51 protein-coding genes and 1 pseudogene (1 of these 52 cut by a window edge) are annotated in these 57,533 nt (G+C 72.4%); 33 read left to right on the top strand and 19 right to left on the bottom strand.

All coding sequences use genetic code 11. The annotated features are described in order from the left end of the window. The first annotated feature begins 92 nt into the window (after positions 1-92). Positions 93-1,166 carry a redox-regulated ATPase YchF gene (gene ychF / locus EDD39_RS02255; protein WP_123553122.1) on the top strand — a complete coding sequence of 358 codons (1,074 nt, stop codon included), beginning with the start codon at positions 93-95 and terminating at the stop codon, positions 1,164-1,166. Positions 1,167-1,299: 133 nt separating this feature from the next. Here ychF and EDD39_RS02250 read toward each other — a convergent pair whose 3' ends face one another. Both EDD39_RS02250 and EDD39_RS02245 read right to left on the bottom strand, forming a co-directional pair. Continuing rightward, positions 1,300-1,563 (bottom strand): type II toxin-antitoxin system RelE family toxin, encoded by a 264-nt coding sequence (locus EDD39_RS02250; protein WP_123553121.1) that lies wholly within the window; start codon positions 1,561-1,563, stop codon positions 1,300-1,302. Then, positions 1,556-1,825, bottom strand: coding sequence for a type II toxin-antitoxin system Phd/YefM family antitoxin (locus tag EDD39_RS02245; protein ID WP_123553120.1), 270 nt, complete (start codon positions 1,823-1,825; stop codon positions 1,556-1,558). The genes EDD39_RS02250 and EDD39_RS02245 overlap by 8 nt, the downstream gene beginning before the upstream one ends. 188 nt (positions 1,826-2,013) lie before the next feature. Here EDD39_RS02245 and EDD39_RS02240 point away from each other — a divergent pair, with 188 nt between their 5' ends. The 7 genes from EDD39_RS02240 (at position 2,014) to EDD39_RS02210 (ending at position 6,729) form a co-directional block, all read left to right on the top strand. Continuing rightward, a complete protein-coding gene (locus EDD39_RS02240; protein ID WP_123553119.1) occupies positions 2,014-2,253 on the top strand; it encodes a type II toxin-antitoxin system Phd/YefM family antitoxin in 240 nt (79 codons plus the stop codon). Continuing rightward, positions 2,250-2,504, top strand: a complete 255-nt coding sequence (locus tag EDD39_RS02235; protein ID WP_123553118.1) for a Txe/YoeB family addiction module toxin — start codon at positions 2,250-2,252, stop codon at positions 2,502-2,504. Before EDD39_RS02240 ends, EDD39_RS02235 begins: the two co-directional genes overlap by 4 nt. Before the next feature lie 222 nt (positions 2,505-2,726). Beyond that, positions 2,727-3,416, top strand: a complete 690-nt coding sequence (locus EDD39_RS02230; protein WP_123560066.1) for a 2-phosphosulfolactate phosphatase — start codon at positions 2,727-2,729, stop codon at positions 3,414-3,416. A gap of 68 nt (positions 3,417-3,484) precedes the next feature. Further along, complete coding sequence (locus EDD39_RS02225; RefSeq protein WP_123553117.1) at positions 3,485-4,072, top strand: TetR/AcrR family transcriptional regulator; 588 nt, start codon at positions 3,485-3,487, stop codon at positions 4,070-4,072. After that, on the top strand, positions 4,069-5,442 hold the full coding sequence (locus tag EDD39_RS02220; RefSeq protein WP_123553116.1) for an MFS transporter: 1,374 nt from the start codon (positions 4,069-4,071) through the stop codon (positions 5,440-5,442). Before EDD39_RS02225 ends, EDD39_RS02220 begins: the two co-directional genes overlap by 4 nt. A 12-nt stretch (positions 5,443-5,454) precedes the next feature. Next, a complete protein-coding gene (locus tag EDD39_RS02215; protein WP_148089376.1) occupies positions 5,455-5,832 on the top strand; it encodes a VOC family protein in 378 nt (125 codons plus the stop codon). 165 nt (positions 5,833-5,997) lie between these two features. Beyond that, complete coding sequence (locus tag EDD39_RS02210) at positions 5,998-6,729, top strand: alpha/beta hydrolase (RefSeq protein WP_123553114.1); 732 nt, start codon at positions 5,998-6,000, stop codon at positions 6,727-6,729. Positions 6,730-6,845: 116 nt separating this feature from the next. On the opposite strand, the gene EDD39_RS02205 is transcribed toward EDD39_RS02210, so the two are convergent. From EDD39_RS02205 to EDD39_RS02190, 3 genes and pseudogenes are all read right to left on the bottom strand, one after another. Next, entirely contained in the window at positions 6,846-7,502 is a 657-nt protein-coding gene (locus tag EDD39_RS02205) for an HAD-IA family hydrolase (RefSeq protein WP_123553113.1), read from the bottom strand. Positions 7,503-7,572: 70 nt separating this feature from the next. Further along, positions 7,573-8,776 (bottom strand): annotated as a pseudogene (locus EDD39_RS42635) (dihydrofolate reductase family protein). Between the two features lie 150 nt (positions 8,777-8,926). Beyond that, positions 8,927-9,511: a pyridoxamine 5'-phosphate oxidase family protein gene (locus tag EDD39_RS02190; protein WP_123553111.1), complete on the bottom strand. Its 585-nt coding sequence runs from the start codon at positions 9,509-9,511 to the stop codon at positions 8,927-8,929. A 138-nt stretch (positions 9,512-9,649) separates the two neighbouring features. On the opposite strand from EDD39_RS02190, the gene EDD39_RS02185 reads away from it, so the two are divergent. From EDD39_RS02185 to EDD39_RS02105, 17 genes are all read left to right on the top strand, one after another. Next, entirely contained in the window at positions 9,650-10,477 is an 828-nt protein-coding gene (locus tag EDD39_RS02185) for a methyltransferase domain-containing protein (RefSeq protein WP_123553110.1), read from the top strand. 135 nt (positions 10,478-10,612) lie between these two features. After that, complete coding sequence (locus EDD39_RS02180) at positions 10,613-10,834, top strand: hypothetical protein (RefSeq protein ID WP_123553109.1); 222 nt, start codon at positions 10,613-10,615, stop codon at positions 10,832-10,834. A gap of 82 nt (positions 10,835-10,916) precedes the next feature. Then, complete coding sequence (locus EDD39_RS02175) at positions 10,917-11,387, top strand: CYTH domain-containing protein (protein WP_123553108.1); 471 nt, start codon at positions 10,917-10,919, stop codon at positions 11,385-11,387. 33 nt (positions 11,388-11,420) lie between these two features. Next, positions 11,421-11,822, top strand: coding sequence for an NUDIX hydrolase (locus tag EDD39_RS02170; RefSeq protein ID WP_030463759.1), 402 nt, complete (start codon positions 11,421-11,423; stop codon positions 11,820-11,822). A 229-nt stretch (positions 11,823-12,051) separates the two neighbouring features. Continuing rightward, positions 12,052-14,892: a SpoIIE family protein phosphatase gene (locus EDD39_RS02165; protein WP_244256571.1), complete on the top strand. Its 2,841-nt coding sequence runs from the start codon at positions 12,052-12,054 to the stop codon at positions 14,890-14,892. Between the two features lie 156 nt (positions 14,893-15,048). Further along, on the top strand, positions 15,049-17,514 hold the full coding sequence (locus EDD39_RS02160) for a SpoIIE family protein phosphatase (protein WP_425269734.1): 2,466 nt from the start codon (positions 15,049-15,051) through the stop codon (positions 17,512-17,514). Between the two features lie 229 nt (positions 17,515-17,743). Beyond that, positions 17,744-19,648, top strand: coding sequence for a translational GTPase TypA (gene typA, locus EDD39_RS02155; RefSeq protein ID WP_123553107.1), 1,905 nt, complete (start codon positions 17,744-17,746; stop codon positions 19,646-19,648). Positions 19,649-20,003: 355 nt separating this feature from the next. Then, positions 20,004-21,629: a peptide ABC transporter substrate-binding protein gene (locus EDD39_RS02150; RefSeq protein WP_123553106.1), complete on the top strand. Its 1,626-nt coding sequence runs from the start codon at positions 20,004-20,006 to the stop codon at positions 21,627-21,629. A 141-nt stretch (positions 21,630-21,770) separates the two neighbouring features. Beyond that, a complete protein-coding gene (locus EDD39_RS02145; protein ID WP_123553105.1) occupies positions 21,771-22,697 on the top strand; it encodes an ABC transporter permease in 927 nt (308 codons plus the stop codon). Then, positions 22,690-23,640 carry an ABC transporter permease gene (locus tag EDD39_RS02140; RefSeq protein WP_123553104.1) on the top strand — a complete coding sequence of 317 codons (951 nt, stop codon included), beginning with the start codon at positions 22,690-22,692 and terminating at the stop codon, positions 23,638-23,640. The genes EDD39_RS02145 and EDD39_RS02140 overlap by 8 nt, the downstream gene beginning before the upstream one ends. Before the next feature lie 17 nt (positions 23,641-23,657). Beyond that, a complete protein-coding gene (locus EDD39_RS02135) occupies positions 23,658-24,710 on the top strand; it encodes an ABC transporter ATP-binding protein (RefSeq protein ID WP_123553103.1) in 1,053 nt (350 codons plus the stop codon). Beyond that, complete coding sequence (locus EDD39_RS02130; RefSeq protein ID WP_123553102.1) at positions 24,703-25,719, top strand: ABC transporter ATP-binding protein; 1,017 nt, start codon at positions 24,703-24,705, stop codon at positions 25,717-25,719. The genes EDD39_RS02135 and EDD39_RS02130 overlap by 8 nt, the downstream gene beginning before the upstream one ends. Positions 25,720-25,877: 158 nt before the next feature. Next, positions 25,878-27,503: a peptide ABC transporter substrate-binding protein gene (locus tag EDD39_RS02125; RefSeq protein ID WP_123553101.1), complete on the top strand. Its 1,626-nt coding sequence runs from the start codon at positions 25,878-25,880 to the stop codon at positions 27,501-27,503. An 82-nt stretch (positions 27,504-27,585) separates the two neighbouring features. Continuing rightward, positions 27,586-28,512: an ABC transporter permease gene (locus EDD39_RS02120; protein WP_123553100.1), complete on the top strand. Its 927-nt coding sequence runs from the start codon at positions 27,586-27,588 to the stop codon at positions 28,510-28,512. Further along, positions 28,505-29,518, top strand: a complete 1,014-nt coding sequence (locus EDD39_RS02115; protein ID WP_123553099.1) for an ABC transporter permease — start codon at positions 28,505-28,507, stop codon at positions 29,516-29,518. Before EDD39_RS02120 ends, EDD39_RS02115 begins: the two co-directional genes overlap by 8 nt. Positions 29,519-29,535: 17 nt before the next feature. Next, positions 29,536-30,588: an ABC transporter ATP-binding protein gene (locus tag EDD39_RS02110; RefSeq protein ID WP_123553098.1), complete on the top strand. Its 1,053-nt coding sequence runs from the start codon at positions 29,536-29,538 to the stop codon at positions 30,586-30,588. Positions 30,589-30,643: 55 nt separating this feature from the next. Further along, positions 30,644-31,663 (top strand): ABC transporter ATP-binding protein, encoded by a 1,020-nt coding sequence (locus EDD39_RS02105; RefSeq protein WP_162870160.1) that lies wholly within the window; start codon positions 30,644-30,646, stop codon positions 31,661-31,663. A gap of 75 nt (positions 31,664-31,738) precedes the next feature. Here the strand turns inward: EDD39_RS02105 and EDD39_RS02100 are convergent, their stop codons facing one another. The 10 genes from EDD39_RS02100 to EDD39_RS02055 all read right to left on the bottom strand — a co-directional run bounded on the left by EDD39_RS02100 (position 31,739) and on the right by EDD39_RS02055 (position 44,567). Then, positions 31,739-32,806 (bottom strand): ABC transporter ATP-binding protein, encoded by a 1,068-nt coding sequence (locus EDD39_RS02100; protein WP_123553096.1) that lies wholly within the window; start codon positions 32,804-32,806, stop codon positions 31,739-31,741. A 10-nt stretch (positions 32,807-32,816) separates the two neighbouring features. Next, positions 32,817-33,884, bottom strand: a complete 1,068-nt coding sequence (locus EDD39_RS02095; RefSeq protein WP_123553095.1) for an ABC transporter ATP-binding protein — start codon at positions 33,882-33,884, stop codon at positions 32,817-32,819. 64 nt (positions 33,885-33,948) lie between these two features. Then, the gene (locus EDD39_RS02090) at positions 33,949-34,926 is read right to left on the bottom strand and encodes an ABC transporter permease (protein ID WP_123553094.1); all 978 of its coding nucleotides are present in this window, start codon (positions 34,924-34,926) and stop codon (positions 33,949-33,951) included. Positions 34,927-35,008: 82 nt separating this feature from the next. Next, a complete protein-coding gene (locus EDD39_RS02085) occupies positions 35,009-36,775 on the bottom strand; it encodes an ABC transporter substrate-binding protein (RefSeq protein WP_123553093.1) in 1,767 nt (588 codons plus the stop codon). An 89-nt stretch (positions 36,776-36,864) separates the two neighbouring features. Then, a complete protein-coding gene (locus EDD39_RS02080) occupies positions 36,865-37,908 on the bottom strand; it encodes an ABC transporter permease (protein ID WP_123553092.1) in 1,044 nt (347 codons plus the stop codon). Positions 37,909-38,405: 497 nt separating this feature from the next. Further along, positions 38,406-40,130 carry an ABC transporter family substrate-binding protein gene (locus tag EDD39_RS02075; protein WP_148089375.1) on the bottom strand — a complete coding sequence of 575 codons (1,725 nt, stop codon included), beginning with the start codon at positions 40,128-40,130 and terminating at the stop codon, positions 38,406-38,408. A 188-nt stretch (positions 40,131-40,318) separates the two neighbouring features. Further along, positions 40,319-42,619: a peptidoglycan binding domain-containing protein gene (locus tag EDD39_RS02070; protein WP_123553090.1), complete on the bottom strand. Its 2,301-nt coding sequence runs from the start codon at positions 42,617-42,619 to the stop codon at positions 40,319-40,321. A 295-nt stretch (positions 42,620-42,914) separates the two neighbouring features. After that, positions 42,915-43,370, bottom strand: a complete 456-nt coding sequence (locus EDD39_RS02065) for a DUF6113 family protein (RefSeq protein ID WP_208765443.1) — start codon at positions 43,368-43,370, stop codon at positions 42,915-42,917. Then, positions 43,367-44,254, bottom strand: coding sequence for an N-acetyl-1-D-myo-inositol-2-amino-2-deoxy-alpha-D-glucopyranoside deacetylase (gene mshB, locus EDD39_RS02060; protein ID WP_123553089.1), 888 nt, complete (start codon positions 44,252-44,254; stop codon positions 43,367-43,369). The genes EDD39_RS02065 and mshB overlap by 4 nt, the downstream gene beginning before the upstream one ends. A 118-nt stretch (positions 44,255-44,372) precedes the next feature. Next, a complete protein-coding gene (locus tag EDD39_RS02055; protein WP_030459917.1) occupies positions 44,373-44,567 on the bottom strand; it encodes a DUF2304 family protein in 195 nt (64 codons plus the stop codon). Positions 44,568-44,810: 243 nt separating this feature from the next. Between EDD39_RS02055 and EDD39_RS02050 the strand changes: the two genes are divergently transcribed. From EDD39_RS02050 to EDD39_RS02030, 5 genes are all read left to right on the top strand, one after another. Then, positions 44,811-46,928 carry an alpha/beta fold hydrolase gene (locus EDD39_RS02050; protein WP_123553088.1) on the top strand — a complete coding sequence of 706 codons (2,118 nt, stop codon included), beginning with the start codon at positions 44,811-44,813 and terminating at the stop codon, positions 46,926-46,928. 121 nt (positions 46,929-47,049) lie between these two features. Then, positions 47,050-48,009, top strand: a complete 960-nt coding sequence (locus EDD39_RS02045) for an ABC transporter ATP-binding protein (RefSeq protein ID WP_123560059.1) — start codon at positions 47,050-47,052, stop codon at positions 48,007-48,009. Next, a complete protein-coding gene (locus tag EDD39_RS02040; protein WP_123553087.1) occupies positions 48,006-48,728 on the top strand; it encodes an ABC transporter permease in 723 nt (240 codons plus the stop codon). Before EDD39_RS02045 ends, EDD39_RS02040 begins: the two co-directional genes overlap by 4 nt. 8 nt (positions 48,729-48,736) lie before the next feature. Then, the gene (locus tag EDD39_RS02035; RefSeq protein WP_123560057.1) at positions 48,737-49,969 is read left to right on the top strand and encodes a sensor histidine kinase; all 1,233 of its coding nucleotides are present in this window, start codon (positions 48,737-48,739) and stop codon (positions 49,967-49,969) included. A gap of 10 nt (positions 49,970-49,979) precedes the next feature. Then, entirely contained in the window at positions 49,980-50,609 is a 630-nt protein-coding gene (locus tag EDD39_RS02030; protein ID WP_279633950.1) for a response regulator transcription factor, read from the top strand. Between the two features lie 99 nt (positions 50,610-50,708). On the opposite strand, the gene EDD39_RS02025 is transcribed toward EDD39_RS02030, so the two are convergent. Together EDD39_RS02025 and EDD39_RS02020 are read right to left on the bottom strand one after the other, a co-directional pair. After that, positions 50,709-51,578: a transglutaminase family protein gene (locus EDD39_RS02025; RefSeq protein ID WP_123553085.1), complete on the bottom strand. Its 870-nt coding sequence runs from the start codon at positions 51,576-51,578 to the stop codon at positions 50,709-50,711. Between the two features lie 49 nt (positions 51,579-51,627). Then, the gene (locus EDD39_RS02020) at positions 51,628-52,635 is read right to left on the bottom strand and encodes a GNAT family N-acetyltransferase (protein ID WP_123553084.1); all 1,008 of its coding nucleotides are present in this window, start codon (positions 52,633-52,635) and stop codon (positions 51,628-51,630) included. Between the two features lie 127 nt (positions 52,636-52,762). Between EDD39_RS02020 and fdxA the strand changes: the two genes are divergently transcribed. Both fdxA and dapC read left to right on the top strand, forming a co-directional pair. After that, positions 52,763-53,089, top strand: coding sequence for a ferredoxin (gene fdxA, locus EDD39_RS02015; protein ID WP_030459925.1), 327 nt, complete (start codon positions 52,763-52,765; stop codon positions 53,087-53,089). 22 nt (positions 53,090-53,111) lie between these two features. Beyond that, on the top strand, positions 53,112-54,257 hold the full coding sequence (gene dapC, locus EDD39_RS02010) for a succinyldiaminopimelate transaminase (protein ID WP_123553083.1): 1,146 nt from the start codon (positions 53,112-53,114) through the stop codon (positions 54,255-54,257). Between the two features lie 85 nt (positions 54,258-54,342). On the opposite strand, the gene EDD39_RS42630 is transcribed toward dapC, so the two are convergent. Both EDD39_RS42630 and EDD39_RS02000 read right to left on the bottom strand, forming a co-directional pair. Continuing rightward, on the bottom strand, positions 54,343-55,065 hold the full coding sequence (locus EDD39_RS42630; RefSeq protein WP_425269631.1) for a hypothetical protein: 723 nt from the start codon (positions 55,063-55,065) through the stop codon (positions 54,343-54,345). A 344-nt stretch (positions 55,066-55,409) separates the two neighbouring features. Then, positions 55,410-56,405 carry a VldE C-terminal domain-containing protein gene (locus EDD39_RS02000; RefSeq protein WP_244256570.1) on the bottom strand — a complete coding sequence of 332 codons (996 nt, stop codon included), beginning with the start codon at positions 56,403-56,405 and terminating at the stop codon, positions 55,410-55,412. A 192-nt stretch (positions 56,406-56,597) separates the two neighbouring features. On the opposite strand from EDD39_RS02000, the gene dapE reads away from it, so the two are divergent. Then, positions 56,598-57,533 carry the 5' portion of a succinyl-diaminopimelate desuccinylase gene (dapE, locus tag EDD39_RS01995; protein WP_123553082.1) on the top strand. It continues 138 nt past the right edge of the window, so only the first 936 of its 1,074 coding nucleotides appear in the window; the start codon lies at positions 56,598-56,600; its stop codon lies off the right edge, out of view.

The raw sequence follows: 57,533 nt of genomic DNA, 5'->3' as shown, positions 1-57,533 counted from the left end.
CTTCCGACCACCCTCCGCGCGCCCCGTAGACTGGGGGATCGGCCCGCACCGGGCCACCTCGACGCCCTCCAAGCCCCGGGACACCACTCTCCATGTCGCTCACGATCGGAATCGTCGGCCTGCCGAACGTCGGCAAGTCGACCCTGTTCAACGCCCTGACCAAGAACGACGTGCTGGCGGCCAACTACCCGTTCGCCACCATCGAGCCGAACGTCGGCGTCGTCGGTGTCCCCGACCCGCGGCTGGACAAGCTCGCCGAGATCTTCGGCTCGCAGCGCATCCTCCCGGCCACCGTCGACTTCGTCGACATCGCCGGCATCGTCCGCGGCGCCAGCGAGGGCGAGGGCCTGGGCAACAAGTTCCTCGCCAACATCCGCGAGGCCAACGCGATCTGCCAGGTCGTCCGGGCCTTCACCGACCCCGACGTGGTCCACGTCGACGGCAAGGTCTCGCCCAAGGACGACATCGAGACCATCCACACCGAGCTGATCCTGGCCGACCTGCAGACCATCGAGAAGGCGCTGCCCCGGCTCCAGAAGGAGGCCCGCCTCAAGAAGGAGACGGCCCCCGTCCTGGCCGCCGCCGAGGCCGCCCAGGCCGTCCTGGAGACCGGCAAGACCCTCTTCGAGGCCGGCTTCGACACCACCGCCGTCCGCGACCTGCACCTGATGACCTCGAAGCCGTTCCTCTACGTCTTCAACGTCGACGAGGACGCCCTCTCCGACGAGGACTTCAAGAACACCCAGCGCGCCCTGGTCGCCCCCGCCGAGGCCATCTTCCTCAACGCCAAGATCGAGTCCGAGCTGATCGAACTCGACGACGACGAGGCCCTCGAACTCCTCCAGTCCATGGGCCAGGACGAGCCCGGCCTCGCCACCCTCGCCCGCGTCGGCTTCGCCACCCTCGGCCTGCAGACCTACCTCACCGCCGGCCCCAAGGAAACCCGCGCCTGGACCATCAAGCAGGGCGCCACCGCCCCCGAAGCCGCCGGAGTCATCCACACCGACTTCCAGAAGGGCTTCATCAAGGCCGAGGTCACCTCCTTCGACGACCTCGTCGCCGCCGGCTCCCTCACCGAGGCCCGCGCCAAGGGCAAGGCCCGCATCGAGGGCAAGGACTACGTCATGCAGGACGGCGACGTCGTCGAGTTCCGCTTCAACGTGTGACCATTCCGCCACTGCAGGTTGGGTAATTCGCCGAGCGTGCAGCTCGGAAGGGGTCGGCTCCTCCGGGAGTCGACCCCTTCGTCGTCACCGTGCTGGATGGGTGCTGGATATCCTGATGCCGGATCAGCCGGCGTCAGGTGTCGTAAACGGTGGAGCGGTGCCCGACGTGTACGACCCACACCACGAGCTCTCCGTTGTCGATCGTGTAGACGACTCGGTAGTCGCCGACCCGCAGGCGCCGGCGCTCGGGCTGCGACGCGAGGGCGGTGCTGTTGAGGCCGAGAGGGTCGCTCTCCAACTCGGTCAGCTTGGCCAGGATGCGCAATGCCGTGTCGCGGGGGATCTTCCGGAGCTCGGCCTGCGCCTCGGGTCGGAAGACGGTGCGGTACTCACTCACTGCGCGCCAGCGTCTCCCTCATGATGTCCTCGATCGGGATGCCGGGTGCGGGGTTGGCCATGCGCTCGTCGATGATCCGGTTGATCTCGCGCTCCTCCCACTCCTGGTACTTGCGCAGAACCTCGATGGAGACGACCGCGGCCACTTTCTTGCCTCGGCGCGTAATCACAGTGGGCACGTCGTCCCGATCGGCTCGCTCAACTACCTCGGCCAGATGCGCGCGCACATCGCGGATGGACTCTACGGGCAGTGGCTGCGTCATGCGCTCAAGCGTACCGAGTGTGCCATGTGTACACCACGGCCGAGATGAAGTCGGTCGCGGGGTGCTGGATGTGCCGGATGAACCCGCACTGTGCTGGATGGGTGCTGGACAGCTGCGTCCGGGACCGCGTTTTCGCGGGTCAAACGGGGGCTCGCCTCTCTTGAGGCGAGCCCCCGTTCTCCTTTCCGTTGATCAAGAAGGTCAATGACGACCACGAGGCCATCGAAATCGTCTCCAAGCACGGGAATGCCGTACTCGTATCGGCCGAGGACTATGCCGCCCTGCGTGAAGGCTCCTACCTGTTGCGCTCGCCTGCGAACGCCCGCCGCTTGCTCAAGGCGTACGAGAACGCCCTCGGCGGCACAGGGCTCTCCGAGCGGGAGCTCATCGACCCTGGTGCGGCGGGTGTCGAGAAGGGCGCCGCGTGAGGCTCGTCTTCGAAGAGACCGGCTGGGAGGACTACGCATCCTGGCTCAAGGGCGACCGCAAGGTGCTCGCCCGGATCAACAGACTCATCGAGGACGTCCTTCGCGACCCGTTCACCGGGATCGGTAAGCCCGAGCCGTTGAAGTACCACTTGCCCGGGGCCTGGTCGCGGAGGATCGATGACGAGCGCCGCCTCGTCTACCTGGTCGCCGACCGGAAGATCATCATCCTGGCGGCCCGTTACCACTACTGATTGCCAGGCGGCGGTTGCGTCGCCGTGCTGATTCCGTGCTGACTTGGGCCGCCAGAATCAACGTTTCCGCAGGTCGCAGCGGTGTGATGGCAATTCCGCCTCAACGTCCGATCCGCCCGCGCCACCCCGGAGGGGCCGCCCGCCGAGGGGTGGCCCCTCCGGGGCGTCAGGGGCGGGAAAACCCTTGGCACCGGGTCCGGGAGTCCGGTGATCATGACCGGCATGGAGACCCGCTTCCTCGCCATCGGCGAGCTCACCGACACCCCGCCCGTCGCCGTCGTCATCGACGTGATGCGCGCCTTCACCACCGCCGCCTGGGCGTTCGCGCAGGGGGCGGAGCGGATCGTGCTGGCCGGATCGCTGGACGAGGCGCTGGAGTTGAAGGCCCAGCACCCGGACTGGGTGGCGCTCAAGGACGGGGCGCCCGCGTCCGGGTTCGACGCCGTCAACTCGCCCGGCCGGATCCGCGGCACCGACCTCGCGGGGCGCACCGTCGTGCAGAAGACCACCGCCGGAACGGTCGGCGCACTGGCCGTCCGGGGTGCGGACCTGGTGCTGTGCGCGAGCTTCGTGGTCGCCGGGGCCACCGCCCGCGCCCTGCACGGCCGTCCCGACGTCACCTTCGTCGTCACCGGCGAGGACGGCCGCGCCGAGGAGGACCTCGCCTGCGCCCGGTACATCGGCCGCCGCGCCGCCGGCCCCGCCCCCGACCCCGCCCCCTACCTGCGCCGCGCCGCCGACTCCACCGCCGCCGCCGAACTGGCCGGGGGCATCCGGGAGGGCGTCCACGAGGACGACGTCCGCCTGTGCCTGGAACTCGACCGCTTCCCCTTCGCGATGGCCGCCGCCCCGGAGGGCGGACTCATGGTGCTGCGCCCGTACGGGGAAGGGGCCGGCCCGAGCCGGTCGTGACGTCGAACGGCGCGGCGCGGCGCCACGCCTGGTAGACACTGTCTACGCGGTGCTGGTAGACACTGTCCATGGACAGCGATGAGCAGACCCCCCTGCGGGAGCGCCTGGTGGACGCCGGGGTCGAGTTGGTGCTGGCGGAGGGGTCGGGGGCGGTCGGGCTGCGGGAGATCGCGCGGCGGGCCGGGGTGTCGCACGGGGCTCCGCGGCGGTACTTCCCGACGCACCGGGCGCTGCTGTCGGCGGTGGCGCGGCGCGGGTTCGAGGAGTTGGCGGGGCGGTTCGCGGCGGTGCCGGCGGGGGACGCGCGGGTGCGGGTGGCGGGGATGGCGCGGATGTACCTGGGGTACGCCGCCGAGCGGCGCGGGATGTTCGAGCTGATGTTCCGGCACGACCTGCTGAGCAGCGACGGATCGGAGCCGGACGGGCCGCGGCTGCGGGAGTCGACGGTGCCGCTGTTCGGCGAGCTGGCGCGGCTGGTGGGGGAGTGCACGGGGGACGCGGAGCGGGCGCCGGTGGTGACGGCCGCGCTGTGGGCGAACCTGCACGGGCTGGCGCAGCTGCAGGGCTGGGGGAGCACGGGGCTGATGCTGGGGGAGGGGTGCGAGGAGGAGTTGCTGGCGGCGGTCCTGACGGCGCACCTCGGGGCCCGGCCGTGAGCCGCCTCGCGCTGCCGGTCAGCGCGGGCGCGGCCATGCTGGTGGCCCTGGACGGTACGGTGCTGCTGATGGCGCAGCCCGGCATGCGGCGCGAACTCGGCTGCACGACCGCCGAGTTGCAGTGGACGAGCACCGGCTACCTGGTCGCCGTCGCGGCCCTGCTGGTGCTCGCGGGCCGGCTTGGCGACCGGTACGGCCACCGCCGGATGCTGCTGGCGGGCGTGCTCGGCTTCGGTGCGGCCTCGGCCGGGATCGGGCTGGCCCCGACCGTCGGCTGGGTGGTCGGACTGCGGGTCGCGCAGGGCGTGTTCGGCGCGCTGCTGCAGCCCGGGACGCTCGCGCTGCTGCGGCTGTGCTGCCCGCCGGAGCGGCTCGGCCGGGCGATCGCCGTCCGGACGGGGGCGATCGCGGTGGCGGCGGGCGCGGGCCCGTTGCTCGGCGGGGTGCTGGTGGACGGGTTCGGCTGGCGCGCGGTGTTCTGGATCAACGTCCCGGTGGCCGCGGTGCTCGCCGCGATGACCCTCGGCCTGCGCCCCGACCGGGCGGGCACGGACAAGCAGCGGCTCGACCCGGCAGGCGCCGCCCTGCTCGCGGCGGCCCTGGCCGTCCTGGTGCACGCGCTCTCCCTGGTCCCGGAGCGCGGCTGGGTCCGTACGTCCGCCGAACTGGCGGGCGCCGCGGGCCTGTTCACCGTGCTGGTGGTGCACGAGCGGCGGGCCGCGAGCCCGGTGGTGCCGCGTCCGGTGGCGGCGTCACGGCCGGTCGCGGCCTCGCTGGTGCTGCTGCTGACCGCCTCGGCGGGGCTGTTCGGGACGCTGTTCAGCACCACCTTCCGGCTCCAGGACACGCTGCGGGTCGGTCCGTCGGACACCGCGCTGCGGATGCTGCCGCTGACCGCGCTGATGGTGCTGGGCGCCCCGGCGGCCGAGCGGGCGCTGCGCGCGCAGGGGCCCCGGCGGACGGCGCTGGCGGGGGTGGCGCTGCTGGTGGCGGGCATCGCGGGGCTGGCCGGGCCGGGCGGCGGGGGCGCGTCGGTGCCGGCCACGGCGGTGGCGTCGGCGCTGCTGGGCGCGGGGTTCGCGGCGGTGATGGTGACGGCGACCGGCACCGTGGTCGGCGACGCCCCGGCGGGGTACGCGGGCGCGGTCGGCGGGTTGAAGCAGACCGCGATGAACACCGGCCCGACCCTGGGCATCGCGGCGGCGGCCGCGTCCGGCGCCGAGACGCACGGCTCGCTGCCGGTCCTGGCCGCCCTCGCCGCCGTCGGCCTGCTGCCCGCTGCCGCGCTGCCCGCTGCTGCACTGCCCACTCCTGCCCTGCCCGCCGCTCGACACGCCCCGAACGACGGAGCCGCTGTCGGCGGTGCGTGACAGGCTGGGCCGGTGACAGGACGACAGGCGGCGCGGGCCGTGGGCACGCTCGGCTCGGTGGTGCTGGACTGCGCCGACCCCGAGCAACTGGCGGCCTTCTACCAGCAGGTGACGGGCTGGCCGGTGACGTACCGCAGCGAGAGCTACGTGTTCATCGGTGAGGGCCCGGTGCGGATCGGCTTCCAGCGGGTCGGCGGGTACCGGTCGCCGCACTGGCCGGAGGCCGGTTCGCGGGCCCGTCTCGACTTCACCGTCCTGGAGTTGGGCCCGGCGGTGGCGGCGCTGCTGGCGACGGGGGCGTCCCGGCCCGAACCGCAGGTCGACGGCGAGCGCGGGGTGACGCTGCTGGACCCGGCCGGGCACCCGTTCCGCCTCGCCGTCCCGGATTGACCGCCCGCCCGGGCTGACCGCCCGCCCGGGCTGACCGCCCGCCCGGGCTGACCGCCCGGATTGACCGCCCGCCCGGATTGACCCCCCGGACTGACCGTCCGCACGACACCGCACGGTGGCCGGATCGAACGCCACCCGTTCAACCACCCGCCCGGAAGGAACCGCATGGACTTCGTCGAGTCGACCGTCGAGGCCGACGGCGAGCGCCTGGCCTGCACCGTGATCGAGCCGGAGCCGCTGGCCGGCCCGGTCACCGCGCTGCTGATGCACGGCGCGGGCAGCGGCGACCGGCACCGCTGCCTGCCGCTGGCAAGGGAGTTGGCGGCCGCCGGGTGCCGCGCCGTGGTGTTCGACTTCGCCGGGCACGGCGCGAGCACCGGCGTCCTCGGCGAGCTCTCGCTGGCCCGCCGGGCCCGCCAGGCCCGCGCGGTGCTGGACCGGCACGCCCCGACCGGGCCGCTGCTGCTGGTCGGCTTCTCGATGAGCGGCCAGACCGTCGCCGACCTGCTGCGGATGCCCGAACTCGCCGTCCGGACCACGGCGATCGCCCTCGGCGCGCCCGCCGCCTACGCCCGCGAGATCCATGAACTCCCGTTCGCTGCGCCGGAGTTCACCAATACCCTGCGCACCGAGGGGAGTTGGCGCAGCAGCCGGGCCTTCGACACCCTCACGGCGTTCGGCGGCCGGGCGGTGCTGGTGCTGCCGGAGACCGACGGGGTGATCCCGGCCGAGGTGACCGAGGCGCTGGACGCCGCCCTGCGCGCCCGCCCGGCGTCGACGGCCCCGTACGCCAGGCTCACCCTGCCGGGCGCGGACCACCTGCTCGGCCGCTGGCTGGGCGAGCACCCGCAGGAGTGCGCCCGGGTGGCCGCGGCCCTGCTGGACCGCACCGGCTGAATCGCACCGGCCGGACCGCAGCGGCCGGACCGCAGCGGGGGCGCTGAACCGCGGGGCCGCCGAAGCGCCGGGCCGCCGGAGCGCCGAAGCACCGGAGCGCCGAAACGCCTTACGGGTCAGGGCAGTTCGACGATCAGCCCGCCGTCCGCCGCCCCGCTGACCCGGACGCCGGACAGGTCGTCCACGTGGTGGTCGGGCCGGTGGGCGGCGGCGCGCGGGCCGATGCCGAGCACCGGCATGCCGGCGGCCCGGGCGGCGGCGATGCCGGCCTCGGAGTCCTCCAGCACCAGGCACTCGGCGGGGGCGACGCCCAACTCGGCGGCGGCCTTCAGGAAGCCCTCCGGGTCGGGCTTGCTGGCGCCGACGTGCTCGGCGGTGATCACCAGCGGCGGCAGCGGGACGCCGGCGGCGGCCATCCGGACCCGGGCGAGCCGGTCGTCGGCGGAGGTCACCAGCGCGTGCGGCAGTCCGGCCAGCGAGGCCACCAGCCTTGCGGCGCCCGGGACTTCGACCACGCCGTCGATGTCGGAGGACTCCTCGTCGAGCATCACCGCGTTCTCGGCGAGGTTCTGCTCGACCGGGCGGTCGGGCAGCAGCAGGCCCATGGTCAGGTGGCCCTGCCGCCCGTGCGCGACCCGCATCACCTCGTCGCCGTCCAGGCCGTTGCGCTCGGCCCAGCGGCGCCAGCAGCGTTCGACCACGGCGTCGGAGTTGACCAGGGTGCCGTCCATGTCGAGCAGGACGGCCCGGACCGGCGGGGTGAGGACGGGCATCGGGGCTCCTCGGGAGGCCTCGTACGGGTGTTTGTTCCTCAAGCGTACAAAACTCCCGGAGGCGGGCCGCTCACCCCACCAGGTGCGCGTTGACCGCCCGGGCCTCCTCGGCGAGCTCCGGCAGCTCCACCACCTCGATGCCCGCGCCGGTCAGCAGCGCGGTGCCCTGGCACGCCTCGACGAACAGCGCGGGCTCCCGCCAGGCCACCACCACCCGCGGCACCCCGGCGGCCACGATCAGCTCCGCGCACGGGTGCGGCCGGGAGGCGCGCTGCCCGCACGGCTCCAGGGTCGAGTAGACGGTGGCGGTGCGCAGCCGCGGGTCGCCGGCCGGCAGCTTGCCGAGCGCGGCCTCCTCGGCGTGGTTCACGGCGTCCACCTCGCGGCTGTAGCCCTCGGCCAGCACCTCGCCGTCCGCGCCGACCACCACCGCGCCGACCGAGAAGGCCGTTGCGGACGGCGGGCAGCGCCGGGACAGCTCGATCGCGCGGCGCATCCACCCGAGGTCGCGCCCGCGGCCGGCCGCGTCCCCGCTCCCGCTCGCCTGCTCGCGCTCGTTCCGGCTCTCGGGCGCACGGTCACTGGTGGTCATCGGAGGACTCCTTCGGGGCGTACCGCAGCAGGACGACGTCCCCCACCGTACGTGCCTCCAGCAGCCGCATCCGGCGGGCCGGGCCGCCAGGGTACGCGGCGGGGGAGAGGAAGCGGGGTGCGGCGGCCTGGCCGACCAGCAGCGGGGCGACGGCCAGTTGCAGTTCGTCGGCCAGCCCCTCGGCGAGGAACTGGGTGTGCACGCTGCCGCCGCCCTCGACCATCAGCCGGCGCACCCCGCGCGCGCCCAGGTCGTCGAGCACCGCGCCGAGCGGCACCGCCCCGCCCAGGCCGACCACCTCGGTGCCGGGCGCCCCGGCCAGCGCGGCGCGCAGCGCTGGCGCGGCGGCGTCGGTGGTGTAGGCGAGCTTGGCGCCGCCGGTGTGCCAGAAGTTCAGGCCCGCGTCCAGCCGGCCGCTCGCGCTCAGGGTGACCTTCAGCGGGTACCCGGGCCGCCCGGCGGCCTCCCGGGCGGCGCGCCGCTGCGGCGAGTTGACCAGCAGCCGCGGGTTGTCGGCGCGCAGCGTCCCGCCGCCGACCAGCACCGCGTCGCTGTCGGCGCGCAGCGCGTCGACCCGGTCGAAGTCCTCGGCGTTGGAGAGCAGCAGCCGGTCGGGGGAGGCGTCGTCGAGGTGGCCGTCGATCGACACCGCGGCGCTCAGCAGGACGTGGGGGCGGGGCACGGTCGGGGCTCCAGGGTCGGCGGACGGGCGGAGTCCCACCGTACGCCGCGCCCGCCCGCCGCCCGCCGTCCGCCGTCCGCCGCCCGCCGCCCGCCGTCCGCCGCCCGCCGTCCGCCGCCCGCCGCCCGCCGCCCGCCGCCCGCGGCCGGCTCAGGACGGCCGGGGCGGCACCGGCAGCGGCAGGGCGGGCAGCCCGTTGATGCTGACGCCGACGTTCTCCTTGCCCTCGCAGTACTCGCTGAACCGGTCCTCGCCCTTGCGGTCGAAGAACTCGGCGAGCAGCGTCCGGTCGGACTGGTACTCCATGAACGGGACGGCGAACCCGCAGGAGTCGCTGACCCGTTCGGCCCGCACCAGGATGATCGCGCGCAGCGCGGTGCCGTCCGCGGTCGGGTCGAAGCGGTCGAGCAGTTCGGCGAACCGCGGGTCGTCGCGGAACACCGGCTCGCCGTGCCCGTGCACCCGCAGCACGGTCGGCGGCCCCTCGAAGGCGCACCACATCAGGACGATCCGCCCGTTCTCCCGCAGGTGGGCGATGGTCTCTGCGTGCGAACCGCCGAAGTCCAGGTAGGCGACGGTCAGTTCGTCCAGCACGACGAGGGTGCCGGCCCGGCCCTTGGGGGACAGGTTGAGGTAGCCGTCGGCAGCCAGCGGCGCGGTGCCGACGAAGTAGACGGGCTGTTTCTCGATGAACGCGCGCAGCCTGGCATCGATGCGCTCATAAGTCTTTCCCATGCGGACGATTCTGCTCCCGGCGGGCGGCGGAGGGCCAGGAGGTTTCCCCTTCGTCTCGCCATTCGATACAGGATTGTCCGAACAGTGGAACATCTTCCTATCCTGGAGGGGTCGCCTTCGAGGGAGAGGGAACCCGCCATGCCCGCCTACACCCACGGCCACCACGCCGCCGTCCTGCGCTCGCACCGCAGCCGCACCGCCGCCAACTCCGCCGCCTACCTGCTGCCCGAACTGCGCCCCGGCCAGCGGGTGTTGGACGTCGGCTGCGGCCCGGGCACGATCACCGCCGACCTGGCCGAACTGGTCGGCCCGAGCGGCCGGGTGGTCGGCATCGAGCCGGTCCCCGAGGTGCTGGCCGAGGCCGCCGCGCTGGCCGCCGAACGCGGCCTGGCGAACCTGTCCTACGAGGTCGCCGACGTCTACCGACTGCCCTACGCCGACGCCTCGTTCGACGTGGTGCACGCCCACCAGGTGCTGCAGCACCTGCCCGACCCGGTCGCCGCCCTGCGCGAGATGCGCCGGGTCACCGCCCCCGGCGGGGTGATCGCGGTCCGCGACTCGGACTACGCCGCGATGACCTGGTACCCCGAACTGCCCGAGCTGGACGAGTGGTTGAGCCTGTACCGGAAGGTCGCCCGGGCCAACGGCGGCGAACCCGACGCCGGCCGCCGCCTGCTGGCCTGGGCGCACGCGGCGGGCCTGACCGGCGAACCGGCCGCACCGGACGCCAACCCGCGCTGCTCGTCCAGCAGTTGGACCTTCGCCACCGGCGCCGAGCGGGCCTGGTGGTCGGAGAGCTGGGCCGAGCGCACGGTGCGCTCGAAGACCGCCGCCACCGCGGTCGCCGAGGGCCTGGCCACCCCCGCCGACCTGGAGCGGATCGCCGCCGGCTGGGCCCGCTGGGGCGCCGACCCGGACGCCTGGTTCGCCGTACTGCACGGCGAACTCCTGTATCACGTAAGCTAGTTGGGCACGCCCCCGCGTTGACGTGACGTGACGTTGACCGGCCGCGTACCGCCCGGTAGTGCCCACCGCCCGGCCCGACAGCCGGACGGGCGGTCCGACCCGCCCCCCACCGGGTCGGACCGCTACCGTGTGCGCATGGACGGCGAGCAGCGCACCGGCACCACCCACCGGGTGATGCGCCAGGACGACAACGGCAACCGCTTCCTGCTCGCCCGCGGCCTCGACCGGGCCGGAGCCGAGGCGCTGGCCGCCGAGTTCGAGGCCCGCGGCCACAAGCAGCTCTACTGGGTCGAACCCGAGGACCCCCGGATCCCCGAGAGCCCCGAGGTCTCCGGGGGCCCCGCCGGTCCCGGCTGATCCCCCACTGCCCGGCCCCGTCCGCGTACCGTGGCCCCGGGGCGGCGCGCGCCGCCCCGGGAACGGATGCCGAGGAGGCCGCGTGGGCGTCGAGATCGAGCGCAAGTTCCTCGTCCCGGAGGGCGAACACGTCCCGGACGGACGGGAGTTCGAGGTCCGGCAGGGGTACCTGGTGCTCGGGCCCGAAGGGGCCGAGGCGCGGGTGCGCCGGCAGGGCGAGGAGTGCTCGCTGACCGTCAAGCGCGGCACCGGACTGGTCCGCGGCGAGTGGGAGACCCCGCTGAGCGCCGAGCAGTTCGCCGACCTGTGGCCCGCCACCGAGCACGCCCGGATCGACAAGAGCCGCCGGGTCGTCCCGCTCGGCCCGCACGAGGCCGTGGTCGACACCTACCGCGGCCGACTGACCGGACTGCGCACCGTGGAGGTCGAGTTCACCGACCCGGACGCCGCGGCCGCGTTCACCCCGCCGTCCTGGTTCGGCCCCGAGGTCACCGACCGCCCCGACCTCAAGAACCGGCACCTGGCCACCGCCGACGCCCCGCCCCTGACGTAGGGTCGGGCGGGTACGACGAGCGCGAGGACGGCGATGGCAGACCTGATCGACACGGTGGCGTGGGTCCGGCTGGAGGGCGGCAGGATCCTCTGCGCCCGCCCCCGCGGCAAGGACGTCTTCTACATCCCCGGCGGCAAGCGCGAGGGCGCCGAGACCGACCTGCAGACCCTGGTCCGCGAGGTCGCCGAGGAACTCACCGTCGCCATCCGCCCCGACACCGTCACCCACGTCGGCACCTACCACGCCGAGGCCCACGGCCAGGCCCCCGGCGCCGTGGTCAGGATGGCCTGCTACGCCGCCGACTACACCGGCACCCTCGCCGCCAGCAGCGAGATCGAGGAGGTCGACTGGTTCGGCTACGCCGACCGCGACCGCGTCCCCCCGGTCGACCAGGTCCTCTTCGACGACCTGCACCGCGACGGCCGCCTGCACTGATCCGCCCGGGCCCCTCCGCCCGCGCGGAGCCCGTCCGCACCTCCGTGTCCGTTCTGTACGCCAATCGGACAGACGACCCGTATGCCGGGATAGTGGGGCGATTCCCTGGGTATGGCAGAGTTCGGCAGCATTCGTCACGATCCGTGAGCCTGCGGCGACACGGCGTGGCGGCGGCCCGCGCCCGGCGACCGGCCGGGGGCGTCCCATGCGGTGGCGGGAGGCCCGGTAGGTGGTGGCGAAGCCGGGTGACGGCGAGGGAGAGCGCGAGGCGTCCGGTCTGCCCGCGCGCGGTTCGCGGCGGCCCGGCAGCGGCGGCGCCGCACTGCCCGCCCGCACCGCCGCCGGCCGGGCGGCCGCCCGGGCCCGGCTGCGCCGCGGCCGCCCCGACCCCGGCGAGCACTTCCGCTCCCGGCCCGGCGGGGGCCGCCCCGGCAGCGCCCCGACGGCGGGCGCCGCCCCCCAGCCGCCGACCGCCCTCGCCACCGGCACCGCCGGCCCCCCGGCCCGCGGCCGCCCCGCCCGGGCCTTCCCCGGCGGGGCGGAGCCGCCGCCCGGGGCCCGCTCCGACGGCGGCCCGACCCCCCTGCACCCCAGCCGCCGCACCGAGGGCGGCAGCCTGTTGGACGTGGTGCGGGTGGCCATCGTCATCCTGGACACCTCGGGCCGGGTGGTGCTGTGGAGCCCGGCCGCCGAGGAGATGCTCGGCTGGCCCAGCGAGGTGCTGGTCGGCCGCGCCGTCGACGAACTGATCCCGGACCCGGGCCAGGTGCAGCGCACCCGGTCCGCCCTCCAGGAGACGCTGCGCCGCGGCTCCTGGCACGGCTTCACCGAGATCGCCGACCGGGACGGCCTGCCGGTCGAGGTGGAGGCCCGGCTCTCGCTGCTGGTCGACGGCGACGGCGCCCCGTACGTGCAGGCCGCGCTCACCGAGGCCGCCGCGCTGCGCGCCGTCGAGCGCGACCTCGCGGTCCGCGACGCGCTGTTCGAGCAGTCCCCGCTGGGCATCGCGGTGCTCGACACCGACCTGCGCTACACCGCCGTCAACCGCACCCTGGCCGACATGAACGGCCTGCCCGCCGAGGAGCACGTCGGCCGCACCACCGGCGAGACGCTGCCCGAGCGCTCCGCCGACGAGATCACCGCCGTCCAGCGCCAGGTGCTGGCCACCGGCGAGCCGGTCATCGACGTCACGCTGGCCTCCCCGGCCTCCGCCGGCTCCGGGTACCGGTCGATCTCCTACAGCCGGATGACCGACCGCTCCGGCCGGGTGCTGGGCATCTCCGGCACCGTCATGGACGTCACCGAGCGCTACCGGGCGGTCGCCAAGGTCGAGGGCGCCCGGCGGCGGCTGTCGCTGCTCAACGAGTTCGGCTCCCGGGTCGGCGACCTGCTGGACGCCTCGATGATCGCCCAGGAGCTGGCCGGCGCGGTGGTCCCCCGGCTCGCCGACTACGCCGGGGTGATCCTGCTGCAGGCCGTCGCGCACGGTGACGACCTGCCCCGGCACGGCCACGACCGGCACACCTCGCTGCTGCAGCTCGGCGTCGCCGCGATCCAGCACAGCCCCGCGGTGGAGACCATGCTGCGGCACGGCGCCCGGATCACCTTCGAGGAGGACTCGGTCTTCGGCCGGGTGCTGCGCAGCGGCGTCCCCGAGATGCTCTCCGGCGGCAACGGGCCCGAGGAGCTGTCCTTCCCCGGCGACCCCAAGGTCGAGGCCGCCCGCGAGCTCGGCGTGCACTCCCGGCTGGTGGTCCCGCTGCGGGCCCGCGGCATCGTGATCGGCCTGCTGGTGGTCAGCCGGGCCGGCTACCGCGAGGGCTTCGACCGCGACGACCTGGCCTTCACCGTCGAGCTCGCCGACCGGGCCGGCAGCTCGCTGGACAACGCCCGGCTGTACGCCCGCGAGCGCACCGCCGCGCTCACCCTGCAGCGCACCCTGCTGCCCCAGCAGGTCCCGCAGCCGCCCGGCGTCGAGGTCGCCTACCGGTACGTGCCCGGCTCCAGCGGCACCGAGGTCGGCGGCGACTGGTTCGACGTCATCCCGCTGCCCGGCGAGCGCACCGCCCTGGTGGTCGGCGACGTGATGGGCCACGGCCTGCGGGCCGCCGCCACGATGGGCCGGCTGCGCACCGCGGTCCGGGTGCTGGCCGCCCTCGACCTGCCCCCCGAGGTGGTGCTGCGGCACGTCCACGAGCTCGCCGACGACCTCGCCCAGGGCCCCGACGAGGCCCTGCTCGCCACCTGCGTCTACGCGGTCTTCGACCCCGCCCGGCGCAGCCTGACCGTCACCAAGGCCGGCCACATCCCGCCGGTCCTGGTGGTGCCCGGCGCCGGTGCCGAGCCGGCCCGCTCCGGCGGCCCGCTGCCCGGCGGCGCCGGCCGGGTCCTCGACCTGCCCTCCGGCGCGCCGCTCGGCGTCGGCGGGGTGCCGTTCGAGTCCGTCGAGCTGCGGATCCCGGACGGCAGCCTGCTCGCCCTGTGCACCGACGGGCTGGTGGAGTCCCGGGACAAGGACCTGGACGTGGGACTGGGGAGGTTGATCAGCGTGCTCGAACAGCCGTACGCCTCGATCCAGCAGGCGTGCGAGGCCGTCCTCGGCACCATGGAGCAGGGCCGCGAGCCCGACGACGTGGCCCTGCTGCTGGCCCGGCTCGGCGAGGGCCGGGCCGAGGAGCCCACCGCGGGCTGGACGCTGCCCGCCGAGCCGACCGCCGTCTCCCGGGCCCGCCGACTGGTCCGCGGCACCCTGGCGGACTGGGACGCCGAGGAGCTCACCGACACCGCCGAACTGCTGGTCAGCGAACTCGTCACCAACGCCGTCCGGTACGCCAGCGCCCCGATCGGCGTCCGGCTCACCCTCGGCGACCTGCTGCTGGTGGAGATCTCCGACCCGCTGCCCGACCCGCCCCGGGAGCGCCACGCCGGGGCCGGCGACGAGGGCGGGCGCGGCCTCGAACTGGTCCGCCGGCTCGCCCTGCGCTGGGGCACCAGGGCCGAAGGACTCGGCAAGGTCGTCTGGTTCGAGCTGTCGAACACCGGGGTTCAACCACCCGATTCGATGTTGTGACGTTGAAGGGTGTGTGCGCCCACGCCCGGATGATGAATACTCGGACAGCGAATACTCGGTCTTCTCGACACCGGATGGGCGCGGGTTGGAGGGGTCGGTCCGTTGAACAGCTTCCCGGCACGGAACGTGACGCACGGCAGCGGCAGTCATGCCGCGGTGCCGGAGCAGCCGGGTGCCCCGACGACCCCCGTCCCGCTGCCGCTCGGCTGGGGACAGGGCACCTCGGGCACCATCTACGACTACATCCGGGTGGCGACCTTCGCCATCGGCCCGGACGGCCGGATCGCGCAGTGGAGCGACCGGGCCGCCGAGTTCTTCGGCGTCCCCGCCGCCGAGGCGGTCGGCGCCGACCCGATCACCGCGTTCATCCCGCGCGAGATGTGGCAGCGCGGCCGGGCCCGGCTCGAGCGCATCCTGTCCGGCGAGGAGTGGGTCGGCACCGCCCCCTACCGGGACCAGGCCGGCGCCGAGAGCCTCGCCGAGGTCTACGCGATGCCCGCCAGCGCCGACGGCTCCGCGACCTGCCTGGCCGTCGACCTCGGCCGGCTGCGCGCCATCGAGACCGACCTGGCCGCCTCCGAGGCCGTCATCGGCCAGACCCCCACCGGGTTCTTCCTGTTCGACACCGACCTCAAGCTGCAGCGCGTCAACGCCGCGTTCGCGGCCGGCGTCGGCCGCAGCCCCGCCGCCCTGCAGGGCCTCGCCCCCGGCGACGTGTTCCGCCCCTCCGACGCGGACCGGCTGCTGCTCGCCCTGCGCAAGGTCCTCACCGGCCAGGAGCCCGTCCTCGACCTGCGGCTGTCCGGCCCGGTCCGGGCCGCCCGCCCCACCGCCGGCCGCGACGAGGACCAGCGCACCTGGGCCGTCTCGCTGTACCGGCTCACCGCCGCCGGCGGCCGCCCGATCGGCGTGGCCGGCCAGGTCCAGGACGTCACCAGCCGGCACATCGCCGAACGCGAGGCGGCCGGCGTGCGCCGCAGCCTCGCCCTGCTGAACGAGGCGTCCACCCACATCGGCTCCACCCTCGACCTGGAGACCACCGCCAAGGAACTGCTCGACGTGATCGTCCCGCAGTTCTGCGACGTCGCCACCGTCGACCTGTACACCGCGCTGCTCACCGGCGACTCCGCCCCGCTCAGCGCCAACCCGGAGAGCGGCGAACTGCGCCGGGTCGCCGTCTCCAGCGTGGTCGGCAACGCCCCGTCCGTGCTCGGCAGCGAGCGGGCCGGCGGCGTCCGGGTCGCCGAGGCCGGCGGCACGCTCTGCTACCCGCCGCGCTCCCCGCACGCCCGCGCCCTGCGCACCGGCCGCAGCGTCGTCCCGCAGCCCGGGCCCGACCCGCTGCTGCGCTCCACCCTGGTGGTGCCGCTGGTCGCACGCGACCAGGTGCTCGGCCTGGTCCAGCTCTCCCGGGCGATCGGCAGCGAGCCGTTCGACGCCCGCGAGGTGGCGATCGCCGAGGAACTCGTCGCCCGCGCCGCGGTCTGCGTCGACAACGCCCGGCTCTACCGCCGCGAGCACGAGCGCGCCCTGATCCTCCAGCGCAGCCTGCTGCCCCCCGGCAACCCGGCCGCCTCCGGCCTGGAGATCGCCCGCCGCTACCTGCCCAGCAACAACAACACCGAGGTCGGCGGCGACTGGTTCGACGTCATCCCGCTGCCCGGCAGCCGCACCGCCCTGGTGATCGGCGACGTGATGGGCCGCGGCCTGCGCGCCGCCGTGGCGATGGGCCAACTGCGCACCGCCGTCCGCACCCTGGCCATGCTCGACCTCGACCCGGAAGAGGTGCTCTCCGCCCTCGACGAGATCGCCCGCGGCCTCGGCAACGACGAGGACCCGGACCGCTCCAGCGCCGAGGTCTACCTCGCCACCTGCGTCTACGCCGTCTACGACGCCGTCAAGCAGCGCTGCACCTTCGCCAACGCCGGCCACCTCCCGCCGGTCCTGCTCGCCCCCGGCCAGGGCGCCCGCACCATCACCGTGCCGCCCGGCCTGCCGCTCGGCGTCGGCGGCGAGCCGTTCGAGGAGGTCACCGTCGACCTGCCGGAGGGCGCCGTGCTGGCCCTCTACACCGACGGCCTGGTGGAGTCCCGCAAGCACCAGCTCGACGAGGGCATCGACGCCTTCCGGGCCGCGCTGGAGGCCGGCTCCGAGCGGATCGAGGAACTCTGCGACCAGGTGCTGGACGAGCTCAACCCGCACCACGGCGAGGACGACATCGCCCTGCTGATGGCCAAGGTCAAGGGCCTGCCCAAGGGCTCGGTCGGCGACTGGCGGTTCCCCTCCGAGCCGACCTCGGTCGCCAAGGCCCGCGAGGCCGCCTGCGGCTGGCTGCTGGAACGCGGCCTGGACGAACTGGTCGACACCTCGGAACTGCTGGTCAGCGAGCTGGTCACCAACGCGCTGCGGCACGGCCGCGGCGAGATCCGGCTGCGCCTGCTGCGCGACAAGACCATGGTCTGCGAGGTCTGGGACGACGCCTACGCCCAGCCCCGCCAGCGCCGCGCCCAGGAGACCGACGAGGGCGGCCGCGGCCTGCAGCTCGTCTCGCTGCTGGCCGAGCGCTGGGGCAGCCGCCGCACCCCCAAGGGCAAGATCGTCTGGTTCGAACTGGCCCTCTGACCCGCCCGGCGGCGGCCCGGCAGCGGCCGCCGCCACCGCGGTGCGTACCGGAAGCACCGCCGCCGGAAGGTGATCTCCACCGCTCCGCAGCCGCCCGTTTCGGCTCCATTGGGCCGTTCCCCGTACGATGGGGAGAAGCCGGGGCATGTGCCGTGCCCGGTGGGTGGACCGGTGAATGCTGACGCGGGCCGGGCACCGTGACCCACGATTCCGGGAGAATCAGCGCCGCATGCCCACGCGCAACGACATCCGCAACGTCGCCATCGTCGCCCACGTCGACCACGGCAAGACCACCCTGGTCGACGCCATGCTGAAGCAGGCCGGCGCCTTCGCCGCCCACCAGCACCTCGACGACCGGATGATGGACTCGAACGACCTCGAGCGCGAGAAGGGCATCACCATTCTCGCCAAGAACACCGCGGTCAAGTACCACCCCAAGGACGGTGGCGCTCCGATCACCATCAACATCATCGACACCCCCGGCCACGCCGACTTCGGCGGTGAGGTCGAGCGCGGTCTGTCGATGGTGGACGCGGTCGTCCTGCTGGTCGACGCCTCCGAGGGCCCGCTGCCGCAGACCCGCTTCGTGCTGCGCAAGGCGCTCACCGCCCGGCTGCCCGTCATCCTGTGCATCAACAAGACCGACCGTCCGGACGCCCGGATCGACGAGGTCATCAACGAGACCTACGACCTGTTCCTGGACCTGGACGCGGACGAGGACCAGATCGAGTTCCCGATCGTCTACGCCTGCGCCCGCGACGGCGTGGCCTCGCTGACCAAGCCGGAGAACGGCACCGTGCCGGCCGACTCCGACAACCTGGAGCCGTTCTTCTCCACCATCCTGGAGCACGTCCCGGCCCCGACCTACGACGCCGACGCCCCGCTGCAGGCGCACGTCACCAACCTGGACGCCGACAACTTCCTCGGCCGCATCGCCCTCCTCCGGGTCGAGCAGGGCGAGCTGCGCAAGGGCCAGACGGTGGCCTGGATCAAGCGCGACGGCTCGATCCAGAACGTCCGGATCTCCGAGCTGCTGATGACCGAGGCGCTCACCCGCAAGCCCGCCGAGGTGGCCGGCCCCGGTGACATCTGCGCCGTCGCCGGCATCGGCGACATCATGATCGGCGAGACCCTCGCCGACACCGAGAACCCGATCGCGCTGCCGCTGATCACCGTCGACGAGCCCGCCATCTCGATGACCATCGGCACCAACACCTCGCCGCTGGTCGGCAAGGGCGGCTCCGGCAAGGGCGCCGACGCCAAGTCCGGCGCCAAGGTGGACCGCAAGGTGACGGCCCGCCAGGTGAAGGACCGCCTGGACCGCGAGCTGATCGGCAACGTGTCGCTGCGCGTGCTGGACACCGAGCGCCCGGACGCCTGGGAGGTGCAGGGCCGCGGCGAGCTGGCGCTGGCCATCCTGATCGAGACCATGCGCCGCGAGGGCTTCGAGCTGACCGTCGGCAAGCCGCAGGTGGTCACCCGCGAGGTCAACGGCAAGACCCACGAGCCGGTCGAGCGCCTCACCGTGGACGTCCCCGAGGAGCACATGGGCGCCGTCACGCAGCTCATGGGCATCCGCAAGGGCCGGATGGACAACATGTCCAACCACGGCTCGGGCTGGGTCCGGATGGAGTTCGTGGTGCCGTCCCGCGGTCTGATCGGCTTCCGCACCGAGTTCCTCACCGGCACCCGCGGCACCGGCATCGCGCACTCGATCCACGAGGGCTACGAGCCGTGGTTCGGCAACCTGACCACCCGCAACAACGGCTCCCTGGTCGCCGACCGCTCCGGCGTGGTCACCGCCTTCGCGATGACCAACCTGCAGGAGCGCGGCGTGCTGTTCATCGACCCGGGCACCGAGGTGTACGAGGGCATGATCGTCGGCGAGAACTCCCGCGCCGACGACATGGACGTGAACATCACCAAGGAGAAGAAGCTCACCAACATGCGCTCCTCCAACGCGGACGTGGCCGAGTCCATCGTGCCGCCGCGCAAGCTCTCGCTGGAGCAGTCGCTGGAGTTCTGCCGCGAGGACGAGTGCATCGAGGTGACCCCGGAGACCGTGCGCATCCGCAAGGTCGTCCTGGACGCCAAGGACCGCGGCCGCACCGCCTCGCGCGCCAAGAAGGGCTGACACCCGCCCGGTTCCACCCTGCTCGGCCGACCGGCCGGCGTCCTCGCGGACGCCGGCCGGTCGCGTTTTCGGTGACGCTCCGTCACGGATCTCCGGGCGCGGGGCGTTCGTTAATCGGACGTCACTGATCGTCATCCGCGACAACTGTCCGTTTCGCCCGTGTCTGGCTATGTCTTGAATGTCCGTTTTCCGGGATTCATCCGTCGTTCATGTGACCAAATTGAAATCCGTATTGGTCATTTCCGTATCCGTGAGTGACCGATAGTGGGTGCAGTCGAGCTCGGGTCGAGGCTCCTGCGCAGGGGTGCGCGCCAGGCCGCGAGCGATCTGCAACACGATTTCAGGAGGCACACCCATGCGCGGTGCCAGCCAGGCCAAGTGGGTTGTCGCAGCCGTCGCGGTCGCCCTCGCCGCTACCGCTTGCGGCAGCTCTTCGGGCAGCTCCAGCACCGGGGCGTCCAACGCCCAGGGCACGTTCAGCTACCAGAGCACCGAGCCGCAGAACCCGCTCCAGCCGGCGAACGCCATGGAGGTCGGCGGCGGCCGCGTGATCAAGACCCTGTTCAAGGGCCTGGTGGACTACGACCCCAGCAACGGCCAGCTGCGCAACCAGGTCGCCGACAAGATCGAGACCACCGACGCGCAGAACTACACCGTCACCCTGAAGTCGGGCTGGACCTTCCACGACGGCACCCCGGTGACCGCCAAGTCCTTCGTGGACGCCTGGAACTGGTCCGCCAACGTCAAGAACAACCAGATCAACTCCGACTGGTTCTCCGACATCCAGGGCTACACGGACGTCCACCCGGACGCGGGCGACCCCACCGCCGCCACCATGTCCGGCCTCAAGGTCGTCGACGACACCCACTTCACCATCGCGCTGACCGGCCCGGTCTCGTACTTCGAGTACAAGCTCGGCTACACCGCCTTCTCGCCGCTGCCCGAGGTCTTCTTCACCGACCCGGCCAAGTACGGCCAGTCGCCGATCGGCAACGGCCCCTACAAGTTCGTCTCGTGGGAGCACAACAAGGCGATCACCGTCGCCGCCTACGACAAGTACGCGGGCGTCGACAAGCCGAAGAACGGCGGCATCGTCTTCAAGAACTACGCACAGGCCGACGCCGCGTACAAGGACCTGATCTCGGACAACCTGGACGTGCTGGACCAGGTCGACCCGACCGACCTGTCCTCGTACAAGAACGACCTGGGCGACCGCGCCGTCGACCAGGCCCAGGGTGCCATCCAGTCGATCTCCTTCTCGCTGTACGCCGACGACTGGAAGGGCGCGAACCTCTCCAAGGTCCGCCAGGGCCTGTCGATGGCGATCGACCGCGACACCATCACCAAGACGGTGCTCAACGGCTCCCGCCAGCCCGCCAACTCCTGGGTCGCCCCGGGCGCGATGGGCTATAAGGACAACACCTGCGGCGAGTACTGCACGTACAACCCGGAGAAGGCCAAGCAGCTGATCACCGAGGGCGGCGGCGTCCCCGGCAACAAGATCACCGTCCTGTACAACGCCGACGGCGGCCACAAGGAGTGGGTGGACGCGGTCTGCAACTCCATCCGCCAGGCCACCGGCGTGGAGTGCACCGGCGACGCCAAGCCGGACTTCAAGTCCTCCCGCGACCTGATCAAGAACAAGAAGGTCGACGGCCTGATGCGCACCGGCTGGGTGCAGGACTACCCGCTGAACGCCAACTTCCTGCGCGACGTGTACGGCACCGGCGCCGCGGCCAACGACGCCGGCTACTCCAGCCCGGAGTTCGACAAGCTGGCCGCCGAGGCGGACAAGGCCACCTCGGTGGAGAAGACCGCCGAGCTGTACCAGCAGGCCGAGGCCCAGCTGGCCAAGGACATGCCGGCCATCCCGCTCTGGTACTACAAGACCACCGCCGGTTACTCGAAGAACGTGCAGAACGTGAAGTACGACTCCTTCGGCGACCCGGTCTTCACCCAGGTCGAGGTCAAGCAGAAGTAAACGAGCCGGCACCGCACGGCTCGAACAGACACGGCCGGTGCCGTGCCCCGCCCCACCGGGCGGCCCGGCACCGGCCGTTGTCACGTCCAGAACTCTGACACCGGGACAGTCAGCCCGTCAGAGCAGTGAATTGGAGGCACGATGGGGCGCTATGTCGCAAGGCGACTGCTCCAGATGATCCCGGTGTTCCTGGGCACGGTCACGATCATCTTCTTCATGACCCGCTGGTTGCCCGGCGACCCCGCGGCAGCGATGTGGGGCGACAAGGCGGCCGACCCGGCCCAGCTCGCCGCGTTCAAGCACGACATGGGACTCGACGTCTCTATCTGGCAGCAGTACCTCAACTACATGGGGGACCTGCTCACCGGGAACTTCGGCAAGACGATGAGCGGCCGCAAGGTCATCGACGTGATCAGCGAGGCCCTCCCGGTCACCGTCCGACTGGCGCTGCTGGCCTTCGTCTTCGAACTCGTCGTCGGCGTCGCCATCGGCCTGTTCGCCGGCCTGCGCCGCGGCAAGGCGTTCGACAAGTCGACGCTGGTGCTGACCCTGCTGCTGATCTCCATCCCCGTCCCGGTGCTCGGCTTCATCTTCCAGACCGTCTTCGCCATCCAGCTCGGCTGGATCACCCCGACCGTCCAGGACTCGATGAACCTGGGCCAGCTGCTGCTGCCCGCCATCGTGCTCGGCTCGATCTCGCTCGCCTACGTGGCCCGCCTCACCCGGACCTCCATCGCGGAGAACCTGAAGGCCGACTACATGCGCACCGCGGTCGCCAAGGGCCTGCCCAAGCGCAAGGTGATCGGCACCCACCTGCTGCGCAACTCGATGATCCCGGTGGTCACCTTCCTGGGCACCGACCTCGGCGCCCTGATGGGCGGCGCGATCGTCACCGAGGGCATCTTCAACGTCAAGGGCGTCGGCAACGCGCTGTACCACGCCATCAACCTCAACGAGGGCGCGACCGTCTCCGGTTTCGTCGTCGTGCTGGTGCTGGTCTACCTGGTCGCCAGCCTGCTCGTCGACCTGCTCTACGCGGTCCTGGACCCGAGGATCCGGTATGCCTGACCTGATCGAGAAGAACGCCCCCGCCGGGGACGGCGAGACCCCCGCCGAGCGGGTCACCGTCCCCGCCCCGAAGGCCGAGAAGCCCCGCAGCCTCGGCCTGGACGCCTGGCACGACCTGCGCAAGCGCCCGGTCTTCATCATCTCGGCCGCGCTGATCGTGGTGCTGGTGCTGTTCGCGATCGCCCCCAGCCTGTTCACCTCGGTGGACCCGCGCGCCGGCGACCTGCGCCACCACTTCCTGGCCAAGCCGAACTACCTGCACTTCTTCCAGGCGGACTGGTTCGGCTACGACGGCCAGGGCCGCTCCATCTACGCCCGGATGATCTACGGCGCCCGCGCCTCGGTGGTCGTCGGCATCTGCGTCACCACCGGCGTCACCGTCCTCGGCGGCCTGCTGGGCATGATCGCCGGCTACTACGGCGGCTGGGTCGACACCATCGTCTCCCGCTTCACCGACATGGTCTTCGGCATCCCGCTGCTGCTCGGCGCCCTGGTCATGCTCAACGCCTTCCAGGTCCGCACGGTCTGGTCGGTGGTCTTCGCCCTGGTCGTCCTCGGCTGGACGCAGATGACCCGCGTCATGCGCGGCTCGGTGATCACCGTCAAGCAGTCCGACTACGTGACCGCGGCCAAGGCGCTGGGCGCCGGCACCGGCCGGATCATGTTCAAGCACATCCTGCCGAACGCGATCGCCCCGGTGATCGTCGTGGCGACCATCGCACTGGGCGGCTACATCGCCACCGAGGCCACGCTGAGCTTCCTCGGCATCGGCCTGCAGGACCCGACCATCTCCTGGGGCATCGACATCAACTCGGCCCAGAAGGTGATCCGCCAGGCACCGTTCGCACTGTTCTTCCCGGCCGGCATGCTCAGCGTCACCGTGCTGGCGTTCATCATGCTCGGCGACGCGGTGCGCGACGCCCTCGACCCGAAGCTGCGCTGAGAGAGGCGGCCCGCATCATGACCACCGCACTTGAGAAGACCACCGCTGCCAAGGACCGTCCGGCCCCCGGCACCCCGCTGCTCGAAGTCCGCGACCTGCACGTCGAGTTCAAGACCCGGGACGGCGTCGCCAAGGCCGTCAACGGCGTCAACTACTCGGTCGCGGCCGGCGAGACGCTGGCCGTGCTCGGCGAGTCCGGCTCCGGCAAGTCCGTCACCGCGCAGACCATCATGGGCATCCTCGACATGCCGCCCGGCCGGATCACCTCGGGGGAGATCCTGTTCCGCGGCCAGGACATGCTGAAGATGTCGGGCGAGGAGCGCCGGAAGATCCGCGGCCGCAAGATCGCCATGATCTTCCAGGACGCGCTCTCCTCGCTCAACCCGGTGCTCTCGGTCGGCTACCAGCTCGGCGAGATGTTCCGCGTGCACGAGGGCGCCTCCAAGAAGGAGGCCAAGGCCAAGGCCATCGAGCTGATGGACCGGGTCCGCATCCCGGCCGCCGCCCAGCGGGTCGGCGACTTCCCGCACCAGTTCTCCGGCGGCATGCGCCAGCGCATCATGATCGCCATGGCGCTGGCCCTGGAGCCGGACCTGATCATCGCGGACGAGCCCACCACCGCGCTGGACGTCACCGTCCAGGCCCAGGTGATGGACCTGCTCGCCGAGCTCCAGGCCGAGTACCACATGGGCCTGATCCTGATCACCCACGACCTCGGCGTGGTCGCCGACGTCGCGGACAAGATCGCCGTCATGTACGCGGGCCGGATCGTCGAGACCGCCCCCGTCCACGACCTGTACGCCAAGCCCGCCCACCCCTACACCGAGGGCCTGCTCCGGTCGATCCCGCGACTGGACCAGAAGGGCGAGGAGCTGTACGCGATCAAGGGCCTGCCGCCCAACCTCTACAAGGTCCCGGCCGGCTGCGCGTTCAACCCGCGCTGCGACGTCGCCACCGACCTGTGCCGTACCGAGATCCCCGCCCTGCACCAGGTCACCGACCGGGAGGGTGCGGAGCTCGCCGGGCGCAAGAGCGCCTGCCACCTCTGGAAGGAGACCCTCCATGGCTGAGCCCATCCTGGAGGTCCGCGACCTGGTCAAGCACTACCCGCTGACCCAGGGCATCCTCTTCAAGAAGCAGGTCGGCGCGGTCAAGGCCGTCGACGGCATCTCCTTCACCCTGCACAAGGGCGAGACCCTCGGCATCGTCGGCGAGTCCGGCTGCGGCAAGTCCACGCTCGCCAAGGTCCTGATGAACCTGGAGCGGGCCACCGCCGGCCAGGTCTTCTACAAGGGCGAGGACATCTCCCGGCTCTCCGGCTCCGCGCTCAAGGCGGTGCGCCGCAACATCCAGATGGTCTTCCAGGACCCGTACACCTCGCTGAACCCCCGCATGACGGTGGGCGACATCATCGGCGAACCGTACGAGATCCACCCCGAGGTGGCGCCCAAGGGCGACCGCCGCAAGGCGGTGCAGGACCTGTTGGACGTGGTCGGCCTCAACCCCGAGTACATCAACCGGTACCCGCACCAGTTCTCCGGCGGCCAGCGCCAGCGCATCGGCATCGCCCGCGGCCTCGCGCTCAAGCCGGAGGTCATCATCTGCGACGAGCCGGTCTCCGCGCTCGACGTGTCGGTGCAGGCCCAGGTGATCAACCTGCTGGAGCAGCTCCAGACGGACTTCGAGCTCTCCTACATGTTCATCGCCCACGACCTCTCCATCGTCCGGCACATCTCCGACCGGGTCGGCGTGATGTACCTCGGCAAGATGGTCGAGATCGGCACCGACCTGGAGATCTACGACCACGCCACCCACCCGTACACCCAGGCGCTGCTCTCCGCGGTGCCGGTGCCGGACCCGGCGGACCGGGAGAAGCGCGAGCGGATCATCCTCTCCGGCGACATCCCCTCCCCGGCCAACCCGCCGTCGGGCTGCCGCTTCCGCACCCGCTGCTGGAAGGCGGAGGAGCGCTGCTCCACGGAGCTTCCGCTGCTGGCCGTCCCCGAGCTGCTGGCCGGCGGCGCCAAGCACGAGTCGGCCTGCCACTTCGCGGCCGAGCGGGAGCCTGCGGCCGCGTAGCGCGACGCCGGAGGACGACACGCCGCAGGGGCACCGGGAGACCACCCGGTGCCCCTGCGGCGTTCCCTCCCCCGTCCGGCCCTACTGCGGTCGCGTCGCAACTGCACGGCCCTTCTCATGAGGTGAGATGCGTCATACACCCTCGAGGAGGAAGCTCCATGCCTTCAGGCACCCGTGTGCGCTGGGCCGTTGTCAGTGCGACGTCCGTGGCCCTGGTGGCCACGGGCTGTGGCAGCAGCGGCGGCGGTTCCGGCGGCGGCTCGTCCGACACCAGCAAGACCTTCACCTACCAGAGCAGTGAGCCGCAGAACCCGCTGCAGCCGGCCAACGCCAACGAGACCGGTGGCGGACGCATCGTGCAGAACCTGTTCAAGGGCCTGGCCGACTACGACCCGTCCAACGGCAAGCTGCGGATGCAGGTCGCGGACAAGATCGACACCAGCGACGCGCAGACCTACACCGTGACGCTGAAGTCGGGCTGGACCTTCCACGACGGTACGCCGGTGACCGCGAAGAGCTTCGTGGACGCCTGGAACTGGGCGGCCAACACCAACAACAACCAGATCAACAGCTCCTGGTTCTCCGACATCGAGGGCTACAAGGACGTCCACCCGGAGAGCGGCTCGCCGACCACCGACAAGATGTCCGGCCTGACCGTCCAGGACGACACGCACTTCACGATCAAGCTGAACAACAAGGTCTCGTACTTCCCGTACAAGCTGGGGTACGTGGCCTTCTCGCCGCTGCCGGAGGGCTTCTTCAAGGACCCGGCGGGCTACGGGCAGAAGCCGGTCGGCAACGGGCCGTACGAGTTCGTGAGCTGGGACCACAACTCGCAGGTGGTCACCAAGACGTTCGCCAACTACCAGGGCGTGGACAAGCCGAAGAACGGCGGCGTCGTCTTCAAGATGTACACCACCGCCGAGGCCGCCTACGCGGACCTGCAGTCGAACAACCTGGATGTGATGGACCAGGTGCCGCCGTCGGCGCTGGCGAACTACAAGAACGACCTCGGAGACCGGGCGATCGACGCCCCGCAGGGCGCGATCCAGAACATCGGCTTCACCCTCTACCAGGCCGACTGGCAGGGCCAGGACAAGGCCAAGGTCCGGCAGGGCCTGTCGATGGCGATCGACCGCGACACCATCACCAAGACGGTGCTCCAGGGCTCGCGCAAGCCGGCCACCGCCTGGGTCGCCGAGGGCGTCGAGGGCTACAAGTCCGGCACCTGCGGCGACTTCTGCACCTACAACGCGGACAAGGCCAAGCAGCTGATCACCGAGGGCGGCGGCGTCCCCGGCAACGCCATCAAGATCACGTACAACGCGGACGGCGGCCACAAGGAGTGGGTGGACGCGGTCTGCAACTCGATCCGGCAGGCGACCGGGGTGAACTGCACCGGCGACCCGAAGACCGACTTCAAGACCGCCCGCGCGGCGATCACCGGGCACCAGATCAACGGCCTGTTCCGCACCGGCTGGGTGCAGGACTACCCGCTGAACGCCAACTTCCTGGCGGACGTCTACCGCACCGGCGCGGCCTCGAACGACACCGGCTACTCCAGCCCGGAGTTCGACAAGCTCGCCAACGAGGCCGACCAGGCGGCGTCCGTGCAGGACACCGCGACCGGCTACCAGAAGGCCGAGGCCCAGCTGGCGATCGACATGCCGGCCATCCCGCTCTGGTACTACCGGACCAACTCCGGCTTCTCCACCAAGGTGCAGAACGTCACGTTCGACTCCTTCGGCAACCCGGCCTGGACCCAGGTCGAGGTCAAGGGCTGACCGTGCCCGGCACCGGCCCCGTCCTCCCCGCACGGAGGGCGGGGCTCCGGTACTACGTCACCCCTTCGGAGGGAGGGCTCCCATGGGCCGTTACGTGCTACGCCGCGTGCTCCAGATGATCCCGGTGTTCTTCGGGGCCACGCTGCTGATCTTCCTGATGGTGTACAGCCTGCCGGGCGACCCGATCGCCGCGATGTTCGGCGACAAGGCGGCCGACCCGGCGACCGTGGCCAACCTGCGGCACCAGTACTACCTCGACCAGCCGCTGTGGAAGCAGTACCTGCACTACATGAACAACATCTTCCACCTGGACTTCGGCACCAGCTTCACCGGCCGCCCGGTCTCGGAGATCATGGCGGACGCCTTCCCGGTGACCATCCGGCTGGCTCTGGTCGCCTTCTTCTTCGAGATCTTCATCGGCCTGCCGCTGGGCCTGATCGCGGGCCTCTACCGCGGCAGCATCGCCGACACCCTGGTGCTGCTGCTGACCCTGATCGTCATCTCGATCCCGGTGTTCGTGCTCGGCTACATCGCCCAGACGATCTTCGCCATCAACCTGGGTTGGGTGACGGCCACCGTCCAGGACTCGCGGGACATCACCCAGTTGATCCTGCCGGGCCTGGTGCTGGCGTCCCTGTCGCTGGCGTACGTGGCCCGGCTCACCCGCACCTCGATCGGCGAGAACCTGCGCGCCGACTACATGCGCACCGCGGTGGCCAAGGGCCTGCCGCGGCACACCATCATCGGGCGGCACCTGCTGCGCAACTCGCTGATCCCGGTGGTGACCTTCCTGGGCACCGACCTGGGAGCGCTGATGGGCGGCGCGATCGTCACCGAGGGCATCTTCAACATCGCCGGCATCGGCAACGTCCTCTACAAGGCGATCAACCAGAAGGAAGGCCCGACGGTCGTCGGCATCGTCACCGTGCTGGTGCTGGTCTACCTGGTCGCCAGCCTGGTCGTCGACCTGCTGTACGCCGTCCTGGACCCGAGGATCCGCTATGCCTGAGCGCAACGAGGACATCCCCGACGACAACGACCCGCTGCGCAACATCCAGCCGACCGACAGCGACCACCTGGACTACGTCGGACAGCAGGGACTGGCCGTGGAGCAGGAGACGCTGATCGAGCCCGACCCGGTCAAGCGGGAGCAGGCCCGCAGCCTGTGGGGCGACGCCTGGCGGGACCTGCGCAAGCGGCCCACCTTCATCATCTCGGCGGTGCTGATCCTGCTGTTGGTCGTGATCGCGATCTGGCCGGGGCTGTTCACCGACACCGACCCGCGGGCCGCCGACCTGACCAACAACTACCTGCGCAGGCCCGACTACACCGACTTCTTCGGGGGCGGCTGGTTCGGCTACGACGGGCAGGGCCGCTCGATCTACGCCCGGGTGCTCTACGGGGCACGGGCCTCGATCACCGTCGGCATCTGCGTCACCCTGGCGGTGACCGTCCTCGGCGGGCTGACCGGGATGACCGCCGGGTACTTCGGCGGCTGGGTCGACGCGGTGCTCTCCCGGCTCACCGACATCTTCTTCGGCATCCCGCTGCTGCTCGGCGCCCTGGTGCTGCTGAACGCGTTCGCCACCCGCAACGTGTGGTCGGTGGTGATCGCGCTGGCCGTGCTCGGCTGGACGCAGCTGGCCCGCGTGATGCGCGGCTCGGTGATCACCGTCAAGCAGTCCGACTACGTGGTCGCCGGGCGGGCGCTGGGCGCCGGCACCGGGCGGCTGATGTTCCGGCACATCCTGCCGAACGCGATCGCCCCGGTGATCGTCGTGGCGACCATCGCACTGGGCGGCTACATCACGGCGGAGGCCACGCTGAGCTTCCTCGGCATCGGCCTGCAGGACCCGACCATCTCCTGGGGCGTGGACATCTCGTCCGCGCAGAAGGTGATCCGGCAGGCGCCGTTCGCCCTGTTCTTCCCGGCCGCCGCGCTCTCCGTCACCGTGCTGGCCTTCATCATGCTGGGCGACGCGGTGCGCGACGCCCTCGATCCGAAGCTGCGCTGAGCGAGGGGACAAGGCACATGACCACCGCCGCCGACCAGGCCCGCACGGCCCGCGAGGAACCCTTCACCGGGCCGCTGCTGGACGTGCGGGACCTGCACGTCGAGTTCAAGACCCGGGACGGCGTCGCCAGGGCCGTCAACGGCGTCAACTACACCGTCAGCGCGGGCGAGACGCTCGCCGTGCTGGGCGAGTCGGGCTCCGGCAAGTCCGTCACCGCGCAGGCCATCATGGGCATCCTGGACATGCCGCCGGCCAGCATCCCGCAGGGGGAGATCCTGTTCCGCGGCCGGGACATGCTCAAGATGCCGAAGGACGAGCGCCGGAAGATCCGCGGACAGAAGATCGCCATGATCTTCCAGGACGCGCTGTCCTCGCTCAACCCGGTGCTCACCGTCGGCTACCAGCTCGGCGAGATGTTCCGCAAGCACCGCGGCGACAACCGCAAGGACGCCAGGGCCAAGGCCATCGACCTGATGGACCGGGTCCGGATCCCCGCCGCCAAGGAACGGGTCAACGACTACCCGCACCAGTTCTCCGGCGGCATGCGCCAGCGCATCATGATCGCCATGGCGCTGGCCCTGGAGCCGGACCTGATCATCGCGGACGAGCCCACCACCGCGCTGGACGTCACCGTCCAGGCCCAGGTGATGGACCTGCTCGCCGAACTGCAGGCCGAGTACCACATGGGCCTGATCCTGATCACCCACGACCTCGGCGTGGTCGCCGACGTCGCCGACAAGATCGCCGTCATGTACGCGGGCCGGATCGTCGAGACCGCCCCCGTCCACGAGCTCTACGCCCGGCCCGCGCACCCGTACACCCGGGGGCTGCTGGACTCCATCCCGCGGCTCGACCAGAAGGGCCAGGAGCTCTTCGCCATCAAGGGCCTGCCGCCCAACCTGCTGCGGATCCCACCGGGCTGCGCGTTCAACCCGCGCTGCCCGCGGGCCCAGGACATCTGCCGGCAGGAGGTGCCGCCGCTGGCGCAGGTGACCGACGACGACGGGACGCCGGTGGCCGGGCGGCACAGCGCGTGCTTCTTCTGGAAGGAGACCCTCCGTGACGGTTAACGGTGCCACTCCGCTCGGGGCGACCACCCCCGAGGAGGTCGCGTTCGCGCAGGACGTGCCGCGCGGCGAACCCATCCTGGAAGTGCGCGACCTGCTCAAGCACTTCCCGCTCACCAAGGGCATCCTGTTCAAGAAGCAGGTCGGCGCGGTCAAGGCCGTCGACGGCGTCTCCTTCGACCTGATGCAGGGCGAGACGCTCGGCATCGTCGGCGAGTCCGGCTGCGGCAAGTCGACGCTCGCCAAGGTGCTGATGAACCTGGAGCCCGCCACCGCCGGGTCGGTGAAGTACAAGGGCGAGGAGATCTCGCACCTGAGCGGCTCCGCGCTCAAGGCGGTGCGGCGCAACATCCAGATGGTCTTCCAGGACCCGTACACCTCGCTGAACCCCCGCATGACGGTGGGCGACATCATCGGCGAGCCGTACGAGATCCACCCCGAGGTGGCGCCCAAGGGCGACCGCCGCAAGGCGGTGCAGGACCTGTTGGACGTGGTCGGGCTGAACCCCGAGTACATCAACCGGTACCCGCACCAGTTCTCCGGCGGCCAGCGCCAGCGCATCGGCATCGCCCGCGGCCTCGCGCTCAAGCCGGAGGTCATCATCTGCGACGAGCCGGTCTCCGCGCTCGACGTGTCGGTGCAGGCGCAGGTGATCAACCTGCTGGAGCAGTTGCAGAGCGAGTTCAACCTGTCGTACATGTTCATCGCGCACGACCTCTCCATCGTCCGGCACATCTCGGACCGGGTCGGCGTGATGTACCTCGGGCGGATGGTCGAGATCGGCACCGACCTGGAGATCTACGACCACGCCACCCACCCGTACACCCAGGCGCTGCTCTCCGCGGTGCCGGTGCCCGACCCGAGTGCGCGGGAGCACCGGGACCGGATCGTGCTGACCGGCGACGTGCCCTCCCCGGCCAACCCGCCCTCCGGGTGCCGGTTCCGGACCAGGTGCTGGAAGGCGCAGGAGAAGTGCGCGAAGGAGGACCCGGCGCTGACCGTGCGGGACTGGCTGGAGGGGCGGGCCCGGCACGACTCGGCCTGCCACTTCGCCGGCGAGCGGGAGAACCTGGTCTGAGGCGCCGGACGGGCAACGGCGAAGGGCCCCACCGCGGTGAAGCGGTGGGGCCCTTCGCGGTACGCGGCCGGGGGCTCAGACCTCGGCGCGCTGCGCGGGGACGGCGGGCGCGGCCTCCTCGGGGAAGTGGCAGGCCGTCAGGTGGCCGCCGGCGTTGCCGGAGAGCTGGATCAGCGGCGGCTCCTCCACCGAGCACTTCTCCTGCGCCTTCCAGCAGCGGGTCCGGAACCGGCAGCCCGACGGCGGGTTGACCGGGGAGGGCACGTCGCCGGTCAGGCGGATGCGCTCGCGGTCGTCGTCCGGGTCGGCCTCCGGGACGGCGGACAGCAGCGCGTGGGTGTACGGGTGCCGGGGGGACTCGTACAGCGACTTGCGGTCGGCGATCTCGACGATCTTGCCGAGGTACATCACCGCGACGCGCTGCGAGAAGTGCCGCACCACCGACAGGTCGTGGGCGATGAACAGGAACGCGATGCCCAGCTCGCGCTGCAGCTCCTGGAGCAGGTTGACCACCTGCGCCTGGATCGACACGTCCAGCGCCGAGACCGGCTCGTCCGCGACGATCAGCTTCGGGCTCAGCGACAGCGCGCGGGCCACGCCGATGCGCTGGCGCTGGCCGCCGGAGAACTCGTGCGGGAAGCGGTTGTAGTGCTCCGGGTTGAGGCCGACCGTCTCCAGCAGCTCCTGCACCCGGCGCTGCACGCCGCCCTTCGGGTTGATGCCGTTGATCTCCATCGGCGCGCCGATGATCGAGCCGACGGTGTGCCGCGGGTTCAGCGAGGAGTACGGGTCCTGGAAGATCATCTGGATCTCGGACCGGATCGGCGCCAGCGCCTTGCGGCCGGCGTGCGTGATGTCCTGGCCGGCGTAGCGGATCTCGCCGCCGGTCGGCTCCAGCAGCCGGGTCACCAGGCGGCCGGTGGTCGACTTGCCGCAGCCGGACTCGCCGACCAGGCCCACCGACTCGCCGGGGAAGACGTCCAGGTCCAGGCCGTCCACCGCGTGCACCGCGCCGACCTGGCGCTTGAACAGGAAGCCGTCCATCACCGGGAAGTGCTTCTGCAGGCCCTTGAGCGACAGCAGCGGGTCGCCGGGGGCGACGGCGGCCGGGGAGGCCGGCTTGAGGGTCAGTTCGTTGCTCATGGTGTCCCTCTCAGCCGAGCCGGGGCTTGATCTGGTCGATGAAGATGTCCTGCCGCTGCGCCGCGTTCAGGTGGCAGGCGGCGGCGTGCCCGGTGGCCGGGGAGAGCGCCGGGCGCTCCGAGGTGCAGCCGCCGCCGATGACCTGCTCGCGGTAGTCGCAGCGCGGGTTGAACGGGCAGCCGGACGGCAGGTTGATCAGGCTCGGCGGGGTGCCGCGGACCGGCCGCAGCGGCACGTCCACGTCGCCGGTCAGGCTCGGCATCGAGGCCAGCAGGCCCCAGGTGTACGGGTGCTGAGGGGCCTTCAGCACCTCGCGGACGGTGCCGCGCTCCACGGCCCGGCCCGCGTACATCACCATGATGTCCTGGGCGGTCCGGGCGACCACGCCCAGGTCGTGGGTGATCAGGATGATCGCGGTGCCCATCTCCTGCTGGAGGTCCTTGAGCAGGTCCAGGATCTGGGCCTGCACGGTGACGTCCAGCGCGGTGGTCGGCTCGTCCGCGATGACCAGTTTCGGGTCGCAGACCAGCGACATGGCGATCATCGCGCGCTGGCGCATGCCGCCGGAGAACTGGTGCGGGTAGTCGTCGACCCGCAGGGTGGGCTGCGGGATGCCGACCTTGGTCAGCATCTCGATCGCCCGGTCCCGGGACTCCTTCTTGGAGGCGCCGGTGTGCTTGCGGAAGGTCTCGCCGATCTGCTTGCCGATGGTGTGGAACGGCGACAGCGCGGTCAGCGGGTCCTGGAAGATCATCGACATCTTCTTGCCGCGGAGCTTCTCCAGCTCGCGGTTCGAGGCGCCGATCAGCTCCTGGCCGTCCAGCTTGATCGAGCCGGTGATCTCGGTCCGGTCCGGGTTGTGCAGGCCCAGCACGGCCAGGTTGGTCACCGACTTGCCGGAGCCGGACTCGCCGACGATGCCGAGCGTGGAGCCCGGGGCGACGTCGAAGGAGAGGTTGTCCACGGCCCGGACCACGCCGTCCTCGGTGCTGAAGCGGACCGAGAGGTCGCGGACTGAGAGGAACGGCGTGCCGCCGCTGCCGGCGGATGCCTCCTCGGGCTTGGCCAGGGTGGTCATGGACTGGGCTCCTCGGTGCGGTACGTGAGGTCGGGACTGCTGCTGGTCGGCCGGGGTGTGGCCGTCAGGCCAGGCGGATGCGCGGGTCGATCAGGGCGTAGGCGGCGTCGACGATGATGTTGAAGAAGACGATCAGGGTGGCGGCCACCACGGTGACGCCGACCAGCAGCGACAGGTCGGAGTCGTTGAAGGACTGGATCGCCAGCTGGCCCAGGCCGTGCAGGCTGAAGGTCGTCTCGGTGATGATGGCGCCGCCGAGCAGCACGCCCAGGTCGATGCCGAAGACGGTGACGATGGTGCCCATCGCGCCGCGCCAGGCGTAGCGCATGAAGACCGAGGTGCCGGACATGCCCTTGGCCCGGGCGGTCCGCACGTAGTCCTCGGACAGCTGCTCGACCATCGAGGAGCGGGTCATGCGGGTGTAGTTGGCGGTCCAGATCAGCGACAGCACGATCCACGGCACCAGCAGGCCGCCGGCCCAGCCGATCGGGTCCTCGGTGAACGGGACGTAGGTCGGCAGGTCCAGCAGGTCCGTGCTGTAGCAGAGCACCCAGAGCGCGAGCGGGCCGGCCACGTAGATCTGCATCGAGGAGGCCAGCAGCGAGAAGGAGCTGGCGATCTTGTCGGCGGCCTTGCCCTGCTTGTGCGCGGCCAGCATGCCGGTGCCGATGCCGAAGACCAGGAAGATCACGGCGGAGCCGACGGTCAGCGACAGGGTGGTCGGGAAGCGGTCCGCGAGGATGCCGCCGACCAGCTCCTTCTTGTCGAAGGAGTAACCGAAGCACGGGGCGCCGCAGTGCACGCCGTTGAAGGTGCCGCCGGTGAAGATGGTGCTCAGCCAGTTCCAGTACTGGACCGGCCACGAGTGGTCGAAGCCCATGTCGTGCCTGATCAGGGCGAGGTTCTCGGGCGTGCAGGTCTTGCCGCAGTAGAGCCGCGCCGGGTCCGCCGGGATCGCGAAGAACAGCGCATACGTGACCATCGAGACGATCAGCAGGATGACGAGAGCGCCGAGGGTTCGGCGGACGAGGAATCGGAGCATCGGACGGGGCTCTCCTGATCGGGGCGGGACACCGGCAGATCGTGCCGGTGCCCCGCCGTGAGCTACTGCTCGGTGACGACTACTACTTGACGTAGATGTTGAGCGGGGACTGCAGGCCGGCCAGGGTGTCGAACTTGACGCCGCCCAGGCCCGAGCCGTAGAGGCTCAGCGAACGCTGGTAGACGTCCGGGATCGAGACCGCCTTGTCCTGCAGCTTCTTGTCGATCGCGGCCCAGGCCTTGCCCTGCTCCACCGGGTCGGCGACCTTCACCGCGGCGTCGATCGCCGAGTTGATCTCCGGGTCGTTCAGGTGGGCGTAGTTGGAGGCACCGTCGGCGATGGCGCGGCCGTCCCAGACCGGCTGCAGCGAGGTGTAACCGGTCGGCCAGTCGGCGCCCCAGCCGCCCCAGTACAGGTCGTACTCGTTGTTGGTCAGGCCGATGGCGTCGTAGTAGGTCTTCGAGTCCAGCGGCTTCGGGACGAACTTGAAGCCGGCCTTCTCCAGCGCGTCGCGGATCGCCTCGGTGACCTTCTGCTGCACCGGGGTGTTGTTGTACGCGTAGACGATGGGGGTGCCCACCGCGTTCGCCTCGGTCAGCAGCTGCTTGGCGGCGTCCGGGTCGCCCTGCGGCTTCTTGAGGATGCCGTACGGGTCGTAGGACTCGTAGCCCAGGACGGTCGGGCTCATGTACGCGGTGGCGTAGTCACCGTAGGAGGTGCCGCCCTGCAGCTGGCGGGTCTGCTGGTGCGGGAACGCCTTGATGAGCGCCTCGCGGACCTTCTGGTCCTTCACCCGGGTGTTGTTGATGTAGTAGTAGTCGACGTACGGGGTCAGGCCCTCGAGGGTGCGGGGCTTGAGCTTCTCGTCGGCCTTGACCTGGTCGATGTAGGTCGTGTGGACCTGGTTGTGGAACGAGAAGGCGGTCTTGTCGTCGCCGTTGTCCGCCATGAAGCGCTCGGTGGACTGCTGCGCCTGGACACCGAAGGTCATGTGCCACTTGTCCGGGTAGGCGTTCCGGATCGGGTCGCTGGCCGGGTCCCAGTTGGGGTTACGCTCGAGGTCGAGCGAGCGGTCGGTGACGTGCTCGACGATCTGGTACGGGCCCGAGGAGAACGGCTTCTTGTCGTACTCCTCCTTGGTGTCGTTGGCCTTCGGCACGATGCCGTAACCGGTCATCGCCAGGGTGAAGTTGGCGTCGGTGTGGGCCTCGGGGAAGGTGATCACCACGGTCTTGTCGTCCGGGGTCTGCACCGAGTCCAGGCTCTTGCCGCCGTAGGGGCCCTCGTAGGCGGTGCGGTAGTCGGCGCCCGACAGCCAGGTCTGGATGTAGGTGGGGCCGGACTTGATGAACGAGGCGTAGGTGCGCTCGATCGAGTACTTGACGTCCGCCGAGGTGATCGGGGTGCCGTCCTGCCACTTCACGCCGTCCTTCAGCGTGAACTTCCAGGTCTTGCCGCCGTCGGTGGTGGTGCCGGTGTCGGTGGCGAGGTCGCCGACCAGCTTCTGCGAGCCGTCCGGGGCGGTCTTGTAGCCCGTCAGCTGGCGGGTGAACAGCAGCGAGACCTCGCTGTTGTAGTTCATGTAGATCTGGGCCGGGTCGAGGTGCGAGAAGTCGTCGCGGTCGATCATGTTGACCGTGCCGCCCTTCTTCGCACCCGGCTCGGCGACGGCCGGACCCTTCGAGTCGTCGGCGGTGCCGACCGAGATCGTGGTGGTCTTGACCGGGGCCTTGGAGGCGCCGGCCTTGGTGCCGTCGCTGTTGCTGTGGCCGCTGGAGCACGCCGTGGTGACGGTCAGGGCCCCGGCCACGAGAATGGCGGCCGCGAGCCGCGTCTTGCGAGAGCTCATCTTCATCCTGCCTGGGATAGTTGTGCGGAAATCTTCGTGGGTGTGCCCGGGGCCTGGCTTACCCGTCCCCCCGGAGTCTTGAGGACCTGTCAGCGGTTGGTCTTCGGGTCGAACGCGTCCCGGACGGAGTCGCCGAGCAGGTTGAAGGCCAGAACGAACACCACCATGGCGAGGCCCGGGAAGAGCAGGAAGGTGACGTCGGTCCGGAGGTAGTTGGCGGCGTCGGCGATCATGCGGCCCCAGTCCGGGGTCGGCTCGGAGACGCCCACACCGAGGTAGGAGAGGCCGGCCTCGGCGGTGACGAACGCCGGCAGCGCGAGGGTGGACTGCACCAGGATCGGGGTCCACAGGTTGGGCAGGATCTCCTTGAAGATGATCCGCATCGGGGAGGCGCCGGTGACCTTGGCGGCCTCGATGAACTCCCGCTCGCGGAGCGACAGCGACACACCGCGCAGGATGCGGGCCAGGCCCATCCAGCCGAGCAGCGACAGCACGGTGGTGACCGCCACGAAGGGCAGCCAGCCCGGGTTCTTCTCGTTCGGGCTCACCAGCAGGCTGGTGACCACCGGCATGCAGGCGATCAGGAAGATCTGCGACGGGAACGACATCAGGACGTCGATCACCCGGCCGATGAAGTAGTCGACCTTCCCGCCCAGGTAGCCGGCCGCGATGCCGAGCGCGACACCGATCACGGTGGTCAGCAGCGAGGTGGCGACCGCGATGATCAGCGAGGTGCGGATGCCGTAGATCAGCAGGGTGAGGACGTCGCGGCCGAGGCCCGGCTCGAGGCCGAACCAGAAGTCGCCGCTCATGCCGCCGTTGGGGCCGGTGGGCAGGCCCGAGTCGGTCAGCAGGGACACGTCGTCCTGGCCGTAGTGCGTCTCCGGGTTCTTGCCGTACAGCATGGAGATGACCGGGGCGAGGATCGCCACCGCGATGAAGAACAGCACGATGCAGGCGCTCACCACCCCGGTGCGGTCACGGAGGAAGCGGCGCCACATCAGCTTCCCGGGCGAGAGGCCGCGGAAGCCCGGATCGGCGGGCGTGTCGGCCGTGGCGTTGTCCGCGTGGTCCGACGTCGACCCGGGACGGGAGGTGTTCCCGTCCGTCGTGGCCCCAGTAGGCGTCGTCATGGTGCTAAAGCTCCCGACCGTGGTCCGTGCAGAAGCAAGGAGTAAGAACTTGGATGAATGGACTCTTGCAAGTCGTTTATCGAACGTCAAGAGTTCCCCAGTTGTCGAGGGCCCATTTCCTCCTTCGTGCTGGAATGTCAACCACTTCGTAGTTCTCGGACTCTTGACATCGACTCAGCGAGACGGTCAAAACCGGACAAACCTGAGCATGTGGCGTTCACATGTCCGTAACGATGCACGGTCAGCTCCGTTATCTGGACGTCGAGTTCGAACCCGTGATCACTTGACGCGCGTAGATCAAGTGTCCGTTTTGGCGGCCTTCAGGGCAAATGGCAGTCGCAATTGAGTGTCCGATTATCGGACATCGCTGTTTTCGGGCATGGCGGGGCGAATTCATGGGTAGGGGTCACCCAATTCGGGCGGCCCGGGGGGAGTCGCCCGACTGGCATTTTCTCGCCATTGGCGAGACTTCGCCGCGGCCGTTACTGCCGCGGTTGTTACTTCGTCAGCCCGATGTTCTCGTAGACCACATCGCCGAGCCCGGTGGCGCCGATGTTGGCCAGCTCCTTGCGCACCCCGTAGATGGCCGGCCGCTGGTACAGCGGGACCAGTCCGGCGACCTGCCAGGCCTCGGTGTCGGCGCGGTTGAGCGCCGCCGTCTCGTCGTCCACCGTGTCGGCCTTCGCGGCGTCCGCCATCGCCTTGTCCAGCGCCTTGCTGCCGACCTGGGCCCAGTTGGAGCCGGAGTCCTGCTGGAAGGTGCTGATCGAGTTGGAGACCGGGAAGGGCGTGCCCAGCAGGGAGAAGGAGGTCAGGTCGAAGTCGTGCTTGTAGACGTAGCCGTCGAAGTACTCGCCGGCCGGCACGGTCTGCACCTGCACGGTCACCCCGACCGCGGCCAGCATCCGGGTGACCTCCTCGCTCTCGTTGGCGGCCAGGTTGTTCGCGGCCGGCGCCACGTAGCGCAGCACCAGCTCCTTGCCGTCCTTGCCGCGCACGCCGTTCGGGCCGGCCTTCCAGCCCAGCGAGTCGAGGGTGGCCCGGGCGGCGTCCGGGTCGAAGCGGCTCAGGCCGTTCGAGTTGTCCTGGTAGCCGTGCTGGGAGGGCACCAGGAAGTGGTTGTTCATCGGCACGTACGGCCAGTCCAGGCCCGCCAGGTCGGTGCGGGTGATCTCGGCCCGGTCGATCGCCTGGATCAGCGCCTGGCGCACCCGGGCGTCCTCCAGCAGCGGGCTCCTGCCGTTCAGCACCAGCTGGCGCAGGTTGGGGCCGCCCGCCCGGCGGACCTCGCCGCCCGCGGTGGACCGGATCAGCTCGTAGCCCTCGGTGTTGGGGCCGTTGTTGTAGAAGTCGACCTCGCCCTTGGCGAACGCCTCCGGCATCGCGCCGGTGTCGTACGCCCTGAAGACGATCTTGTCCAGCAGCGGCTTGTCACCCCACCAGCCCGGGTCGGCGACCGCGGTGACGGTGCGGGTCTTCGGGTCCATCGAGCCCACCTTGAAGGGGCCCGCGGTGACCGGGATGCGGTTCTTGAAGGAGGTGTTGAACAGCTCGGGGGTGGAGACGTACCGCTCGGGCAGCAGCGGGGCGTTGCCGGCGTTGTTGAACATCGCCTGCCACTCCGAGTACGGCTCCTTGAAGGTCATCACGGCCTGGTAGTCGTCCTGGCCGCGGACCACGCTCTCCACCTGGTCGAAGCCGTTGGTGGTGGCGGTCTTGTACGCCGGGTCCTGGCCGCCCAGCGCCTGCCAGTTCGCGCGTAGGTCGCGCCAGGTGATCGGGGTGCCGTCGGACCAGTGCGCCTTCGGGTTCAGCGTCCACACCACGACCTGCTTGCCCTGCTGCAGCTCGCTCCTCACGTCGGTGAGGTACGCCGGGTTCGGGGTCTGCACGCCACCGGCGTCGGAGCGCCAGAAGGTCGGCAGCAGCGCCTTGACCACGTCGTTGGTGGACGCCTCGGAGCCGTCCGCCTGGACCGGGTTCCACTGGGTCGAGTACTGGTCGATCGCCCAGGTCAGGGTGCCGCCCTGACGCAGCTCGGCGCGCGGCCGGGCGTTCATCTCCTGCTGGGTCATCCGCGGCGCGTCGCCGCCCGCACCGGCCGCGGCGGCCGGGGGAGCGCCGGCGGCGGAGCCCGCGGTGGAACTGCACGAGCAGAGCGCGACGGACAGCGCCGCCACCGTGGCGGTCAGGGCGAGCGGGAGGAAGCGGGGTCTCGGCACGCGGCACATCTTGCGTACCGGTGAACTGACTTGTCGACCTGCGGCGGATCAAGTATTGGTAACGCGACGTGGCCGCCCGGTTGCGGCGTCCGTTTCGTCCCGTTCCGTGACGCCAGTGGCGAGGATTCGCCAGAGCGGCCGGGGCGCCCCGCGGGGCACCCCGGCCGCGCCGGTGCGGTGACGGAGCGTCAGGCCGGGATCTTGACCGTGCGGTCCTTGCCGGTCTTCGGGACGCCCTGGCCGATGGCGTCCGCGACGTCCTGCGCGGTGATCTGCACCTGCTGGCCGTTGTGGGTCGTCTTCACCTTGTCGAAGGTGGTGCCGACGGCGGCGGCCAGCTTGTCCAGGTCCCACTTGAGGACCACGGTGCCGGACGCGTCCGGGGCCAGCACCAGCGCATCGGCGGCGGTGTTGCGGCCGAAGGCGAACTGCTTGGTGCCCGCGGTGACCGTGACGTTGCCGTTCAGCACCTGCTTGCCCAGGCCGTCGGCCGCGGCCTGGAGCACGTCCTGGCCGACCTTCGGCTGCGCGTCGGCCACCGGCAGCGCCACCTCGGTGTCCGCCTGGCCGGCCGCCCGGCCGCGGTACGCCTGCTCGACCAGGTCGGCGGCGGCCGCCGAGTCCAGCGCCTTGCCGCCCGCGCCCGGGACCACCTCGGTGCCGCCGCTCTTGGTGAACCGGACGTAGCCCTCCTGGAGGCTCTGCCCGGACTTGGCGCCCAGGTCGTCCAGCGCGGCCTTCAGCTTCGCCCGGTCGACCCGGACCTGCGGCTCGACGGCCTTGGCGTTGCCGGTCAGCGAACCCAGCACCTCGACCGGGTTGTAGCTGTGCTTGGTCAGCGCGTCCACCGTCGCCGTGGTGTCGAAGCTCAGCCCGGCGCTGGCCGGGTCCAGGGTGGCCGACTGGTCGCCGATCTTCACCCGGATCGGCTGCTGCCCGGCCTTGCCGACCGAGCCGTCCAGCGCGGTCACCGCCTGGTCGCGGGAGTCGCCGCCGATGTCGGTGCCCAGCACCGTGGTGCCCTTGGGGATGTCCGACTGGTTCATCATCAGGCCCGCGCCGTACACGGCCGCGCCGAGGAACAGCACGCCGCCGAGACCGGTCACGACCAGCTTCCTGCCCCGGCCGCCCTTCTTCCGGGCCGCGGGCTCCTCCTCCTCGGCGGCCTCCCGGGCCGCGGCCGCCGCGGCCGCCGCCTCGGGCGACGGCTCGCGCTTGGGCGTCGCGGCCCGCGAACCGCCCGGGAACGGCTGCGCCGCGGGCAGGTCGGCGAACCGGCCGCCGCCGTCACCGGACGGGCGGGACTGGGCCTGCGCCGGGGACCGGGACCCGGGCTCCTCGGCGAACGGGTCGCCGCCGTTCGGGGACTTCAGGAACAGCTGGGTGGTCGGCGGGTCCGATATGGCGGCGCCCGGGGCGGGCTCCTCGCCGGTGACCGGGTCGAAACCGCCGATCTGGGTGTCCTCCGGCTCCCCGGCGGCCCCCGTCGCCCCGGGGCGCTCCGCGCCGCGCGGACCGGGACCGGCGGCGTACGGGTCGGCCTGGCCCTGGCCGGGGCGCGGGGCGGCGAACGGGTCGTCGGCGGCGGCGGCCGCCGCCGCCCGGTTCGCCCGCAGGCCGGACTGCTGCTGCGGCTGCCGGCCCTGCGGCTGCCGGCCCTGCTGGCCCGGCTGCTGGCCCTGCTGCTGGGCGAACGGGTCCTGGGCGAACGGGTCCTGCGGGCCGGGCGCCGCCATCGGCTGCTGCTGGGCCTGGCCCGGCCGGCCCGGCTGCTGCGCGAACGGGTCCTGCGCGAACGGGTCCTGCGCGAACGGGTCCTGCGCGGCGGCGGCCTGGAACGGGTCGCCCTGCTGCGGCAGCGGGTGGCCGCCGGTGCGCGAGGACACCGCCGGGTCGGCCGGGGCGAACGGCGAGGCGGGCGCGCCGGACGGGCGCGGCGCGGGCTGCTGGGCGGCCTGCGGGGCCCCCGCGGCGGGCTGGGCCGGCCCCGCCGGGGCGGCGGCCGGGGCGGGCTCCGGCCGGCCCTTCTGGCGCGGCTTGAACCACTCGCCGGTGGAATCCGACTCGGACGCCTTCGCCGCCGCCTTGGGCGCGGCCGGCTCCTGCCACTCCGGCGGCAGGGTCGGCGGGGTGCCGGTGCGGCCCCCGCTGTCCATCACGCCGAGCACCGGGTCGCCGGCGCCGCCGCGGTGCCGCGGCCCGGACGGCTCGGCGGGCTGCTCGTCCTTGACCTTGCTCTGCACCACGACCGGCGGGATCGGCCGGGAACCGGGGATGTTGATCCGCACCCGGGTGGTCAGCGTGGTCTCCGTCGTCTTCGGCGCGTCGGCCTCGTCGGCGCGCGGACCGGGAGCGGTCCGTCCGGCGGCCGGGTCCGCGCCGAGCCCACCGGGCACACCGGTGCCGTACGGCGGGGTGCCCGACGGGTACGCGTCGGGGCCGCCGCGGCGGGGCTGCGGTTGGGCGTTGTCAGATTCGCGGCTGCTCAATGCTGCTCTGCTCCGGGTTCGCGGCCGGGCCGGCCGGGCCGTCCGCTGCGTATGGGGCGGATGACCACCGGACGACGGCGTGCGGCCGTGCGGCGGGCTACCGGCCCCGGGGACATCAGCTGTTCACGTGTCGGCTGCGGCGAGCGCCCCCGCCACGCGAGTGGTGCCGAAGCTACCGTCCGACCCGGCCGGGCCGGACAGTGGGGTGGCCCGCCGGGGCACCACCTTACCGACAAGGGATCCGGGCCGGAGGACGACCGGGGGATCCCCTTGGTCCGGATCACCCCGGTATGCGCTAGCGGTCGCCGCCCCTGACGGCCCGTCGGGGCTCCGGCGCCGGTACGCCGAACAGGAAGCCGGAGCGGGTCGGCAGGGTCGCGCAGACCACGCCGAGCACCGCGCCGCCGAACAGGTACAGGTACGCGGACGGCGTCGCGGAGAGCACCAGGTCACCCTCCGGGCGGGGCGCCAGCAGCACCGCCAGCACCAGGAACCAGCCGCCCAGCGCGCACCCCGCGCCGAGCTTGGTGCCGGTCGCCCGCAGCCCGCCGTAGAACAGCCCGGCGCAGGCCGTCAGCGCCAGCACCACGCCGAAGCCGCCCCACAGGGTCTGCACGAAAGCTCCGCACACCGACACCGCGGCGCCGAGCAGGAACAGCAGCACGTACACGGCGACCCGGACGCCGCGCGGCGGCATCCGCTCGGCCAGGCGCTGCTCGCGGGTGCCGAGCAGGGCGTGCAGGAACCTCACAGCTCCACCCCCGCGAACAGGTCGGTCTCCGGAGCGCCGGGGCCGAGCGCGCCGCGCACCAGCTCGTAGTGCTCGGTGGCCAGCAGCGGCTGCCCGAGGTGGTTGCTGAGCGCGAAGTGCCGCCCGGCCACGGTGATCTGGGTGGCGTGCGCGCGCATCGCGGCGGCCTTCGCCCCGGCGTGCGCGGCGTTGTCCAGGACGGTGGTGACTGTCCGGTCGTCCACCACGCCCGGGATCTGGTCGACCGGGGCGGTGCCCTCGAACGGCGCCTCGGCGGCGGTCTCGGCCAGCGCGGCCTCGATCACCGAGCGGGGCATCCGGTTGTAGTAGACCTTGGCGATCCGCCAGGGCGCGCCCAGCTCCGGGCCGAAGGCCGGGTCGGCGGCCAGCTCGTAGCCGCGCAGCGCCACCCGGTGCGCCTGGATGTGGTCGGGGTGGCCGTAGCCGCCGTTCTCGTCGTACGTCACCAGCACCTGCGGCCGGACCTCGCGGATCACCGCGGCCAGCAGGCCGGCCGCCTCGTCCACGTCCGCCCGCCAGAAGCAGGACGGGTCGTCGTTGTCCGCGACGCCCATCATCCCGGAGTCCCGCCAGCGGCCCGGGCCGCCCAGGAAGCGGTGGTCGGTGACGCCCAACTCGCGCATCGCGGCGGCTAGTTCGCCGACCCGGTGGGCGCCCAGGGTGTTGTCGCGGCCCTGCTCCAGGTGGGCCAGCTCTGGCGGGATCACCTCGCCGCCCTCGCCCAGCGTGCAGGTCACCAGGGTGACCCGGACGCCCTCGGCCGCGTACCGGGCCATCGTGGAGCCGTTGTTGATCGACTCGTCGTCGGGATGGGCGTGCACCAGCAGCAGCCCGCGCGCGTCGGCCGGAGGTACGGAGGTCATGCCCGGCAGCTTAGACCGGCCGGCACATGGAGGGCGGCGTCGCGTGCCGATGGCTGTCGCCCGGTCCTGACGGCCTGCCCGGAGGGGACACCCCGGACAGGCCCGCGCGCACTCCGGGTCAGAGGTTCAGGCCGTTGAGCATCCCGGCCAGGTTGGCCGTCACCTGCTGGATCGACGGCGCGATCGAACTGGACGCCAGGTAGAAGCCGAGCAGCGCGCACACCAGCGCGTGGCTCACCTTCAGGCTCGACCGGCGGACCAGGACCACGACCACGACCAGCATCAGCACGACGGCGGAGACGGACAAAGCCATGACGGCTCACACCCTTCCTCGGGTGCGCGGCCCCGGGGACGGGGCGGCGGGCGGAACGATGGTCCACTGATACCCGATCAGTGACGCCCAGGTGACGTTCCGTGAGTCCGCCCGGGGTGTCGCGCCCCCGGCGCGGCCCGCTGCGCCCCCGGTCAGCGGCCCTCCGAACGGCCGTACCCGGCCGTCCGGGCGGGCTGCGCCGTCCGGGTGATCACCGGCGGGCGGGGTCGTAGGGTCGACCGCATGACGACCGAGAAGCCGCACGACACCTTCCCCCGGCAGTACGCCCGCACCGGGCGGTTCACCGCGGGGGCGCCCCGCTCGTTCAGCGTCTCCCCGGACGGCGCCCGGGTGCTGTTCCTGCGGGCCCGCGCCGAGGGCCGGCACGGCAACCTGCTGTGGCGGCTGGACGTCGCCACCGGCGCCGAGAGCGTGCTCGCCGACCCCGAGGTGCTGCTCGGCGGCGGCACCGAGGAGCTGTCCGACGCCGAGCGGGCCCGCCGCGAGCGCAGCCGGGAGACCTCCGCCGGCATCGTCGGCTACGCCCTGGACGCGGCCGGGCGCACCGCCGCCTTCGCGCTCTCCGGACGGCTGTTCGCGGTCGACACCACCACCGGCGCGGCCCGCGAACTGCCCGCCGCCGCCCCGCTGCTGGACCCGCGGCCGAGCCCCGACGGCACGCACATCGCCTACGCCACCCCCGGCGGCGAGCTGCGGGTGACCGCCGCCGACGGCAGCGGCGACCGGCTGCTGGCCGGGCCCGAGGGGGACGGGATCAGCTGGGGCCAGGCCGAGTTCATCGCCCAGGAGGAGATGGGCCGCGCCCGCGGCCACTGGTGGGCCCCCGACGGCAGCGCGCTGCTGGCCGCCCGGGTCGACGACACCCCGGTGCGCCGCTGGTGGATCGCCGACCCGGCCAACCCCGGCCGCCCGCCGGCCGAGGTCGCCTACCCGGCGGCCGGCACGCCCAACGCCGAGGTCGGGCTCTGGCGGCTCGGCCTGGACGGGGAGCGCACCGAGATCCGCTGGGACCGCGCCGCGTACCCGTACCTGGCCCGGGTGCACTGGTCGGCCGGCGGGCCGCCGCTGCTCCAGGTGCAGGCCCGCGACCAGCGCGAGCAGCTGGTGCTGGCGGCCGACCCGGCCACCGGGGAGACCTCGGTGCTGGTCACCGAGCGGGACCCGGACTGGCTGGAGCTGTTCGGCGGGGTGCCGGTGCGCCGGGCCGACGGGGAGCTGGTGCGGATCACCGACCGGGACGGCGTCCGGGTGCTGACCGTCGGCGAGAAGGCGCTCACCGACGCCGGGCTGCACGTCCGCTCGGTGCTCGGCACGGACGGCGAGCAGGTGCTGTTCACCGCCTCCGCCGGGGCCGCCGAGTTCGAGCGCCGCCCGCCCGGCTGGCTGGGCGTCTTCGAGGCCGGCCCGGACGGCGTGCGGGAGGTCGGCGAGGGCGCGCTCGGCGCGGTGCGCGGCGGGGGCACCACCGTGCTCACCACCGCCGACCCGATGCGCCCCGGCACCACCGTCACCGTGCACCGCGCGGGCGCCGAACCGCTGGTGGTCGCCTCGCACGCGGCGGCCCCGCTGATCGCCGCCCGGCCGGTGTTCCGGTTCGCGGGCGAGCGGCGGATCCCCTGCGCGGTGCTGCTGCCCACCGGCTACGACCCGGACGTCGACGGGGAGCTGCCCGTCCTGATGGACCCGTACGGCGGCCCGCACGGGCAGCGGGTGGTGCAGGCGCACAACCCGCACCTGGTGTCGCAGTGGTTCGCCGACCAGGGCTTCGCGGTGATCGTCGCGGACGGGCGCGGGACCCCCGGGCACAGCCCCGGCTGGGAGAAGTCGATCAGCCGGCGCACCGCCGAGGTCTCCGTCGAGGACCAGGTCGACGCGCTGCACGCGCTCGCCGAGGAGTTCCCGCTCGACCTGGCCAAGGTCGCCGTCCGCGGCTGGTCGTACGGCGGCTACCTGGCCGCCGCCGCGGTGCTCCGCGCACCGGACGTCTTCCACGCCGCGGTGGCCGGCGCGCCCGTCACCGAGCACGACCTGTACGACACCCACTACAGCGAGCGCTACTACGGCGACCCGAACACCGAACCCGAGTCGTACGCCGCCAACTCGCTGGTGGAGATGGCCCCTTCGCTGCGCCGGCCGCTGATGGTCGTGCACGGCCTGGCCGACGACAACGTGGTGGTCGCGCACAGCCTGCGGCTGTCCACCGCGCTGCTCGCGGCCGGGCGCCCGCACACCGTGCTGCCGCTGTCCGGGGTGACCCACATGACCCCGCAGGAGCAGGTCGCGGAGAACCTGCTGCTGCTCCAGGTGCGGTTCCTGAAGGAGGCGCTCGGCCTGCTGTAACGGCCCCGCCCGTGACATCCGTCATGCGGACGTCACGACGGCGGGCACTGCCGCGGCCACCCCCGTCCCGGGGAACCTGGAGGAGTCGGAGAGATACGGCCCTCGAAGGGACTTGGTGCAGATGGCGACGGGAACGGGGGAGGTCGCGGCCTTCCGGAACGTCAGCAAGAGCTACGGCCGGGTGAAGGCGGTGAACGGCCTCGACCTGGTGCTGCGACCGGGCGAGACGGTCGCCCTGCTCGGCCCCAACGGCGCGGGCAAGTCCAGCAGCCTCGACCTGCTGCTGGGCCTGCGCGAGCCGGACAGCGGCACGGTCGAGCTGTTCGGCGGCACCCCGCGGGCGGCGATCGCCGCCGGCCGGGTCGGGGCGATGCTGCAGAGCGGCGGCCTGATGACCGACGTCAAGGTCCGCGAGATCGTCGAACTGGCCTGCAAGGTCCACCCCCGCGGCCACGGCGTCGACGAGGTGCTCACCACCGCCGGGATCACCGAGATCGCCGACCGGCGGGTCGACAAGCTCTCCGGCGGCCAGGAGCAGCGGGTCCGGTTCGCCCTCGCGGTGGCCGGCGCCAACGACCTGATCGTCCTGGACGAGCCCACCACCGGCATGGACGTCTCGGTCCGCCGCCAGTTCTGGGACGCCATGCGCGCCCAGGCCGACGCCGGACGCACCGTGCTGTTCGCCACCCACTACCTGGAGGAGGCCGACTCCATCGCCGACCGGGTCCTGGTCCTGCACAAGGGCCGGCTGATCGCCGACGGCTCCTCCGCCGAGATCAAGGCCCGGGCCGGCGCCCGCCGGATCGGCTTCGAACTCCACCCCTCCGACGGCGGCGGCTTCGACGAGGCCCTGCTGCGCGCCCTGCCCGGCACCGTCGGACTCGAGGTCAGCACCCGCGCCGACGGCGTGCGCACCGTCCGGATCCGCTCCGCCGACGCCGACGCCGGCGTCGCCGCGCTCTACAGGGCGGGCCTGTACCCGCGCGGACTGGAAGTCACCAGCCTCGGCCTGGAACAGGCCTTCCTGACCATCACCGGCGAGCAGGACCGGGCCGAGAACGAAGAGGAGTACGTCCGATGACCACCCTGGTCCGGCTGGAGATCCTGCGCACCCTGCGCAACAAGCGGTACCTGATGTTCACCGTGCTCTACCCGGCGCTGCTGTACGTGTTCTTCATCAGCGCCTACGGCAGCGGCGGCACGGTGGCCGGCGGAGTCTCCGTCAAGTCGTACTTCATGGTCTCGATGGCCACCTTCGGCGCGGTCGGCGCCGTCCTGACCGGCTCCGCGCAGCGGATCTCGCTGGAGCGCAAGAGCGGCTGGACCCGCCAGCTGCGGCTCACCGCCCTGCCCGGCCGGGCCTACACCCTCGGCAAGATCGCCGCCTGCGCGGTCACCACGCTGCCCGCGATCCTGGTGGTCTTCGTGATCGGCGCGATCGAGGGCGTCGACCTCACCGCCGCCCAGTGGCTCGGCCTGGGCGCCGCGCTCTGGCTCGGCAGCTTCGTCTTCGCCGCGCTCGGCGTCGCCCTCGGCTACGCCGCCCAGCCGGACGCCATCCAGCCCGTCGTGATGATCGTCTACATGCTGATGGCGCTGTTCGGCGGGACCTGGTTCCCGGTCAGCGACTCGCTGAAGACCTACGCCCGGTTCAACCCGGTCTACGACTACAACCAGCTGGCCTCGTTCATCCACGGCCAGGGCGTGGCCGGCCTCCCGATCGCCGCGCTCGCCGCCTTCCTGGCGCTGTTCACCGCCGCCGCGGCCTACCTGTACCGCAAGGACGCCCAGCAGGCATGATGTCCCGCATGCAGACGTCCGCACCGGCCCGCCACCCCGACCAGACCGGGGAGGACGGGCCGGAGGGCCGTTGGACCACCTACCCCGGCGTGCCGGTGGACACCCGGCGGCAACTGCTGGCCAAGCTCGCCTGGACCTCCATCTGGGCGCTCTACCTGGCCTACCCCGTCCAGGACCTGACCACTGGTCAGCACACCCCGGCGGCGAGCGCGGCCGGAGCGGTCGCGCTGGCCGTCTTCCTGGCCTGCTACCTGTCGCTGATCGTGATCCGCAACCACCCGGGCTTCCGGCAGGCCAAGCGGTACCTGCCGCTCGCCGCGATGGCGCTGATCGCCGTCACCACCTCGTACACCCTCGGCGAGGCCTGGCTGACCCTGTTCACGTACACCTCGGTGTGCGCCGCGGTGATCCTGCCCGGCCGGCTCGGACTGGTCGGCGTGCTCGCCACCACCGGCGTCTTCGCCGTCGTCGGGCTCACCAGCCGCTCCGACACCGAGACCCTGGTCAGCATCGGCCTGCCCTGCCTGATGGCCGGACTCGCCATGCTCGCCATGCAGCGCCTGGTCGCCACCATGCGGGAGCTGCGCGAGGCCCGGGCCGCCGTCGCGCACCTCGCCGCCTCCGAGGAGCGGCTGCGGCTCGCCCGCGACCTGCACGACCTGCTCGGCCACTCGCTCTCGCTGATCGCCATCAAGGGCGAACTCACCGGACGCCTGATGGACGCCGGGAAGGCCGAGGCCGCCCGCGCCCAGGTCGCCGACATCGAACAGGTCGCCCGGCAGTCCCTGGCCGACGTCCGCAGCGCCGTCAGCGGCTTCCGCCGCCCCACCCTGCCGGTCGAACTCGCCGCCGCCCGCACCGCCCTGGCCGCCAGCCAGATCGAACTCGACGCCGACCCCCGGCTCGCCGAGGACCGCCCCGGCCTCGGCAGCGAGGAGTCCGGCGTGCTCGCCTGGGCGCTGCGCGAGGCCGTCACCAACGTCGTCCGGCACGGCGCCGGGGCAACCCGGTGCGCCGTCCACCTCGACGAGACCTGGGAGGAGGACGGCCGCTACGCCGTCCTGGAGGTCGTCGACAACGGCGCCGGCCCCGGCAAGTCCGCCGCTGGCAACGGCCTGTCCGGCCTCGGCGAACGGCTGGCCCAGGTCGGCGGCCGGCTGGAGACCGCCGCCGCCAACCGCGGCAAGGGCTTCCGGCTGCGCGCCCTGGTGCCGCTGCGGCCCGGACCCAGCGGGGAATAGGCTGCCCGGCGTGACGGACGGAACGGATGCACGACCGGTGCGGGTGCTGCTCGCCGAGGACCAGGGCATGGTGCGGGAGGCGCTCGCCGCCCTGCTCTCGCTGGAGGGCGACCTGGAGGTGGTCGCCCAGGTGGCGCGCGGCGACGAAGTGGCCGCGGCGGTGACCGCGCACCGGGTCGACGTCGCCGTCCTGGACATCGAGATGCCCGGCATGACCGGCATCGACGCCTGCGCGGAGGTCCGCAGGGTCCGCCCCGGGACGAAGGTCGTCATCGCCACCACCTTCGGCCGGCCCGGCTACCTGCGCCGGGCGATGGAGTCCGGGGCGGACGCCTTCCTGGTCAAGGACGCCCCCGCGGCCGAACTCGCCGAAGCCATCCGGCGGGTGCTGCGCGGCGAGAAGGTCATCGACCCCACGCTGGCCGCCGCCGCCCTCTCGGAGGGCGCCAACCCGCTCACCGGCCGCGAGCGCGACGTCCTCGCCGCCGCCGCGGACGGCGCGGTCAACGCCGACATCGCGGCCCGGCTGCACCTCTCCGAGGGGACGGTGCGCAACTACCTGTCGATGGCGATCCAGAAGACCGCCGCCCGCAACCGGGCCGAGGCGGTCCGGGTCGCCCGGGAGAAGGGCTGGCTGTAGGGCCGGCCGGCGAACGGGGGGCGGGAGGAGGAGCGGGGCGACGGCCACCGGCCCGCGACGCCGCCCCCCACGCGCCGGCCGGTCCGCGGGAGCCGGTGGTCAGTTGAGGCGGTGGCGGGCCGACCTCGCCTCCAGCCGGACCTTCGCCGCGCTCTCCGGGTCGAAGGCGTCCAGGATCTTCGCGTAGGCGTCCATCTCGGCGGCACCGGACAGGAAGTCGCCGGTCTTGACCAGCAACTCGGCCCGCTCCAGCCGGAGTTGGGCGGGGTGGCGGGGCAGCAGCAGGGCGAGCTCGGCCGCCCAGAGCTGGGTCCGGGCGTGCTCGGGGCGGTCGGCGGCCCAGCGCCGGATGTTGCCCAGCACGCGCAGCACGGTGTCCAACGGCTGCGCCGGGGTCAGCAGTTCGGGCGAGAACGGGTGGCCGGAGGCCGCGGACAGCCGCTCCACGTCCGGGATGTCGAGCAGCCGGCCGCCGTGGAACGGGTCGGCCAGCACGTACTCGTCGCCGCCGCCCGGATCGCCCACCGCGACGATGAAGTGCCCCGGCAGCGCGATGCCGTGCACCGTCAGCCCGGCCCGGGCGGCCACCGCCGACCAGACCAGCGAGAGCATGATCGGCAGCCCGCGGCGGCGCCGCAGCACCTCCGGCAGCAGCGAGGACTCCAGCCGCAGGTAGTCGGACTGCCGGCCGTGGAAGCGCTCGCGGCCGCCGAGGACCGCCGCGAGCAGCGCGGCGGTCTCCTCCGGCCCGCGCGGCCGGCGTTCGGCGACCGCCTCCCGGATCGCGGCGGCGTGCCGGTCCAGGGCGGCCTGACAGGCGGTCAGGAGGGCGTCCAGGGACGGCTGTTCGGCGCTGTCGCCGGGGTCGCCGAGGGTGTGCTCGGCGGCGGCGAGCAGGCACAGCAGCACCGGGTCGGGGTTCTCGCCCCGGGCTTCGGTGCGGAAGCGGGTTCTGCTCTGCTCGGTCACTGCGGCCTTCGGTTCAGCAGCGGTCGTGGCTCACTTCAGGTGGTGCACGCTACCGCTGGGGAAGGCGGGCGTAGTGGTAAGTGTGACTGGTCGTGAAGCCCAGCCGGTCGTAGAGCGCGATCGCGCCGCCGTTGTCGGCCTCCACCTGCAGGTATCCGCCGGTGGCGCCCTCCTCGGCGGCCCGGGCGGCCAGCGCGGCCATCACGGCGGTGGCCAGGCCGCGGCGGCGGGCGGCCGGGGCCACCTCCACCGCGCCGAAGCAGGCCCAGGCGCCGTCCACCACCAGCCGGCCGATGGCCAGCGGGGCGCCGTCCGGGCCGGGGACGCGGGCGAACCAGACCGAGGGCCCGCCGTGCACCACCGCGGTGGCGGCCGCCTCCAGGGCCGGGTCGCCGCCCACCCGGCGGTACAGCGCCAGCCACTCCGGCCCGGCGGTGCGGGCCAGCCGGACGTCCGCCGGGCGCCCGGCCCGGGCCAGCTCGCCGAGCGGGGCGGTGCGCACCAGCGTCGGGGCGAGGGCCGCGCCGAGCCGGTCCAGCTCGGCGGCCAGCCCGGGCGGCGCGCCGGGGGAGACCACCTCGACGTACGCGGGCAGCGAACGGGCCGCGTACCAGTCGCGCACCCGGTCCAGCGCCTCGTCCAGCGGCAGGCCCGGATCTCCCAGCGCCTGCACCGAGTTGGCCCGCCGGGTGAACCCGGACGAGGCGCGCAGCGTCCACTCGCCCAGCGGCTCCTGCTCGACGGCGGGCCAGCCGCGGGCCGCGGTGCGCTGCAGTTCGAGCGGGGTGGCCGCGGGGGCCGCCAGCCGCCGGGCCGGGAACGCCGGGACGGGCTTGCCGGCCACCAGCAGCCCGGCCGCGAAGCGCACCGGCACGCCGGTGCGCGGCTCGACCGTCAACCCGGCGCCGTCCCACGAGGTGAGCACGCCGATCACATCGCGGAACACCGGACGTCCGTCCGCCACGCCGTCGACACGCCGGACCGAGACGCGTCGTCCCACGTCAGACGGGTCTATCCGGACCTCCGGACGGGCCTCCAGCGGCACTGGGCCGACCATCAACCGCACCTCCTGTGCATTTGCGTCCCCCGACCCGCGATACTAGGGGCGGGCATCGACGGCGCCGCGCGCACCGCGCGACCGAGTAAACAGTAGGGCGGCAGCCCTTCCGAGGAGGAACGACAGCGTGACCTACGTCATCGCGCAGCCTTGTGTCGACGTCAAGGACAAGGCGTGCATCGAAGAGTGCCCCGTGGACTGCATCTACGAGGGCGAGCGGTCCCTCTACATCCACCCGGACGAGTGCGTGGACTGCGGAGCCTGCGAGCCGGTCTGCCCGGTCGAGGCGATCTTCTACGAGGACGACACCCCGGAGGAGTGGAAGGACTACTACAAGGCGAACGTCGAGTTCTTCGACGACCTGGGCTCGCCCGGCGGCGCCTCCAAGCTCGGCCTGATCGAGCGCGACCACCCGTTCATCGCGGCGCTGCCCCCGCAGAACGCCGAACACTGAACCGATCGGTGGCATCCACGCTGTGAGCACCAACGACAGCGCGCACGCGCCGCTCCCGGGCCACCCGGGGGCGGCGCGCCGCGTCTCCGACCGCCTGCCGGTCTTCCCGTGGGACAAGCTCGAACCGTACAAGCGCACCGCCCTGGCACACCCGGACGGACTCTGCGACTTCTCCGTCGGCACCCCCGTGGACCCGGTGCCCGAGCTGATCCAGCAGGCCCTGGCCGCGCACACCGACACGCCCGGCTACCCCACCGTGTGGGGCCCGCTGTCGCTGCGCGACGCGATCGCCGGCTGGCTGGGCCGCCGCTGCGGCGCCGAGATCGGCCCCGAGGCCGTCCTGCCCACCGTCGGCTCCAAGGAACTGGTGGCCTGGCTGCCAGGCCAGCTCGGCCTCGGCCCCGGCGACCAGGTCGCCTACCCGAAGCTCGCCTACCCCACCTACGAGGTCGGCGCGCTGCTGTGCGGCGCCGAGCCGGTCGCCTACGAGGACGTCGAGGAGCTGGACGGCTCCAAGGTCCGGCTGCTGTGGCTGAACTCGCCGTCCAACCCCACCGGGCGGGTGCTGGACGCGGCCGAGCTGCGCCGCGCCGTCGCCTGGGCCCGGGAGCACCGGGTGCTGCTGGTCAGCGACGAGTGCTACCTCGAACTCGGCTGGGAGGCCGAGCCGGTGTCGGTGCTGCACCCGTCGGTCTGCGACGGCTCGCACGAGGGCCTGCTGGCCGTGCACTCGCTGTCCAAGCGCTCCAACCTGGCCGGCTACCGGGCGTCCTTCGTGGCCGGCGACCCGGTGGTGGTCGCCGAGCTGCTGGAGATCCGCAAGCACGGCGGCATGATCGTGCCCGCGCCGGTGCAGGCCGCCACCGCGGCCGCGCTCGCCGACGACGCGCACGTCGCCGAGCAGCGGGCCCGGTACGCCCAGCGGCGCAGCGCGCTGCGGGCCGCGCTGGAGGCGTACGGGTTCCGGATCGAGCACTCCGAGGCGAGCCTGTACCTGTGGGCGACCCAGGACAAGCCGTGCTGGGAGAGCGTGGCCGAACTCGCCGAGCTGGGCATCCTGGTGGCCCCCGGCGACTTCTACGGCCCGGCCGGCGACCGGTTCGTGCGGGTGGCGTTCACCGCCACCGACGAGCGGGTGGCCTCGGCCGTGGAGCGGCTCAAGCGCTGAGCGCGCACGACGACGGGAGGGGCGGAGCCGGCCGGCTCCGCCCCTCCCGTCGTCGTGCGTCGTGCGCCGCGCCGGGCGCCGGGGGTCAGCCGATCGGCAGGCCGCCGCCGCCCACGCCGCCGAGCAGGCCGCCGACCGGGCCCAGCGCGCCGGTCAGGCCGCCCAGCGGGCTGCCGCCGCCCAGCGAGGGCACGCCGCCCAGGCGGTTGGCGGACTCGTGCTCGGTCAGGCCCGCGACGGCGCCCCCGACCGGCAGCGACTGGACGGCGCCGGTGACCGGGCCGAGCTTGTCGGCGGCCGGCAGGCTCTGGGTGAGCTTGTCGGCGGGCAGCGCCTTGGTCACGGTGGCCAGCGGGCTGGCGGCGGCCTTCTGGCCGGCCGGGACGACCTTGTCGGTGACCGCCGGGCCGACCTTCTCCTCGACCGCCGGGGCGACCTTGCCGGTGAGCGTGTCGAGCGAGCCGGTCAGCTGCCCGGCCTTGCCGACCGGGCCGAGCTTGCCCAGCGCGTCGTCGGTGGACGGCAGGTTGTGCGCGACGGTGCTGCCCGCCGCGTCGGCGGCCGCCGGGCCGCCCGCCGCCAGGGTCGCGGCGCCGGTGGTGCCGACCACGTGGCCCAGCTCGTGGGTGGCCCCCTGCACCGTGTCACCCGAGTTGGGGACGTCGGCCAGCTTGGTCACGCCGGCGCCCAGGTCGGTCTGCGGCACCACCTCGGTGGCGGAGGCGGCGCCCGCGGCCGCGAACGGCGCCGCGGTGGCGGCGACGAGCAGCGCGGCCTGGGCGATCCGGCGCGTGAGGGGGAGGGACATGGTGCTCCTAAGAAGTGAGGTCGACGGTCCGCCGGGCGGTCGGCGCGGGGCCGGCCCGTTCGGCGGGCGACGTGTATGACCGCAAGAGCACCGGGAAGGTTTCGGCCGGTCAAGGTCAAGGGTTGGCAAAGATCGGACGATCCTTTTTCGGGCCCGACGGGCGGACCGCCCGGGCGGCGGACCGTGCAGAACCGTCACTTCCCTTGCGGGCCGCGCCCTGCGGCGGACGGCGGCGCACCGGCCCGCGGACCCCCGGCCGACCGCCGCGCCGTCAGCGGGAGTTGACGCGAATCACCCGCTGGGCGGTCACCCGCGCACCAGTGCGTCAACGCACCGCCGGGGCGTCACTTCTTCTTGACCGGTTCGCCCAGCGTCACCAGCACCCGGTCCGAGGGCGCGTCCGCCAGCGGCTTCCAGCCCTGCCCGGGCCGGTCCACCCGCCACACCTTGCCGTCGTACGCGACCTGGCCGATGCCCAGCTGGGCGGCCTGCGCCACCGACCAGTGCGCCAGCGCCCAGCCGGTCTGCCCGGGCCCGCCGGCGCCCGCCGTGCTCGCGGTCGGCTGCGGGGTGAACGCCAGCACCTCGCGCGGGTCCTTGGCCGCCTTCTGGGCGCCCGCCACCGACACCGCCTTGCCGAACTCCCGGCGCACCCGCTCCGAGAGGTTCGCCGCCGTCGGCGCCTGCTCGGCCGGGTCGGTCGGGTTCGACTCGGGCAGCGAGTGCACCACGCAGTCCAGCGAGGCCGGCTCGCGGCCGGTCAGCACCGAGGACAGCAGCGTCGCGTCGTTCTCGTGCTTGGCGTACGCCTGCGGGTAGCCGCTGCGCTGCACCTGCTGGGCGGCGTCGGTCAGCGGCATCTGCGCGTACCCGTTCACCTTCACCAGCGCGTCCAGGAACTTGTTGGTCGCGTACACCGGGTTCATGATCTGCTCGACGGTGCCCCAGCCCTGCGAGGGGCGCTGCTGGAACAGGCCCACCGAGTCCCGGTCGCCGCCCTCCAGGTTGCGCAGCTTCGACTCCTGGATGGCCGTCGCCAGCGAGATGGTCACCGCCCGCTCCGGCAGGCCGCGGGACATCGCCACCGCCGTGATGGTGGCCGCGTTCGCCGCCGCCGTGAGCTCCAGCGTCCCCGAGCCGGCCGCGGTGGTGACGGTGCAGCCCTCGTCCGGGGGCGAGATCTTGTCCCGGTTCAGCCACACGATCAGGCCGCCGACCACCGCCAGCGCCAGCACCCCGACCAGCACCCGCCGCCACGGCCGCCGGCGCGGCGCCTCGTACGCGGCGTCCGCCGGGTCGTAGTCGGCGTCCTGCGCGTCGTAGTCGGCGTCCTCGGCCACGGGTGGCCCCCTTCCCTGGTGGTGCGGTCGCAGCGGTCCCGGCCCGGCGCGCGCTGTTCGCGGACACCGTAACCGCTCGGACGGCCGTACGGGTCCGCGCGGTTGCGCGGCCGCCCGCGGCGGGGCCGGCGGCGGCGGACAGGACCGGCAACCTTACCGATGCGGCCGTGCCGTATCGATAGGGTGGCCGCCATGAGCAGCCCGAACGAGCCCCTCGACCTGACCCTCGACGGCGGCGCCCTGACCGCCCGCCTCGTCGACTTCCCGTCCGTCAGCGGCGAGGAGACCGCCCTCGCGGACGCCGTCGAGACCGCGCTCCGGGCCTTCCCGCACCTCACCGTCGACCGGTACGGCAACAACGTGGTGGCCCGCACCCACTTCGGCCGGGACGAGCGGGTGGTGCTCGCCGGGCACCTGGACACCGTGCCGATCGCCGACAACGTGCCCTCGCACGTCGAGGGCGACCTGCTCTACGGCTGCGGCACCTCCGACATGAAGTCCGGCGTCGCCGTGCAGCTGCGGCTCGCCGCCACCCTCACCGCGGCCAACCGGGACGTCAGCTACGTCTTCTACGACTGCGAGGAGGTGGAGGCCGACCGCAACGGCCTCGGCCACCTGTTCGCCGTCCACCCCGACTGGCTGGCCGGGGACTTCGCCGTCCTGATGGAGCCCAGCGGCGCCGTCGTCGAGGGCGGCTGCCAGGGCAGCCTGCGCGCCGACATCACGCTCACCGGCGTCCGGGCCCACGCCGCCCGCAGCTGGCTCGGCGACAACGCCATCCACAAGGCCGCCGAGGTGCTGCGCCGGCTCGCCGAGTACCGGCCGCGCCGGGTCGCGATCGACGGCCTGGAGTACCGCGAGGGCCTGAACGCGACCCGGATCGACGGCGGCGTCGCCGGGAACGTCATCCCCGACGAGTGCCGGATCCACGTCGCCTTCCGGTTCGCCCCCGACCGCACCCTGGAGCAGGCCGAGGAGCACCTGCGGTCGGTCTTCGAGGGCTACCAGCTGGAGGTCGTGGACGCCTCGCCCGCCGCGCTGCCCGGCCTCGGCCTGCCCGCCGCGCGGGACTTCCTGGCCGCCGTCGGCGGCGAGCCCCGGGCCAAGTTCGGCTGGACCGACGTGGCC

This window comes from Kitasatospora cineracea (genome assembly GCF_003751605.1).
Taxonomy (GTDB): Bacteria; Actinomycetota; Actinomycetes; order Streptomycetales; family Streptomycetaceae; genus Kitasatospora; species Kitasatospora cineracea.
Note: the sequence above shows the minus strand (reverse complement) of the source record. Positions and strands in the feature narration are given on the sequence as shown.

Bases quoted from the DNA above. Each gene is read 5' to 3' on its own strand.
- ychF (WP_123553122.1), top strand. From the start codon at position 93: ATGTCGCTCACGATCGGAATCGTCGGCCTGCCGAACGTCGGCAAGTCG.
- EDD39_RS02245 (WP_123553120.1), bottom strand. From the start codon at position 1,825: ATGACGCAGCCACTGCCCGTAGAGTCCATCCGCGATGTGCGCGCGCAT.
- EDD39_RS02230 (WP_123560066.1), top strand. From the start codon at position 2,727: ATGGAGACCCGCTTCCTCGCCATCGGCGAGCTCACCGACACCCCGCCC.
- EDD39_RS02225 (WP_123553117.1), top strand. From the start codon at position 3,485: ATGGACAGCGATGAGCAGACCCCCCTGCGGGAGCGCCTGGTGGACGCC.
- EDD39_RS02210 (WP_123553114.1), top strand. From the start codon at position 5,998: ATGGACTTCGTCGAGTCGACCGTCGAGGCCGACGGCGAGCGCCTGGCC.
- EDD39_RS02205 (WP_123553113.1), bottom strand. From the start codon at position 7,502: ATGCCCGTCCTCACCCCGCCGGTCCGGGCCGTCCTGCTCGACATGGAC.
- EDD39_RS02190 (WP_123553111.1), bottom strand. From the start codon at position 9,511: ATGGGAAAGACTTATGAGCGCATCGATGCCAGGCTGCGCGCGTTCATC.
- EDD39_RS02185 (WP_123553110.1), top strand. From the start codon at position 9,650: ATGCCCGCCTACACCCACGGCCACCACGCCGCCGTCCTGCGCTCGCAC.
- EDD39_RS02180 (WP_123553109.1), top strand. From the start codon at position 10,613: ATGGACGGCGAGCAGCGCACCGGCACCACCCACCGGGTGATGCGCCAG.
- EDD39_RS02170 (WP_030463759.1), top strand. From the start codon at position 11,421: ATGGCAGACCTGATCGACACGGTGGCGTGGGTCCGGCTGGAGGGCGGC.
- typA (WP_123553107.1), top strand. From the start codon at position 17,744: ATGCCCACGCGCAACGACATCCGCAACGTCGCCATCGTCGCCCACGTC.
- EDD39_RS02150 (WP_123553106.1), top strand. From the start codon at position 20,004: ATGCGCGGTGCCAGCCAGGCCAAGTGGGTTGTCGCAGCCGTCGCGGTC.
- EDD39_RS02145 (WP_123553105.1), top strand. From the start codon at position 21,771: ATGGGGCGCTATGTCGCAAGGCGACTGCTCCAGATGATCCCGGTGTTC.
- EDD39_RS02140 (WP_123553104.1), top strand. From the start codon at position 22,690: ATGCCTGACCTGATCGAGAAGAACGCCCCCGCCGGGGACGGCGAGACC.
- EDD39_RS02135 (WP_123553103.1), top strand. From the start codon at position 23,658: ATGACCACCGCACTTGAGAAGACCACCGCTGCCAAGGACCGTCCGGCC.
- EDD39_RS02130 (WP_123553102.1), top strand. From the start codon at position 24,703: ATGGCTGAGCCCATCCTGGAGGTCCGCGACCTGGTCAAGCACTACCCG.
- EDD39_RS02125 (WP_123553101.1), top strand. From the start codon at position 25,878: ATGCCTTCAGGCACCCGTGTGCGCTGGGCCGTTGTCAGTGCGACGTCC.
- EDD39_RS02120 (WP_123553100.1), top strand. From the start codon at position 27,586: ATGGGCCGTTACGTGCTACGCCGCGTGCTCCAGATGATCCCGGTGTTC.
- EDD39_RS02115 (WP_123553099.1), top strand. From the start codon at position 28,505: ATGCCTGAGCGCAACGAGGACATCCCCGACGACAACGACCCGCTGCGC.
- EDD39_RS02110 (WP_123553098.1), top strand. From the start codon at position 29,536: ATGACCACCGCCGCCGACCAGGCCCGCACGGCCCGCGAGGAACCCTTC.
- EDD39_RS02100 (WP_123553096.1), bottom strand. From the start codon at position 32,806: ATGAGCAACGAACTGACCCTCAAGCCGGCCTCCCCGGCCGCCGTCGCC.
- EDD39_RS02095 (WP_123553095.1), bottom strand. From the start codon at position 33,884: ATGACCACCCTGGCCAAGCCCGAGGAGGCATCCGCCGGCAGCGGCGGC.
- EDD39_RS02090 (WP_123553094.1), bottom strand. From the start codon at position 34,926: ATGCTCCGATTCCTCGTCCGCCGAACCCTCGGCGCTCTCGTCATCCTG.
- EDD39_RS02085 (WP_123553093.1), bottom strand. From the start codon at position 36,775: ATGAGCTCTCGCAAGACGCGGCTCGCGGCCGCCATTCTCGTGGCCGGG.
- EDD39_RS02080 (WP_123553092.1), bottom strand. From the start codon at position 37,908: ATGACGACGCCTACTGGGGCCACGACGGACGGGAACACCTCCCGTCCC.
- mshB (WP_123553089.1), bottom strand. From the start codon at position 44,254: ATGACCTCCGTACCTCCGGCCGACGCGCGCGGGCTGCTGCTGGTGCAC.
- EDD39_RS02055 (WP_030459917.1), bottom strand. From the start codon at position 44,567: ATGGCTTTGTCCGTCTCCGCCGTCGTGCTGATGCTGGTCGTGGTCGTG.
- EDD39_RS02050 (WP_123553088.1), top strand. From the start codon at position 44,811: ATGACGACCGAGAAGCCGCACGACACCTTCCCCCGGCAGTACGCCCGC.
- EDD39_RS02045 (WP_123560059.1), top strand. From the start codon at position 47,050: ATGGCGACGGGAACGGGGGAGGTCGCGGCCTTCCGGAACGTCAGCAAG.
- EDD39_RS02040 (WP_123553087.1), top strand. From the start codon at position 48,006: ATGACCACCCTGGTCCGGCTGGAGATCCTGCGCACCCTGCGCAACAAG.
- EDD39_RS02035 (WP_123560057.1), top strand. From the start codon at position 48,737: ATGCAGACGTCCGCACCGGCCCGCCACCCCGACCAGACCGGGGAGGAC.
- EDD39_RS02020 (WP_123553084.1), bottom strand. From the start codon at position 52,635: ATGGTCGGCCCAGTGCCGCTGGAGGCCCGTCCGGAGGTCCGGATAGAC.
- EDD39_RS42630 (WP_425269631.1), bottom strand. From the start codon at position 55,065: ATGTCCCTCCCCCTCACGCGCCGGATCGCCCAGGCCGCGCTGCTCGTC.